This window comes from Agromyces sp. LHK192 (assembly GCF_004006235.1).
In the GTDB taxonomy this organism is placed as follows: Bacteria; Actinomycetota; Actinomycetes; order Actinomycetales; family Microbacteriaceae; genus Agromyces.
This window is the reverse complement of sequence record NZ_CP034753.1, coordinates 1,433,098-1,490,164: the sequence shown is the minus strand read 5'-3', so window position 1 is coordinate 1,490,164 and position 57,067 is coordinate 1,433,098. Positions and strand designations below refer to the sequence as shown.

General features: G+C 72.2%; 49 protein-coding genes (2 of these 49 running past the window's edge). 22 read left to right on the top strand and 27 right to left on the bottom strand.

The window, feature by feature from the left end; all coding sequences use genetic code 11:
* The 5 genes from ELQ40_RS06575 to ELQ40_RS06555 form a co-directional block, all read left to right on the top strand.
* A protein-coding gene (locus ELQ40_RS06575) for a bifunctional o-acetylhomoserine/o-acetylserine sulfhydrylase (protein WP_127792969.1) crosses the window boundary here: on the top strand, positions 1-674 show its 3' portion. The gene continues 652 nt to the left of window position 1, outside the view; the window shows 674 of its 1,326 coding nt (coding positions 653-1,326); the start codon falls outside the window, past its left edge; the stop codon is at positions 672-674.
* Between the two features lie 190 nt (positions 675-864).
* Complete coding sequence (locus tag ELQ40_RS06570) at positions 865-2,070, top strand: homoserine O-acetyltransferase (protein WP_240665976.1); 1,206 nt, start codon at positions 865-867, stop codon at positions 2,068-2,070.
* 123 nt (positions 2,071-2,193) lie between these two features.
* Positions 2,194-3,354, top strand: coding sequence for a sensor histidine kinase (locus ELQ40_RS06565; protein WP_127792967.1), 1,161 nt, complete (start codon positions 2,194-2,196; stop codon positions 3,352-3,354).
* The gene (locus tag ELQ40_RS06560; protein ID WP_127792966.1) at positions 3,351-4,634 is read left to right on the top strand and encodes a hypothetical protein; all 1,284 of its coding nucleotides are present in this window, start codon (positions 3,351-3,353) and stop codon (positions 4,632-4,634) included. Before ELQ40_RS06565 ends, ELQ40_RS06560 begins: the two co-directional genes overlap by 4 nt.
* Positions 4,627-5,277 (top strand): response regulator transcription factor, encoded by a 651-nt coding sequence (locus tag ELQ40_RS06555; protein WP_127792965.1) that lies wholly within the window; start codon positions 4,627-4,629, stop codon positions 5,275-5,277. Before ELQ40_RS06560 ends, ELQ40_RS06555 begins: the two co-directional genes overlap by 8 nt.
* 70 nt (positions 5,278-5,347) lie before the next feature.
* On the opposite strand, the gene ELQ40_RS06550 is transcribed toward ELQ40_RS06555, so the two are convergent.
* The 4 genes from ELQ40_RS06550 to ELQ40_RS06535 form a co-directional block, all read right to left on the bottom strand.
* On the bottom strand, positions 5,348-6,619 hold the full coding sequence (locus ELQ40_RS06550) for an MFS transporter (RefSeq protein ID WP_127792964.1): 1,272 nt from the start codon (positions 6,617-6,619) through the stop codon (positions 5,348-5,350).
* A gap of 66 nt (positions 6,620-6,685) precedes the next feature.
* Positions 6,686-7,027 carry a thiamine-binding protein gene (locus tag ELQ40_RS06545; RefSeq protein WP_127792963.1) on the bottom strand — a complete coding sequence of 114 codons (342 nt, stop codon included), beginning with the start codon at positions 7,025-7,027 and terminating at the stop codon, positions 6,686-6,688.
* Positions 7,027-8,331 (bottom strand): glycosyltransferase 87 family protein, encoded by a 1,305-nt coding sequence (locus ELQ40_RS06540; RefSeq protein ID WP_127792962.1) that lies wholly within the window; start codon positions 8,329-8,331, stop codon positions 7,027-7,029. Before ELQ40_RS06540 ends, ELQ40_RS06545 begins: the two co-directional genes overlap by 1 nt.
* 10 nt (positions 8,332-8,341) lie before the next feature.
* Positions 8,342-9,211: an ADP/ATP-dependent (S)-NAD(P)H-hydrate dehydratase gene (locus tag ELQ40_RS06535; RefSeq protein WP_127792961.1), complete on the bottom strand. Its 870-nt coding sequence runs from the start codon at positions 9,209-9,211 to the stop codon at positions 8,342-8,344.
* A 67-nt stretch (positions 9,212-9,278) separates the two neighbouring features.
* On the opposite strand from ELQ40_RS06535, the gene ELQ40_RS06530 reads away from it, so the two are divergent.
* Together ELQ40_RS06530 and ELQ40_RS06525 are read left to right on the top strand one after the other, a co-directional pair.
* On the top strand, positions 9,279-9,914 hold the full coding sequence (locus ELQ40_RS06530) for an HAD family phosphatase (RefSeq protein WP_127792960.1): 636 nt from the start codon (positions 9,279-9,281) through the stop codon (positions 9,912-9,914).
* Positions 9,911-11,023 (top strand): NADH:flavin oxidoreductase/NADH oxidase, encoded by a 1,113-nt coding sequence (locus tag ELQ40_RS06525; RefSeq protein ID WP_127792959.1) that lies wholly within the window; start codon positions 9,911-9,913, stop codon positions 11,021-11,023. The genes ELQ40_RS06530 and ELQ40_RS06525 overlap by 4 nt, the downstream gene beginning before the upstream one ends.
* 55 nt (positions 11,024-11,078) lie before the next feature.
* Here ELQ40_RS06525 and ELQ40_RS06520 read toward each other — a convergent pair whose 3' ends face one another.
* The 3 genes from ELQ40_RS06520 to ELQ40_RS06510 form a co-directional block, all read right to left on the bottom strand.
* On the bottom strand, positions 11,079-12,116 hold the full coding sequence (locus tag ELQ40_RS06520) for a hemolysin family protein (protein ID WP_127792958.1): 1,038 nt from the start codon (positions 12,114-12,116) through the stop codon (positions 11,079-11,081).
* Positions 12,113-13,465 (bottom strand): hemolysin family protein, encoded by a 1,353-nt coding sequence (locus tag ELQ40_RS06515; protein WP_127792957.1) that lies wholly within the window; start codon positions 13,463-13,465, stop codon positions 12,113-12,115. Before ELQ40_RS06515 ends, ELQ40_RS06520 begins: the two co-directional genes overlap by 4 nt.
* A gap of 149 nt (positions 13,466-13,614) precedes the next feature.
* The gene (locus ELQ40_RS06510; RefSeq protein WP_127792956.1) at positions 13,615-15,054 is read right to left on the bottom strand and encodes a GuaB1 family IMP dehydrogenase-related protein; all 1,440 of its coding nucleotides are present in this window, start codon (positions 15,052-15,054) and stop codon (positions 13,615-13,617) included.
* A 153-nt stretch (positions 15,055-15,207) separates the two neighbouring features.
* Here ELQ40_RS06510 and ELQ40_RS06505 point away from each other — a divergent pair, with 153 nt between their 5' ends.
* Complete coding sequence (locus ELQ40_RS06505; protein ID WP_205649444.1) at positions 15,208-18,981, top strand: multifunctional oxoglutarate decarboxylase/oxoglutarate dehydrogenase thiamine pyrophosphate-binding subunit/dihydrolipoyllysine-residue succinyltransferase subunit; 3,774 nt, start codon at positions 15,208-15,210, stop codon at positions 18,979-18,981.
* Positions 18,982-19,092: 111 nt separating this feature from the next.
* Here ELQ40_RS06505 and ELQ40_RS06500 read toward each other — a convergent pair whose 3' ends face one another.
* From ELQ40_RS06500 to ELQ40_RS06490, 3 genes are all read right to left on the bottom strand, one after another.
* The gene (locus ELQ40_RS06500) at positions 19,093-21,285 is read right to left on the bottom strand and encodes an MMPL family transporter (protein WP_127792954.1); all 2,193 of its coding nucleotides are present in this window, start codon (positions 21,283-21,285) and stop codon (positions 19,093-19,095) included.
* 64 nt (positions 21,286-21,349) lie between these two features.
* Positions 21,350-21,610, bottom strand: a complete 261-nt coding sequence (gene rsrA / locus ELQ40_RS06495) for a mycothiol system anti-sigma-R factor (RefSeq protein WP_127792953.1) — start codon at positions 21,608-21,610, stop codon at positions 21,350-21,352.
* Positions 21,607-22,245: a sigma-70 family RNA polymerase sigma factor gene (locus ELQ40_RS06490; protein ID WP_205649443.1), complete on the bottom strand. Its 639-nt coding sequence runs from the start codon at positions 22,243-22,245 to the stop codon at positions 21,607-21,609. Before ELQ40_RS06490 ends, rsrA begins: the two co-directional genes overlap by 4 nt.
* 120 nt (positions 22,246-22,365) lie before the next feature.
* Here ELQ40_RS06490 and aroA point away from each other — a divergent pair, with 120 nt between their 5' ends.
* From aroA to bcp, 3 genes are read left to right on the top strand one after another with little or no spacing between them, the layout of a single operon-like run.
* Complete coding sequence (gene aroA / locus ELQ40_RS06485; protein WP_127792951.1) at positions 22,366-23,724, top strand: 3-phosphoshikimate 1-carboxyvinyltransferase; 1,359 nt, start codon at positions 22,366-22,368, stop codon at positions 23,722-23,724.
* Positions 23,721-24,800 (top strand): ribosome small subunit-dependent GTPase A, encoded by a 1,080-nt coding sequence (rsgA, locus tag ELQ40_RS06480; RefSeq protein WP_127792950.1) that lies wholly within the window; start codon positions 23,721-23,723, stop codon positions 24,798-24,800. Before aroA ends, rsgA begins: the two co-directional genes overlap by 4 nt.
* Positions 24,801-24,838: 38 nt before the next feature.
* A complete protein-coding gene (gene bcp, locus ELQ40_RS06475; protein WP_127792949.1) occupies positions 24,839-25,312 on the top strand; it encodes a thioredoxin-dependent thiol peroxidase in 474 nt (157 codons plus the stop codon).
* Positions 25,313-25,361: 49 nt separating this feature from the next.
* Here bcp and ELQ40_RS06470 read toward each other — a convergent pair whose 3' ends face one another.
* Positions 25,362-25,802, bottom strand: a complete 441-nt coding sequence (locus tag ELQ40_RS06470) for a hypothetical protein (protein WP_240665975.1) — start codon at positions 25,800-25,802, stop codon at positions 25,362-25,364.
* Between the two features lie 208 nt (positions 25,803-26,010).
* Between ELQ40_RS06470 and ELQ40_RS06465 the strand changes: the two genes are divergently transcribed.
* Complete coding sequence (locus tag ELQ40_RS06465; protein ID WP_022888365.1) at positions 26,011-26,259, top strand: WhiB family transcriptional regulator; 249 nt, start codon at positions 26,011-26,013, stop codon at positions 26,257-26,259.
* Between the two features lie 118 nt (positions 26,260-26,377).
* Here ELQ40_RS06465 and ELQ40_RS06460 read toward each other — a convergent pair whose 3' ends face one another.
* Genes ELQ40_RS06460 through ELQ40_RS06450 form a run of 3 tightly spaced genes read right to left on the bottom strand, consistent with a single transcriptional unit; the run spans position 26,378 to position 29,767 of the window.
* Positions 26,378-27,871, bottom strand: a complete 1,494-nt coding sequence (locus ELQ40_RS06460) for a sensor histidine kinase (RefSeq protein WP_127795168.1) — start codon at positions 27,869-27,871, stop codon at positions 26,378-26,380.
* A complete protein-coding gene (locus ELQ40_RS06455) occupies positions 27,855-29,138 on the bottom strand; it encodes a regulator (protein ID WP_127792948.1) in 1,284 nt (427 codons plus the stop codon). The genes ELQ40_RS06460 and ELQ40_RS06455 overlap by 17 nt, the downstream gene beginning before the upstream one ends.
* Positions 29,135-29,767 carry a hypothetical protein gene (locus tag ELQ40_RS06450; protein WP_127792947.1) on the bottom strand — a complete coding sequence of 211 codons (633 nt, stop codon included), beginning with the start codon at positions 29,765-29,767 and terminating at the stop codon, positions 29,135-29,137. Before ELQ40_RS06450 ends, ELQ40_RS06455 begins: the two co-directional genes overlap by 4 nt.
* 114 nt (positions 29,768-29,881) lie before the next feature.
* Between ELQ40_RS06450 and ELQ40_RS06445 the strand changes: the two genes are divergently transcribed.
* A complete protein-coding gene (locus tag ELQ40_RS06445; protein WP_127792946.1) occupies positions 29,882-30,175 on the top strand; it encodes a helix-turn-helix domain-containing protein in 294 nt (97 codons plus the stop codon).
* Between the two features lie 39 nt (positions 30,176-30,214).
* On the opposite strand, the gene ELQ40_RS06440 is transcribed toward ELQ40_RS06445, so the two are convergent.
* Entirely contained in the window at positions 30,215-30,808 is a 594-nt protein-coding gene (locus tag ELQ40_RS06440; protein WP_127792945.1) for a hypothetical protein, read from the bottom strand.
* 177 nt (positions 30,809-30,985) lie between these two features.
* On the opposite strand from ELQ40_RS06440, the gene ELQ40_RS06435 reads away from it, so the two are divergent.
* Positions 30,986-31,429, top strand: coding sequence for an Rv3235 family protein (locus ELQ40_RS06435; RefSeq protein WP_240665974.1), 444 nt, complete (start codon positions 30,986-30,988; stop codon positions 31,427-31,429).
* Positions 31,430-31,513: 84 nt separating this feature from the next.
* Here the strand turns inward: ELQ40_RS06435 and secA are convergent, their stop codons facing one another.
* The 6 genes from secA to mtrA form a co-directional block, all read right to left on the bottom strand.
* Positions 31,514-34,309: a preprotein translocase subunit SecA gene (gene secA / locus ELQ40_RS06430; RefSeq protein WP_127792944.1), complete on the bottom strand. Its 2,796-nt coding sequence runs from the start codon at positions 34,307-34,309 to the stop codon at positions 31,514-31,516.
* A 228-nt stretch (positions 34,310-34,537) separates the two neighbouring features.
* Positions 34,538-35,233: a ribosome hibernation-promoting factor, HPF/YfiA family gene (hpf, locus tag ELQ40_RS06425; RefSeq protein ID WP_127792943.1), complete on the bottom strand. Its 696-nt coding sequence runs from the start codon at positions 35,231-35,233 to the stop codon at positions 34,538-34,540.
* Positions 35,234-35,324: 91 nt separating this feature from the next.
* Positions 35,325-36,080, bottom strand: coding sequence for a ComF family protein (locus tag ELQ40_RS06420; protein ID WP_127792942.1), 756 nt, complete (start codon positions 36,078-36,080; stop codon positions 35,325-35,327).
* Between the two features lie 99 nt (positions 36,081-36,179).
* On the bottom strand, positions 36,180-37,868 hold the full coding sequence (locus tag ELQ40_RS06415; RefSeq protein WP_127792941.1) for an LpqB family beta-propeller domain-containing protein: 1,689 nt from the start codon (positions 37,866-37,868) through the stop codon (positions 36,180-36,182).
* Positions 37,861-39,525 carry an MtrAB system histidine kinase MtrB gene (gene mtrB, locus ELQ40_RS06410; protein ID WP_240665973.1) on the bottom strand — a complete coding sequence of 555 codons (1,665 nt, stop codon included), beginning with the start codon at positions 39,523-39,525 and terminating at the stop codon, positions 37,861-37,863. The genes ELQ40_RS06415 and mtrB overlap by 8 nt, the downstream gene beginning before the upstream one ends.
* Positions 39,526-39,532: 7 nt before the next feature.
* Positions 39,533-40,213: an MtrAB system response regulator MtrA gene (mtrA, locus tag ELQ40_RS06405; RefSeq protein ID WP_127792940.1), complete on the bottom strand. Its 681-nt coding sequence runs from the start codon at positions 40,211-40,213 to the stop codon at positions 39,533-39,535.
* A gap of 357 nt (positions 40,214-40,570) precedes the next feature.
* Between mtrA and ELQ40_RS06400 the strand changes: the two genes are divergently transcribed.
* The 6 genes from ELQ40_RS06400 to ELQ40_RS06375 all read left to right on the top strand — a co-directional run bounded on the left by ELQ40_RS06400 (position 40,571) and on the right by ELQ40_RS06375 (position 46,983).
* Positions 40,571-41,776 (top strand): glycerophosphoryl diester phosphodiesterase membrane domain-containing protein, encoded by a 1,206-nt coding sequence (locus tag ELQ40_RS06400; RefSeq protein ID WP_164863497.1) that lies wholly within the window; start codon positions 40,571-40,573, stop codon positions 41,774-41,776.
* Between the two features lie 4 nt (positions 41,777-41,780).
* Positions 41,781-42,449 (top strand): DUF4129 domain-containing protein, encoded by a 669-nt coding sequence (locus ELQ40_RS06395; RefSeq protein WP_127792938.1) that lies wholly within the window; start codon positions 41,781-41,783, stop codon positions 42,447-42,449.
* A complete protein-coding gene (locus ELQ40_RS06390) occupies positions 42,446-43,750 on the top strand; it encodes a DUF4350 domain-containing protein (protein WP_127792937.1) in 1,305 nt (434 codons plus the stop codon). The genes ELQ40_RS06395 and ELQ40_RS06390 overlap by 4 nt, the downstream gene beginning before the upstream one ends.
* Positions 43,747-44,718 (top strand): MoxR family ATPase, encoded by a 972-nt coding sequence (locus ELQ40_RS06385; protein WP_127792936.1) that lies wholly within the window; start codon positions 43,747-43,749, stop codon positions 44,716-44,718. The genes ELQ40_RS06390 and ELQ40_RS06385 overlap by 4 nt, the downstream gene beginning before the upstream one ends.
* Position 44,719: 1 nt before the next feature.
* The gene (locus tag ELQ40_RS06380) at positions 44,720-46,057 is read left to right on the top strand and encodes a DUF58 domain-containing protein (RefSeq protein ID WP_127792935.1); all 1,338 of its coding nucleotides are present in this window, start codon (positions 44,720-44,722) and stop codon (positions 46,055-46,057) included.
* A gap of 131 nt (positions 46,058-46,188) precedes the next feature.
* Positions 46,189-46,983, top strand: coding sequence for an aquaporin (locus ELQ40_RS06375; protein ID WP_127792934.1), 795 nt, complete (start codon positions 46,189-46,191; stop codon positions 46,981-46,983).
* A gap of 26 nt (positions 46,984-47,009) precedes the next feature.
* Here ELQ40_RS06375 and ELQ40_RS06370 read toward each other — a convergent pair whose 3' ends face one another.
* Positions 47,010-48,008: a stage II sporulation protein M gene (locus ELQ40_RS06370; protein ID WP_127792933.1), complete on the bottom strand. Its 999-nt coding sequence runs from the start codon at positions 48,006-48,008 to the stop codon at positions 47,010-47,012.
* 17 nt (positions 48,009-48,025) lie between these two features.
* Between ELQ40_RS06370 and ELQ40_RS06365 the strand changes: the two genes are divergently transcribed.
* Positions 48,026-48,868, top strand: coding sequence for an RDD family protein (locus ELQ40_RS06365; RefSeq protein ID WP_127792932.1), 843 nt, complete (start codon positions 48,026-48,028; stop codon positions 48,866-48,868).
* 61 nt (positions 48,869-48,929) lie between these two features.
* Here the strand turns inward: ELQ40_RS06365 and ahcY are convergent, their stop codons facing one another.
* The 3 genes from ahcY to ELQ40_RS06350 are packed head-to-tail and all read right to left on the bottom strand — an operon-like array spanning position 48,930 to position 52,100.
* Complete coding sequence (gene ahcY, locus ELQ40_RS06360; RefSeq protein ID WP_127792931.1) at positions 48,930-50,408, bottom strand: adenosylhomocysteinase; 1,479 nt, start codon at positions 50,406-50,408, stop codon at positions 48,930-48,932.
* 49 nt (positions 50,409-50,457) lie between these two features.
* Positions 50,458-51,888: a phosphomannomutase/phosphoglucomutase gene (locus ELQ40_RS06355; RefSeq protein ID WP_127792930.1), complete on the bottom strand. Its 1,431-nt coding sequence runs from the start codon at positions 51,886-51,888 to the stop codon at positions 50,458-50,460.
* Positions 51,885-52,100, bottom strand: a complete 216-nt coding sequence (locus ELQ40_RS06350) for a DUF3499 family protein (RefSeq protein ID WP_127792929.1) — start codon at positions 52,098-52,100, stop codon at positions 51,885-51,887. Before ELQ40_RS06350 ends, ELQ40_RS06355 begins: the two co-directional genes overlap by 4 nt.
* Before the next feature lie 120 nt (positions 52,101-52,220).
* On the opposite strand from ELQ40_RS06350, the gene ELQ40_RS06345 reads away from it, so the two are divergent.
* Positions 52,221-52,589, top strand: a complete 369-nt coding sequence (locus ELQ40_RS06345) for a hypothetical protein (protein WP_240665972.1) — start codon at positions 52,221-52,223, stop codon at positions 52,587-52,589.
* Between the two features lie 61 nt (positions 52,590-52,650).
* Here ELQ40_RS06345 and ELQ40_RS06340 read toward each other — a convergent pair whose 3' ends face one another.
* A complete protein-coding gene (locus ELQ40_RS06340) occupies positions 52,651-54,105 on the bottom strand; it encodes a DUF5719 family protein (RefSeq protein ID WP_127792927.1) in 1,455 nt (484 codons plus the stop codon).
* Positions 54,098-57,067 carry the 3' portion of a glycosyltransferase gene (locus tag ELQ40_RS06335; protein WP_127792926.1) on the bottom strand. The gene runs 198 nt beyond the window's last position, so only the last 2,970 of its 3,168 coding nucleotides appear in the window; its start codon lies off the right edge, out of view — the gene reads right to left on this strand; the stop codon is at positions 54,098-54,100. The genes ELQ40_RS06340 and ELQ40_RS06335 overlap by 8 nt, the downstream gene beginning before the upstream one ends.

The window sequence follows — 57,067 nt, the reverse complement described above, 5'->3', positions numbered from 1 at the left end:
GCACGGTCGTCGGCGGCGTCATCGTCGACGGCGGCCGCTTCCCGTGGTCGGAGCGCGTCGACCGGTTCCCCGGCCTGACCGAACCCGACCCCTCGTACCACGGCGCGAGCTACACGAACGCGGTCGGCGACGGCCTGGCCTACGTCATCAAGGCGCGCGTCCAGTTGCTTCGCGACCTCGGCGCCGCGATCGCGCCCGCGAACGCGTGGCAGCTCATCCAGGGCATCGAGACGCTGTCGCTGCGCATCGAGCGTCACGTGCAGAACGCGCAGGAGATCGCGGAGTGGCTCGACGACCACCCCGATGTCGCGCACGTCAACTACTCGGGCCTCCCCTCGAGCCCGTGGTACGCGGCCGCCAACCGGTACGCGCCGAAGGGCGTCGGAGCGGTGCTCTCGTTCGAGCTCAAGGGCGGCGTCGACGCCGGCCGTGCGCTCGTCGACAACCTGTCGCTGTTCTCGCACCTCGCGAACATCGGCGACGTTCGCTCGCTCGTCATCCACCCGGCGTCCACGACCCACTCGCAGCTGACGCCCGAGCAGCAGCTCACGACGGGCGTCACGCCCGGCCTCGTGCGCCTCTCGATCGGCATCGAGCACGTCGACGACCTGAAGGCCGACCTCGAGGCCGGTTTCGCGGCCGCACGTGCGGCGACCGAGGCGGCTCGCGTCTAGGGCGCCCCTGCCGACGTCACGGAGACGAACGGATGCCGCGAGCCGCTGGCCCGCGGCATCCGTCGTGTCCGACGGCATCCGCGAGCATCCCGGTGCACCCGCGCGCGGTCCGTCGGAGCCGCGGTCCGTCGGAGCCGCGGCCCGTCGTAACAATGCGCGGATGCCACCGCCGCTCCGGGAGAATCGGAGGGTGGATTGGCAGCAGCGAGCGGAGACGGCGCCCACCCCCGTCGTGGCGGGCCCGCCGCCGACGCTCGCGCCCAACCGGGCGCCGGTGACCGGAGCGTGGCGCGAGGGCGACCCGGCCGGCGACCGCAGGTTCGTGCGAGTCGGCGACCTCCGGCTCGAAGACGGCGGCATGCTCCCCGACGTGCGCGTCGCGTACGAGACCTGGGGCGAACTCTCCCCCGCCGGCGACAACGCCGTGCTCGTGCTGCACGCGCTCACCGGCGACAGCCACGTCGTCGGCGCAGCGGGCGACGGGCACGCGACCGCCGGATGGTGGCCCGGCGTCGTCGGTCCCGGGCTCGCGATCGACACCGACCGCTGGTTCGTCGTCGCACCCAACGTGCTCGGCGGCTGCCAGGGCACGACCGGCCCCGCATCCCTCGCACCGGACCTCGCCGAATGGGGGCCGAGGTTCCCCTTCGTCACCATCCGCGACCAGGTCGCCGCCCAGATCGCGTTCGCCGACGCGCTCGGCATCGAACGGTTCGCCGCGGTGATCGGCGGCTCCATGGGCGCGATGCACGTGCTCGAATGGGCGATCACGGTGCCGGACCGCGTCGCCCGCATCGCCGTGCTCGCCGCGCCGGCCGCCACCACCGCCGACCAGATCGCGCACAACTCCATGCAGCTCGAGGCGGTTCGCGCGGACACGGCGTTCCGCGGCGGCGCCTACTACGACGCCGAGGACGGCGAGGGACCGACCCGAGGACTCGCCCTCGCGCGTCGCCTCGCGATGCTCAACTACCGCACGTCGACCGAGTTCGACGCCCGGTTCGCGCGGAGCTGGCAGTCCGACCTCGACCCGCTCGGCGGCGGCGGACGGTTCGCGGTCGAGTCCTACCTCGACTTCCACGGCAACCGGTTCACCCGGCGGTTCGACGCGAACAGCTACCTTGTGCTCACCGAGGCGATGAACTCGCACGACGTCGGCCGGGGGCGGGGCGGCGTCGCCGACGCGCTAGCCGCCATCGAGGCGACGAGCCTCGTGCTCGGCATCGACACCGACCGCTACTTCCCCCTCGAGGGACAGCGCGAGATCGCCGCGGGCATGCCCCGGAGCATCCACGGCCCGGAACCCGTGATCGTGTCGTCCGAGTTCGGGCACGACGCCTTCCTCGTGGAGGTGGACGCGGTCGGGCGCGCGCTGCGCGACCTGCTCGACGCGTGACCGCACCGGGTCCGACCACGCAGTCGCTCCGGACGCACTCCCCCGGTTCGGCGGGCGCGACGCGGTACGCTCGACCCAGGACGGGGCCGTCGGGCACCTGCCGCGCGCCGTGAGGGGGTCGGAGTGAAGCGCATCCGCAAGGAACGCGACCGCCTGCTCCGGCGGGTCGCCCGCGTCGCCGGGCTCACCGGAACCGTCGCGACACTCGCCTGCCTGTCGGTCCCCGGCACGATGGCCGGATGGCCGCACCTGATCGCACTGGCTCTCACCGCGGCCGCCGGGTCGCTGGTCTGGTTCGCCACGGACCGCGACTCGGTCGCGCTGCAACTCGGCGTCGTTCCGGCGAGCGCCATCGCCGCGGTCGTGGTCGCCGCCGCTCCGGGCAGCGACCCGATCGCCCTCGTCGCGATCGCCACGTCGACCGGGATCACCTCGGCGTCCGTGGCCATCCCGCTGGTCGTGCGACGCAACGGCCGCCTGCTCGTTACAGGCCTCGCGGTGGCCATGCTCGGAGTGGTGGTGGCGATGAGCACCGTCTTCGGCGAACCGGGCCCGGTCGCGACGCTCTCGGTGTGCGCCGGCTGGCTCGTCGCCGCATCGCTCGGGGTCTGGCTCGACCGTGCGATCACGCGAACGGGTGAGCGCATCGCGGAGGTCGGTCGGGCCCACGAGGCCGAGCGGCTCGCGAGCGAACGCGAAGCGCAGCAGCGGCAGGACGCGCGGGTGCTGCACGACACGGTCCTCGCGACGCTCAGCCTGCTGGCCCACTCCGGCGTGGGCGTCGGCCCCGCCGCCCTGCGGCATCAGGCGGGCGACGACGCGCGCCTGCTGCGCCTGCTGCGCCTCGGTGCCCCGCTCGACTCCGGCGCCGACGCGCTCTTCTCCCCCGACAACGGCGACGACGAACTCGGAACCACGTTCGAATCCGTGCGCCAGCGGTTCTCCCGCATGGGACTCGACGTCAACTGGCACGGTGCCGGCCAGCTCGCCCTGCCGCGCGACACGCTCGACGCCCTGCTCGGGGCGCTCGGCGAATGCCTCGAGAACGTCCGCAGGCACTCCGGGGTGAACGAGGCCGATGTGACCGTGACCGACGACGAGCAGACCGTGCGCGCGATGGTCTCCGACGCCGGTGCCGGGTTCGCGCCCGACTCGGTGGACCCGGCCAGGCTCGGGTTCGCGGAGTCGGTGGTCGGGCGGCTCCACGCCGTCGGAGGGCGGGCCCGGGTCTTCTCGTCGCCGGGCGCCGGCACGACGGTCATGCTGGAGGTGCCGAAGCCATGACCGGAGGGTTCGACGAATCGACGGTGACCAGCGGCCGGGAGCGCAACTTCCGGCGTCCGACGAGGTCGGCGCGGGTCGCCGGCGACGTGCACGGCGCGCACGGCGGCACGCGGCTCGCAGCCGGCGTCACCGTCGCGGCCGGTGTGCTCGTGGCCGCGCATCTGGTGCACGCGGTCGTCCTCGTGCCCTACTTCCCGCCGGGCCTCGGTCCGTGGCCGGCGTGGATCGCGTTGGCCGTCGTCGTGGCCGCCGGCGCGGCATCCGTCTTCGCCATGTCGCGACGCGTCCCGGACTGGCTGCTCGCGGCGATGGTCGCCGGCCTCGCGGTGCCGGTCACGCTCGACGTGATCGCGACCGCCGGTTCCCTGTCGGCCGGGGTGACTCCCACGGCGGCCGTCGCGGCCGCGGCGGCCCTGATGCCGATCGTCGCATTGCGCAGCACGAACCCGCCGTTGATCGCCGCGATCGCGATCGGCGTCGTGCTCGCCGCCGAGGCGCTCGTGCAGCTTCCTGCGGCCGGTCGCGGAACCGTGCAGGGCCTCGCCGTCGCCGCCGCTGCGGTGCTGCCCGTCGCGCTCGTCACCGTCGCGGTGCGCGGGTTCCGACGGCTCGTCCGACGCGAGGTCGACCTCTCCCTGGTGCAGTCGACGGTCTCGACGCCGCGTTCGGCGGTCGGCATGCGCGCGTCGGAGGAACTGGCGCAGCTCGACTTCGACGCGGAGTCCCTACTCGAGGACGTCGGCACGGGACGTATCGCCATCCCGCTGCCGCCCGACAAGGCCGAACTCGCCGGGGCGCTGGCCGCCCGACTCCGGATCCGGCTCATCGAGGGCCGAACCGACACCTGGCTCCGCCATGCGGTGATCGAATCGGCGTACCTCTCGGGGCGCGTCGAGGTCGTGGACCCGACGGGCCTGGCCGGCAAGCTGTCGGCCGGACAGCGCGAGGGCCTCCTCTTCGCGCTCTGGCTCATCGTCGGCGAGCAGTCGCGTCGCCAGCTCGCGCATGCGGTCGTGACGGTCGAGGCGCACGACGACCTCGACTTCGACGAGGACACCTTCGACGACCTGCGGGTCCGGATCGACGTGTCCGGTGTCGCCGCGCGGCAGGTCGACACGGCGGCGTGGGAAGCAGTCGGTAGTGTCGGAACGCACCACGCCACGACGGGCATGAATCGATTCCGCATCGACATCACGTGCCGCCCCGAGAGCCCGACCCGCCCGACCGCCGCCGTCCTGCCCGATCCGGGCATCAGAACCAGGGGAGCGCAGAATGCCTGACCCAACAACGTCGATCCGCCTCGCGATCGTCGACGACCACCGCATGCTCCTCGGCGCGCTGAGCGAGTGGCTGCGCACCGCCGCACCCGACATCGAGGTCGTCGCGGCGGTCCCCTCGTGGTCCGAACTCCTCGCGCACCGCGAGTTCCCGGTCGACGTCGTGCTCCTGGACCTCGACCTCAAGGACAACATCCCGGTCTCGCTCAAGCTCTCGATGCTGAAGTCGGCGGACGTGCAGACCATGCTCATCAGCACCTACTCCGAGCCGGCGGTGGTCCGCGAGGCGCTGTCGGCCGGCGCACTCGGCTACCTGCCGAAGTCGGAGCCCGTGGAGACGATCGTCGAGGCGATCCGCGCCGCGAGCGTCGGCGACACGTTCCTGACGTCCGAACTCGAGGCGACGCTCGACGAGGACGGCGGGATGCCGAAGCTCTCGGCGCAGGAGCGACGCGTGATGGCGTTGTACGGCGCGGGCCAGCCGGTGAAGGCCGTCGCGTTCCAGCTCGGCATCTCCGAGGAGACGGCGAAGAGCTACCTCAAGCGCATCCGCGAGAAGTACCGCGTCGCGGGGTACGACGTCGGCACGAAGGTCGCACTGCGCAAGCGCGCGATCGCGGACGGCATCCTGCTGCAGAGCGACTGAGCGGCATGGGGATGCAGCGCGGCCGCTGCACCGCACCGCGTCACGCGACCCGGCAGCGGATCCGGCCCGATCAGTCGATCGCCGGCGTCGCCCCCGTCGCGTACGGCAGCGCGGCGCCGCGCTTCGCCTGGGCTCGCTGCAGCCCGAAGCTGGCGAGGGCGAGCGCGATGCCGGCGACGGTCATCAGCAGGCCGACCCACACGGGGGCCACGTAGCCGAGTCCGGCGGCGATCACCATGCCGCCGAGCAGCGCACCGAGGCTGTTGCCGACATTGAGGGCCGAGTGGTTGAGCGCAGCGGCGATCGACTGGCTGTCGCGGGCGACGTCCATGAGCCGTGCCTGGATCGTGGGAGAGAGCGCCGACGACGCCCCGCCGACGAGGAAGAGCCCCGTGAACAGGCCGACCGGGTTCGAGGCGGTGCATCCGAGGAGCACGAGCGCGGCGGCGAGCACGGCGAAGAACAGGTACATCGATCGGCGGACGCTCCAGTCCGCCAGGCGGCCGCCGACGAGGTTGCCGATCGTCATGCCGAGGCCGACGACGATGAGCGCGACGGGCACGAGTCCGGGTGCGAGGCCGGTGACGTCGGTCGCGAGCGGCGCGACGTAGGTGTACACGGCGAAGAGCCCGCCGAATCCGATCGCGCCGATCGCGAGGGCGAACGACACCTGCGCGCGGGTGAATGCGCGCAGCTCCCGGCCCATCGTCGCTGCCGGATCGCCCGGCTGCCAGGGCACGGCGATCGCCACGGCGACGAACGTGACGACGAAGATCATCGCGACCGCGAGGTACGCGATCCGCCAGCCCGAGAGTTGCCCGAGCCAGGTGATGGCAGGGACGCCGACCACGTTCGCGATCGTGAGGCCCGAGAGCACGAGTGCGACCCCGCGGGCGCGCTTGCCCGGCCCCATGAGCCCGGCCGCGACCAGCGAGGCGATGCCGAAGTAGGCCCCGTGCGGCACTGCGGCCACGAACCGCGCGACGAGCACGAGTTCGAACGTCGGCAGCAGCGCCGAGGCGACGGTGCCGAGCGCGAAGGCCGTCAGCAGGGCGAGCAGGAGCCGCTTGCGCGGCCAGCGGGCCGCCGCCGCGGCGATCGTGGGGGCGCCGACCACGACGCCCGCCGCATAGGCGGTGATGATCCATCCGGCCTTCGCGTTGGCGTCCTCCGGGCTCGCCGCGTAGAGGCCGGGCAGCAGGTCGGCGGCGATGTTCGGCAGCAGGCCCATCGCGACGAACTCGGTGGCTCCGATGCCGAAGCCGCCGAGGGCGAGCGCGAGGAGCGCGAAACGGATGCGGGCCGGCGACAGTGTCGCCGGCCCGTCTGCACTGAGGGTCACCCGTCGATCATGCCACGGATCGAATCGATTCGACAGTCGACGGATGCCGCGCCGGGGCGGGATCGGTCAGGCGTCGGATGCCTCGACCCCAGTCTCGCCGGTCGCCGCACCGTCGATCGCCGCCTCGAGGCGTTCGACCTTCGCATCGATCTCGCCGGCGTACCCGGGCCGGATGTCGGCCTTAAGCACGAGCGACACCCGCGACCCGTACTCCCCGACGGCCTCGGTCGCCCGGCGGACGACGTCGAACACCTCGTCCCACTCGCCCTCGATCTCGGTGAACATCGACGTCGTCCGGTTCGGCAGGCCCGAGTCGCGCACGATCTGCACGGCCGCGGCGACGGCGTCGTGGACGGAGCCGTCCGCCCGGCCGTTGCCGCTCGGGGCGACGGAGAATGCGACGAGCATCATGCCTCCTCGGCGCGTGCCGTCGCGATCGGCGAGTCGATCGCCGGAGGTCCGGTGCGCCGCGATCCAGCCTGCCACAGCGTGCGGACGCCCCAGGCCGCGATCACCGCGAGCAGGGCCGCCTTGAGCGTGAGCACGAGTACGAACGCGGGATCCGCGGCCAGCAGCCAGCCGTACCAGTAGGGGTAGATCACCTGGGTGGTCGCGGCGACCAGCGCGGCGAGCAGGGCGGGCAGCAGGAACCGGCGCCGATCCGTCGCGAGACCCAGCACGACCGGAGCCGCGAGCCAGGTCGCGAACTGCGGCGAGCCGACCTTGTTCGCCAGCATCAGCACGACGACGAGGGTCAGCGCGAGCGGGGCGAGCACCCGCAGCACGGCAGCGCCGCGGCGGACCGCGCGCACGCCGACGAGCACCGCCCCGATCGCCGCCAGCGCCATCACCGGCGTCGTCAGCGACGACACCACCTCGACCCCCGGCCCGGAGATCTGGTACGTCAGGATGTCACGGTCGTACCCGATCGACGACTCCCCCGAACCGGCGACGATCGACCACAGCCAGAAGACGCCGATCGGCGCCTCGACCTGCAGGCCCCGCCCCGTCTGCTCGCCGATGAAGCCGAAGACGTTGAGCCCCGACCCGGCGACCAGGCTGACGCCCACGATCCCCGTGCTGAGGGCCACGGCGACCATGACCGCCTCCATCCGGCGACGGTGCGCGACGACGAGCGCCGCGAGCAGTGCCGCCGGCCACACCTTGATCCACGTCGCGATCGTCAAGAGGGCCGCAGCGACCCGCGGTCGCCCGAACGCGAACAGCATCCCGACCAGCGCGATCGGCACCGTCACCGCGTCGATCCGGCCGAGCGCGATCGGGCCGAGCAGCAGCAGGAACGCGAGCCACCACCAGGCCGCGATGCGGCGGGTCCGGGAGAGCGCCGCGCCGCCGAGCAGGATGGCGAACGCGACCGCGTCGAGCACCGAGACGAGTCCGAGCCAGGTCTCCGGGTACCACGCCGGACCGAACGCGAGCGCCACGGCCATCGGCGCGAACGCGAGGATCGGGTAGACCCAGGCACTGTCGATGCCCATGCGCAGCCAGCCGTTCGCCGCCTGCTGCGCCCACTGCAGGTAGACGGCCTCGACGTCGCCCAACGGCCACCCCTGGCCGTGCAGGTTGAGCAGGACCAGCGTCGCGTGCACGGCGAGGAACGCCACCCACAGCGCGAGTCGGCCCCCGACGATTCGGCGTGCCATCGAGGGCCGCGGCCGGGCGGATGCCGCTCCGTCAGGCCCGACCGTCATGCAGGCGAGCCTACTCGCCGTCGAGGTCGGGAAGCATCGCGCCGATGACCCGCGGAACCTCCTGCGCGAGGTCGAGCGCCGTGATCGGACCGCCCTCGACGTCGTCGCTCGCGAGCCGCGCGGCGGCACCGTGGACGTACACCGCGGTCGCGGCGAGCCGGGTGAGGGCCGAGGCATCCGTCGCGAGGGTCTCGTGGTGCGTCGCAGCGAGCGCCCCCAGGATCCCGGCGAGCACGTCGCCGGTTCCCGCGGTCGCGAGCTGGTGCGTCGCGGCGGCGATCGCGAACCGGGCGCCCTCGGGGTCGCAGACGTGGGTCGTCGAGCCCTTGAGCACCACTGCGACGCCGAACTCGTGCGCGGCGCGCTCGGCCCAGGTCGCCGGATCCGCGCGGACGTCGGCGACGTCGAGGTCCACCTCGACCTCGCGCTGCACGAGCAGCCGTGCGAGCTCACCGGCGTGCGGCGTGATCGCGGTCGGCCCCGAGTGCGTGCCGACCAGGTCGAGGGCTCCGGCGTCGAGCACGATCGGCAGACCCGACGAGAGCTCGTGCTGGAGGTCGCCCGACCGCAGGAACGTGCGATGCGACGAGTCGAGGCCCGAGCCGAGCACCCAGGCCTGCACCCGACCGGGTTGCACGACAACCTCCGGGCGCCGCTGCAGCACCGCGGCTGCGACCGCCTTGGGCCCGATGTACCGCACCATGCCGACGCCGGTGCGGTACGCGGCCTCGACGCCGAGCACGGCGGCTCCCGGATACTCGACCGACCCGGTCATGAACCCGACCACCCCACGACGGTACTTGTCGTCGTCCGCATCGGGCCGACGGATCCACTCCGTCGCCTCGGCCGCGCCCCACGCCCCCCAGCCAGGTTGCTCCATAGCTCAACGATAGGCCCCAACCCCGCGGATGACGCCGGTCGTGTCCGCCGGCGTTAGCCTGAACCGGATGTCTCCCACAGCACCCTCACCCATCAGCCTCGCCCCGTGCGTCGTCGTCTTCGACTACGGCGAGGTCATCTCCCGGTCGCCGTCCGAGGCCGACCGCGATGCGCTCGTCGATCGAGCGGCGGTCGACTCCGACCGGTTCTGGCCCGCCTACTGGCGGCACCGTCAGGATCTCGACCAGGGCACGGCCTCGATCGCCGAGTACTGGCGCCGGGTCGGCTCGGAGGTCGGCGCCCAGTGGTCGGAGGTCGACGTCCACGAGCTCTGGGCGCTCGACCACCGCAGCTGGCTGAGCGTCGACCCGGGCACCCTCGCCGTGCTGCACGCCCTGCGCGACGGCGGCACCCGCCTCGCCCTGCTCTCGAACGCCGGCGCCGACTTCGGCGGGTGGCTGCGGCACGGCTCGTTCGCCCCGCTCTTCGAGCAGGTGTTCGTCAGCGGAGAGCTCGGACTGGTGAAGCCCGACGCCCCGATCTACGAGCGGGTCATCGCCGACCTCGGCATCACGCCGGATCGGTTCGTGTTCGTCGACAACAAGGCCGAGAACGTGGAGGGGGCGATCGCGGTCGGGGGCACGGGGCACGTGTTCACCGACGCCGACGCGCTCGAGGCGTGGCTTCGGGAGCTCGCCGCATGAACGCGCCCGCCGCCGGTCCGGCGCTGTTCCGGCCCATCACCATCCGCGGGCTCGAGATCCGCAATCGCGTGTGGGTGCCGCCGCTGTGCCAGTACTCGGTGACCGCCCTCGACGGCGTGCCGACCGACTGGCACCTCGTGCACCTCGGCTCGATGGCCGCGGGCGGTGCCGGGCTGGTCATGGCCGAGGCGACCGCCGTGAATCCGGTCGGGCGCATCTCCGACCACGACACCGGGATCTGGAACGACGACCAGGTCCGCGCCTGGTCGCGCATCACCGCGTTCATCCGCTCGCAGGGCGCGGCCTCGGGCATCCAGCTCGCACATGCCGGCCGCAAGGCGTCGGTCTGGCAGGAGCACCTCAGGCTGCCGGGCTCGCAGCCCGTCGAGGAGGGCGGCTGGCGCACGGTCTCCGCGTCGGCCGTGGCCTTCGAGGGCCTGCGCGAACCGGTCGCGCTCGACGAGGCGGGCATCCTCGGGGTCGTCGAGGACTTCCGCGCTGCCGGGCGGCGTGCGGTCGAGGCCGGGTTCGACGTCGTCGAGGTCCACGCCGCCCACGGCTACCTGATCCACCAGTTCCTCTCGCCGCTGTCGAACCGGCGGGACGACGAGTGGGGCGGGTCGCTCGAGAACCGGGCGCGGCTGCTGCTCGAGGTCATCCGCGCCGTCCGCGACGAGGTCGGCGAGCGGATGCCCGTCTTCGTCCGGTTCTCGGCGACCGACTGGGTCGACGGCGGGTGGGACGAGGTGCAGACCGCCGTCGTGGCCCGGTGGGCCCAGGCGGCTGGAGCGGACTTCTTCGACATCTCGACCGGCGGGCTCGTGGCGAACGCGCCGATCCCGGTCGGCCCCGGCTACCAGGTGCCGCACGCGATCGCGGTCGGTGAGCTCGGCGAGGTCGAGGTCTCCGCGGTCGGCCGCATCACGACCCCCGAGCACGCCGAACGCATCGTGGCCTCGGGCGATGCCGACGCCGTGATGCTCGGCAAGGCGATGATGCGCGACCCGCACTTCGCGCTGCGCGCGGCGTTCGAACTCGGCGCCGACCGGTCGCTCTGGCCGCCGCAGTACCGCCGCGCCCGCCCGGACCTCAACGACGGCGAGTGGTGAACCGCGGGCGCCGGACGACTCCGGCGCCCGCGGCGCTGACCGTGGTCGAGCCGGCTCAGACCCGCCTGGTGGCGTCCTGCACTTCGCCGACGAGCTCTTCGATGATGTCCTCGAGGAAGATCACGCCCGTGGTGCCGCCGTCCTCGTCGAACGCCCTGGCGACGTGGGTGCCGAGTCGACGCATCGTGGCGAGCGCGTCCTCCAGCTCGGTGTGCGCGAAGATCGAGACGAGCCGGCGCACGCGCTTCGCGGGCAGCGGGTCGTCGAACTCGTCGTCGTCGAGGTCGATGACGTCCTTGAGGTGCACGTATCCGTCGGGTTCGCCGTCGGCGCCGACGAGCACGTAGCGCGAGAAGCCGTGCCGCGCCACCGCGCGTTCGACGTCCGCGGGCGTGGCGCCGGGCGGCAGGCTGACGAGCTCCGACATCGGCACAGCGACGTCGTCGACCCGCTTCGTCGTGAACTCGAACGCGGCCGACAGGGTGCCGCTCGAGTCCTCGAGCACGCCCTCGCGGCGCGACTGGTCGACGATGGTCTGCACCTCCTCGAGCGTGAACGTCGACGAGGCCTCGTTCTTGGGCTCGACGCCGAACAGCCGCAGGATGCCGTTCGCGGTCGCGTTCAGCGCCACGATCGCGAAGCGGAACACGCGCGCGACCCACACGAGCGGGGGCGCGAGCAGCAGCACGGCCTTGTCAGGGAGCGAGAACGACAGGTTCTTCGGGATCATCTCGCCGAACACGACGTGCAGGTAGCTCACGAGCACCAGCGCGATGATGAACGCGATCGTGCCGATGACCTCCTCCGACCAGCCGGTGAGGTGCAGCGGGATCTCCAGCAGGTGGTGGATCGCCGGCTCCGACACGTTCAGGATCAGCAGCGAGCAGATCGTGATGCCGAGCTGGCTCATCGCCAGCATCAGCGTGGCGTGCTCCATGGCCCAGAGCGCGGTCTTCGCCCGTCGGCTGCCGCGCTCGGCGAGGGGCTCGATCTGCGAGCGGCGCGCCGAGATGACGGCGAACTCGGCGCCGACGAAGAACGCGTTGACGATCAGCAGCACCACGAGCCAGACGATGCCCATCCAGTCGCTCATCGGTCGCCTCCGTTCCGGTCGGCCGCGTCGGTCCGGGCATCCTCGGCACCCTCGGGGAGCGGATCCGGGATGAACCGGAGCCGGTCGATGCGGCGTCCGTCGAGTCGCTGCACGACCAGGCGCCCGCCCTCGATCGGCACCTCGTCATCGATCTCGGCGAGCCGGCCGAGCGAGCTGGTGACGAAGCCGGCGACGGTCTCGTAGTCGCCGTCCTCCGGCACCCGGATCGCCGTGCGATCGAGCAGTTCGTCGGGACGGAGGATGCCGGGAAAGCTCACGTGGTCGCCGCGCCGGACGATGCCGGCGCGGGTGCGGTCGTGTTCGTCCGCGACCTCGCCGACGAGTTCCTCGACCAGGTCCTCGAGGGTCGCGACGCCGGCGGTCCCGCCGTACTCGTCCAGCACGACGGCCATCTGGAAGCCGCGTCCGCGGAGCTCCTCGAGCAGGGTGTCGAGCGGCACCGTCTCAGGCACCCGGACGACCGCGGACTGCAGCGCCGACGCCGGCACCTCCGCGCGCCGGTCGCGGGGCACGGCGATCGCCTGCTTGACGTGCACGACGCCGACGATGTCGTCGAGGTTCTCGTCGTACACCGGGAACCTCGAGTAGCCGGTCTGGCGCGCGAGCTCGAGCACGGCCTCGGCCGACTCCTCGCGCTGGACGGCGGCCAGGCGCGGCCGGGGCGTCATCACGTCGGTCGCGTCGTGGTCGGCGAACCGGAGGGTCCGCCCGAGCAGGGTCGCGGTGTCCTGTTCGAGCACGCCTGCGCTGGCCGACCGCCGGACGAGCGACGACAGCTCCTCGGCGGACCGGGCACCCGACAGCTCCTCCTTCGGCTCGATGCCGAGCGACCGGATGATGGCGTTCGCGCTGCCGTTGAGCACGGCGATCGCGGGCCGGAACACCCACGTGAAGGCGGTCTGGAAGGGCACGACGACGATCGCGGTCTGCCGGGGCAGCGCGAGTGCGAAGTTCTTCGGCACCAGCTCGCCGATCACCATCGAGAGCAGGGTGGCGACGACGACGGCGACCGTCGTCCCGACGACGGGGACGACCGCCTCCGGGATGCCGATCGAGGCGAGCGGACCGCGCAGCAGCGACGAGATCGCCGGTTCCATCGTGTAGCCCGTGAGGAGCGTGGTGAGCGTGATGCCCAGCTGCGCGCTCGAGAGGTGCGTCGAGGTGATCTTCAGCGCGGCGATGGTCATCCCGAGCCGGGTCTCGCCTCGCGCGCGACGCGCCTCGAGGTCGGCGCGATCGAGATTGACCAGCGCGAACTCACTGGCGACGAACAAGCCCGTGCCGATCGTGAGCAGGAGGCCGATGGCGAGCAGGATCCACTCAGACATCCGGACCTCCCCGATCGATCACGGGCGAGGGTCTATGGGCAGTCGGACTCGCAGAGGGAGGATCATCCATGGTCGCGTCAGTATATCGGAGGCGTTCCGTGCGATCGCCGCGTGTGCGCGACGACGGGCCGGCCCCGCACGGACCGCGCTCACCAGCTGACCGGCAGCGCCTTGCCCTCCTCGTATCCGGCCGCGGACTGGATGCCGACCAGCGCGCGCTCCCGGAACTCGGCGAGCGTGCGGGCCCCGGCATACGTCGCCGAGCTGCGCACCCCCGACAGGATCATGTCGAGCAGGTCCTCGATCGAGGGCCGGAGCGGGTCGAGGTAGATCGAGGAGCTCGAGATGCCCTCGGCGAACAGTTCGCGGCGGGCGAGCTCGTAGGGCGAGAGGCGGTCGAAGCGCTCGCGGACGGCCTTGGTCGACGCCATGCCCCAGCTCTCCTTGAAGAGCCGGCCGGACTCGTCGCGGCGCAGTCTCCCCGGGGCCTCGATCGTTCCGGCGAACCACGATCCGATCATGACGGCGGATGCCCCCGCCGCCAGCGCGAGCGCGACGTCGCGCGGATACCGGACCCCGCCGTCGGCCCAGACGTGCGCGCCGAGCTCCCGCGCCGCGTCGGCCGTCTCGAGCACGGCCGAGAACTGCGGCCGGCCGACGGCCGTCATCATGCGGGTGGTGCACATCGCCCCAGGACCGACGCCGACCTTGAGGATGTCCGCTCCCGCGTCGACGAGGTCGGCGACCGCAGCCGCGGTGACGATGTTGCCCGCCGCGATGCGCAGCCCCAGGTCGAGGTCCCGCACGGTGCGGATCGCGCGCACCATCCCCTCCTGGTGTCCGTGCGCCGTGTCGACGACGAGGAGGTCGACGCCGGCGTCGGCGAGCGCACGGGCCTTGGCCGCGACGTCGCCGTTGATGCCCACCGCCGCCGCGACGCGGAGCCGGCCCGCCGCGTCCACGTTCGGGCGGTAGATCGTGCCGCGCAGTGCGCTGCGACGGCTGAGGGTGCCTACGACCTTCCCGTGCCGCAGCACGGGGGCGAACTCGAGCCCGGCGTCGACCATCAGGTCGAACGCGCGGCGCGAGTCCTCGACGTCCTCCGCCTCGAGCGCCGGGATGCCCGCATGGACGAGATCCCCGAGCCGTGCGTCCGGCAACGCGCTCGCGAGCCGCTCGGCGGCGATGCAACCCGCGTACGCATTGCCTTCGTCCTCGAGCACGATCCCGTGTCCGGGCGAGGGCGGCAGCAGTTCGAGCGCGTCGGCGGCCGTCTGGTCCGGATGCAGCGCGACGGGCGAGTCGAACACGGCCGACTGGGCCTTCACCGACCGGATCGCCGCGTCGAGGTCCTGCAGGTGCATGTCCTGCGGGAGCACCGCGATTCCACCCCTCCTGGCCAGTGATGCCGCCAGTCTCGGGCCCGTCACGGAGTTCATGTTCGAGGCGACCAGCGGCACGGTGGCACCCGACCCGTCGCCGGAGTCGAGCGCGACGTCGAGCCGGCTCGCGACCCCCGAGCGGCTGGGCACGAGGAACACGTCGGAGTAGGTCAGGTCGTGCGTGGGCGTCGTCCGGTAGAACTCCATGCCCCCAACGCTACCCGCGCCGCCCGTCGGCGCGGTCGAGGCGGCCCTCGACGGGGTTTAGGCTGGTGGGGGCGATCGCGCCGTGCTCAGGCAGGGACGACCGCCCGGATGAGAGCACATCCAGACATCGATGGAGAGAGTGGGCGGAAGGCTGTGTCGAGCCAATTGACCGGGTCGGGTTCCGAAGAGAAGACGGCCGCGGAGTTCGGAGCCAATGAATGGCTCGTGGACGAGATGTACGAGAAGTTCCTCGTCGACCCCGCCTCCGTCGACCGGACCTGGTGGCCGGTGCTCGAGCGGTACCGCGCGCAGAAGGCCGGCACGCCCACCGAGTCCGACGGCACGGCCCCGCAGCCCGCCGCTGCGACCGAAGCAGCTCCGGACACCGAGACCGCTTCGGCGCCCGCAGCCGAGGCGGCGCCGGCACCCTCCGCTCCGGTGTCCGCACCGATCACGGCCCCGGTGCCCGTCCTCGGCCAGGCTCCCGCGGCGCGCACCACCTCGGTCGCGCCCCGCACGGCCCCGGTCCCCGCCGACGTCCCGGTCACCAGCCCGAACTCCGTCGTCGAGGAACCCGACGCCGACGAGGTCGTCACGCTCAAGGGCATGCCGAAGGCCCTCGCCGCGAACATGGACGCCTCGCTCACCGTCCCGACTGCGACGAGCGTGCGCACGGTTCCCGCGAAGCTCATGATCGACAACCGGATCGTGATCAACAACCACCTCCGCCGCACGCGCGGCGGCAAGATCAGCTTCACGCACCTCATCGGCTGGGCGCTCATCCAGGCCCTCAAGGAGTTCCCCAGCCAGAACGTCTTCTACTCCGAGGTCGACGGCAAGCCGAGCCTCGTCAAGCCCGCGCACATCGGCCTCGGGATCGCGATCGACATCCCGAAGCCCGACGGCACGCGCGCCCTCCTCGTGCCCGCGATCAAGCGCGCCGAGACGATGACCTTCAACGAGTACCTCGCCGCCTACGAGGACCTGGTGTCGCGTGCACGCCAGAACAAGCTCAAGGCCGACGACTTCCAGGGCGCCACCATCTCGCTCACCAACCCGGGCGGCATCGGCACCGTCCACTCGGTCCCGCGCCTCATGAAGGGGCAGGGCTGCATCATCGGCGCCGGCGCCCTCGAGTACCCGGCCGAGTTCCAGGGCTCGAGCGAGAAGACGCTCGCGAACCTCGCCATCGGCAAGACCATCACGCTCACCTCGACCTACGACCACCGCGTGATCCAGGGCGCCGGTTCGGGAGAGTTCCTGAAGAAGGTGCACGAGCTGCTCATCGGGCAGCGCGACTTCTACGAGGACATCTTCGCCGCGCTGCGCCTGCCGTACGAGCCGATCCGGTGGGCACCCGACATCTCGGTCGACATCGCCAGCGCGATCGACAAGACGGCGCGCGTGCAGGAGCTCATCAACTCGTTCCGCGTCCGCGGCCACATGATGGCCGACATCGACCCGCTCGAGTACGTCCAGCGCTCGCACCCCGACCTCGACATCTCGAGCCACGGCCTCACGTTCTGGGACCTCGACCGCGAGTTCGTCACCGGCGGGTTCGGCGAGACCCGCACCGCGCTGCTGCGCGACATCCTCGGCATCCTGCGCGACTCGTACTGCCGCACGATCGGCATCGAGTACATGCACATCCAGGACCCGGTGCAGCGCCAGTGGATCCAGCAGCAGGTCGAGCGCAAGTACGAGAAGCCGACCCACGACGAGCAGATGCGCATCCTCGGCAAGCTCAACGAGGCCGAGGCGTTCGAGACCTTCCTGCAGACGAAGTACGTCGGGCAGAAGCGGTTCAGTCTCGAGGGCGGCGAGTCCGTCATCGCGCTGCTCGACGAGATCCTCCAGGGCGCCGCCAAGGAGGGCCTCGACGAGGTCGCCATCGGCATGGCCCACCGTGGTCGACTCAACGTCCTGACCAACATCGCGGGCAAGACCTACGGACAGGTGTTCCGCGAGTTCGAGGGCACCGCGTCGGGCCACGGCTCGGGCGACGTGAAGTACCACCTCGGCACCCGCGGCACCTTCACCGCCGACGACGGCGCGCAGGTGCCGGTCTCGCTCGCCGCCAACCCGTCGCACCTCGAGGCCGTCGACGGCGTACTCGAGGGCATCGTCCGCGCCAAGCAGGACCGCAAGCCCATCGGCACGTTCTCGACCCTGCCGATCATCATCCACGGCGACGCGGCGATGGCCGGACAGGGCGTGGTCGTCGAGACCATGCAGATGTCGCAGCTGCGCGGGTACCGCACCGGCGGCACCATCCACGTGAACATCAACAACCAGGTCGGATTCACGACGGTTCCCGGCGACGCCCGCTCGTCGATCTACTCGACCGACGTGGCGAAGACGATCCAGGCCCCGATCTTCCACGTCAACGGCGACGACCCCGAGGCCGTCGTCCGCGTCGCGGAGCTCGCGTTCCGCTACCGCCAGGAGTTCAACCGCGACGTGGTGATCGACCTCGTCTGCTACCGCCGCCGCGGGCACAACGAGGGCGATGACCCGTCGATGACGCAGCCGCTCATGTACAACCTGATCGAGGCGAAGCGGTCGGTGCGCAAGCTCTACACCGAGGCGCTCGTCGGCCGCGGCGACATCACCGAGGCCGAGTACGAGGAGGCGCACCGCGACTTCCAGGACCGCATGGAGCGCGCCTTCGCCGAGACGCACGCCGCGCAGACCGGCTCCATCCCCGTGGTCGGCGCAACCGCGGCCGGCGGCGAGACCGACGGCGGCGAGCAGCCGGCGACCGGCGAGCTCGAGACGACCGGCGTCTCGCTCGAGGTCGTGCACGCGATCGGCGACGCCTTCGACAACAAGCCGGCCGGGTTCACGGTGCACCCGAAGATCCAGCAGCTGCTGAACAAGCGCGTCGACATGAGCCGCAACGGCAAGATCGACTGGGGCTTCGGCGAGTTGCTGGCCCTCGGTTCGCTCCTCATCGAGGGCACTCCGGTGCGCTTCGCCGGGCAGGATGCCCGCCGCGGCACCTTCGTCCAGCGCCACGCGGTGCTGCACGACCGCGTGAACGGCCAGGAGTGGCTGCCGCTGCAGAACCTGTCGGAGAACCAGGCCCGGTTCTGGATCTACGACTCGCTCCTCAGCGAGTATGCCGCGATGGGCTTCGAGTACGGCTACTCGGTCGAGCGGGCCGACGCGCTCGTCGCGTGGGAGGCGCAGTTCGGCGACTTCACGAACGGCGCGCAGACCATCATCGACGAGTTCATCGCCTCGGCCGAGATGAAGTGGGGCCAGCGCTCGAGCGTGGTGCTCCTGCTCCCCCACGGGTACGAAGGCCAGGGGCCCGACCACTCGAGCGCGCGCATCGAGCGGTTCCTCCAGCTGTCGGCCGAGAGCAACATGACCGTGGCCCGGCCGTCGACACCGGCGTCGTACTTCCACCTGCTCCGCCGCCAGGCTTATGCGCGCCCGCGCCGTCCGCTGGTGGTGTTCACGCCGAAGGCGATGCTGCGCCTGCGCGGCGCGACCAGCGAGGTCGAGGACTTCACGAACGGCCGGTTCGAGCCGATCCTCGACGACTCGCGGATCACCGACAAGGCCGCGGTGAAGCGCGTGGTCTTCCTCTCGGGCAAGCTCTACTACGACCTCCTCGCCGAGCTCGAGAAGCACCCGAACCCCGAGATCGCCCTGGTCCGGCTCGAGCAGCTGTACCCGCTGCCCGAGGTCGAGCTGAAGGCGATCGCGGACTCCTACCCGAACGCCGAGTTCACCTGGGCGCAGGACGAGCCCGAGAACCAGGGCGCGTGGCCGTTCTTCATCTTCGAGACCAACAAGCTCGGTCCGCGCGAGGTCAAGGTGTTCTCGCGTCCGGCCTCGGCGTCGCCTGCGACGGGTTCGTCGAAGCGCCACGCCGCCGAGCAGCAGGACCTGGTCCAGCGCGCACTGACGCTCTGACCCTCGCCTCCTGACGACAGAGAGCGGATGCCCCGGTCGGGGCATCCGCTCTCGTCGTTTCGCGTTGCGGCGAGTCGGTCGCGTGGCCGGCTCGCCGATACGACGGCACGCTCAGCGCGCGCCGCGCGCGAGCTTGGACGGCTGCCAGATCACCCGGCCGAGGTCGTACGACAGCGCCGGCACCAGCAGCGTGCGCACGAGGAACGTGTCGAGCAGCACGCCGAACGCGACGATGAACGAGATCTGCACGAGGAAGAGGATGGGCAGCACGCCGAGCGCGGCGAAGGTCGCGGCGAGCACCAGCCCGGCCGACGTGATCACGCCGCCGGTCAGCCGAAGGCCTCGGACGATGCCCGCCCGCGTGCCGTGGGCGACGGACTCCTCGCGCACGCGCGTCATGAGGAAGATGTTGTAGTCCACCCCGAGCGCGACGAGGAACACGAAGGCGAACAACGGCACCGACGGATCGGCCCCGGGGAAGCCGAAGATCCCGTTGAAGACCCATGCGGAGACGCCGAGCGCTGCTGCGAAGCTCAGCACGACGCTCGCGATGAGCAGCAGCGGAGCGACGATGCTGCGCAGCAGCAGCATGAGGATCACCAGGATCGCGGCGAGCACCAGCGGGATGATGAGCGCGCGGTCGGCGAGGGATGCGTCGATCGTGTCGAGTGCGACGGCGGTGGATCCGCCGACGAGCACGTCCTCGCCGACCTCGTCGAGCGCGACTCTGAGCTGCTCGACGGTCGCCTCGGCCTCGAGGGAATCGGCCGGGTCGTCGAGCGTCGCCTGCAGCAGCACCTCACCGTCGACCACGGTCGGTTCGGGTGCCGGCGTGCCGGGCGGGCCGAACGCCTGGATGCCGTCCTCGGTGACCGCGGCCTGGCCGGCCGGCGAGTCCTCGGCGAGCACCGTGACCGTGTCGACGCCGTCGGTCGCGAGCGCGATGTCGGCCATCGCCTGCAGGTCCGCCTCCGGGCCGACGATCACTGCGGGCGTACCGGATCCGGCCGGGAAGTGCTCGCCCAGCAGTTCCTGGCCGTCGCGCGCCTGCGACGTGCCCAGCACGAACTCGCTGGTCGGCACGCCGTCCGCCTTGAGCTGCGGCAGGCCGAGGCACATCGCCGCGAGCACGAGGGTCGCGGCGATCCAGACGGTGCGCGGCCGTCGCGCGACGAGTCGGCCGACGGCGGCCCACAGCCCGCGACCCTGCGTCGGGTCGTCGCCGATCGCCGCGGCGCCGGTGCGCGTCTCGCCGACGCGGATGCGCCGCGGCCAGAACGCGACGCGTCCGGCCCACAGCAGCAGGGCCGGCAGCAGGGTGAGCGCGGCGAGGAGCGAGCAGGCGATGCCGATCGCGGCGACGGGTCCGAGGATCTTGTTGCTGGTCAGCTCGCTCGCGAGGAGGATCAGCAGGCCCACGATCACCGTGCCGCCAGAGGCGACGATGGGTTCCCATGCGCCCTTGAGCGCGGCCCAGGTGGCATCCCATCGTCGTTCGTGGACGGTGAGCGCCTCCTGGTAGCGCGCGAGGTACAGCAGGGCGTAGTCGGTGGCCGCGCCGATGACGAGGATGAACAGGATGCCCTGGGTCTGGCCGGAGATCGGCAGGATGTCGGCCGCCGCGAGCGAGACGACGATGAGCACCGACGCGCACAGGGCGGTGAGGCTCGTGAGGAGCACGAGGATCGGCAGCAGCGGCGAGCGGTAGACGACGATCAGGATCAGGAAGACGGCGAGGAGCGCGACGGCGAGAAGGAGTCCGTCGATGCCGCTGAACGCGCCGGCGAGGTCCGCGGTGAAGCCCGCGGGTCCCGTGACTGCGGATTCGGCGCCCTCGATCGGGTGCTCCTCGAGCACGTCGCGGATCTCGGCGACGACCTCGTTCGACGGGGTCGCGTCGTCGCCGGTGGCGATGGACGCCACGAACTGGGCCGCCTCGCCGTCCTCGCTCGGGATCACCGGCGAGCTCTCGTCGGCAACCACGCCGTCGACGGCGAGCACGGATTCGCGCAGGTCGTCGATCGCGGTGGTCTGCGCGTCGTCGAGCGTCGAATCCGACGCGACCACCACGATCGCGGGAATGAGGTCGGCGTCGCGGAACTCGGCCTGGAGCTCGTTGACCTCGGTGGCCTCGGCCGACGCCGGCAGGAACTGCGCCTGGTCGTTCACGACGACGTCGGACAGCCGTCCGAACGACGCTCCGCCGAGTCCGAAGACGGCGAGCCAGACGAGGATCAGGACGGCGGGGATGGCGGCGCGGAGCCAGCGGGGCGCAGCGCCCGCTGCGGTCGATCGATCGGTCACGTCCGAATGCTAACCGAGTTAGCGATCGTGTCGCCAATCCACGCCGACCGGCGGGCCGACGAGTTCAGAGCCCTTCGGCGATCACCCGGTGCGACTGCACCTCGCGGATGCGCGTGAGCACGATCGCGCGCAGTTCCTCGGGGGCGTTCTCGCGGCAGGCCCGCTGCACCACCTCGGTGATGGTGATGCCGACCCGCAGTTCGCTCGAGCAGTCGGCGCAGTTGTCGACGTGCATGCGGATGTCCGCCGCGTCCTCGCTGCACAGTTCGTTGTGCAGGTACTCCTCGAGTTCGGCGCGCGCCTTCTCGCAGCCGCAGTCCTTCATTTCGCGCTCCTCGCGGTTCGGGTCGCCCGCTCCGCGACGGCGAAGCCCTGTTCGCGTGCGTAGTCGGCGAGGGATTCGCGAAGCAGCCGCCGGCCACGGTGCAGGCGGCTCATCACGGTCCCGATGGGGGTGTTCATCATGTCGGCGATCTCCTGGTAGGAGAAGCCCTCGACGTCCGCGAGGTACACGGCCAGTCGGAAGTCCTCGGGCAGCGCCTGCAGCGCATCCTTCACCGCGCTGTCGGGGAGGTGGTCGATCGCCTCCGCCTCGGCCGAACGACTCGACATCGCGGTCGTCGACTGGGCCCCGCCCAGCTGCCAGTCCTCGAGCTCGTCGATCGCGCTCTGGTACGGCTCGCGCTGCTTCTTGCGGTAGGTGTTGATGAAGGCGTTCGTGAGGATGCGGTACAGCCACGCCTTGAGGTTCGTGCCCTGCGTGAACTGCCCGAACGCGGCGAACGCCTTCACGAACGTCTCCTGCACGAGGTCCTGCGCATCCGCGGGGTTCTTGGTCATGCGGAGCGCGGCGGCGTACAGCTGGTCGAGGTACGGCAGGGCCTGCTCCTCGAACAGTTCGTCGAGGGGGCGCTGCGCCTCGGCCTCGTCCCCGGATGCATCGATCTGATCGGCAGTCATCACCGGCCATACTAGGCGGTCGTCGACCGCACCCTCCCCGACCGTCGCCGGACGTTCCAAGACCGCGTGCGTCATGCGCATCGTCTCCTTCCACTCGCCGAGCGCTACTGTTGATAACCGATGCAGATTTCGAGGTATTCCGCGCCAGAGTTCGATCCGTACGGCGACCAGCGCCAAACGGACACCGACGACGGATGGCTCGCGCCCGTCGCGACGGCGCCACTCGAGGCATCCCTCTCGCTGCCGGGATCGAAATCGCTCACGAACCGCGAGCTCGTGCTCGCCGCGCTGGCCGACGGCCCGTCGGTGCTGCGCGCCCCGCTCTGGTCGCGCGACAGCGAGCTCATGATCGAGGCGCTCCGGGCGCTCGGCACCGGCATCGAACCGGTCTCCGGCGACGGCGAGTACGGCCCCGACCTCCGGATCACGCCTGCCGCCGAGCTCACCGGGTCGACCACGATCGACTGCGGCCTCGCCGGCACGGTCATGCGCTTCCTGCCTCCCGTCGCCGCGCTCGCCCTCGGACCCACGACGTTCGACGGCGACGAGTACGCACGCAAGCGGCCGATGTCCGGCGTCGTCGAGGGGCTGCACGGACTCGCCGTCGACCTCGACGACGACGGCCGCAGGACCCTGCCGTTCACCGTGCACGGCACGGGCCGCGTCGCGGGTGGCGCACTCGAGATCGACGCCTCGGCGTCGAGCCAGTTCGTGTCGGCGCTGCTGCTGTCGGCCGCGCGCTTCGACGCCGGACTCGACCTCCGCCATGTCGGCGATCGCGTGCCCAGCGCCCCGCACATCGAGATGACGATCGCGACGCTCGCCGCGCGCGGGGTCGAGGTGCGCACCCCGGAGGCCGGACGCTGGATCGTCGAGGCCGGCCCGATCCGGGCGATCGACGTCGACATCGAACCGGACCTCTCGAACGCAGCACCCTTCCTCATCGCCGCCCTCGTCGCGGGCGGCACGGTCGCCGTCACCGGCTGGCCCGCCGTGACCACGCAGGTCGGCGCGCAACTGATCGACCTCCTGCCGAGGTTCGGCGCCGAGGTCGAGCTCGACGGCGACCGGCTCACGGTGCGCGGCGGCGGCGTCGACGGAGGCATCCGGGGCGTCGACCTCGATCTCTCCGAGGCCGGCGAACTGGCGCCCAACCTCGTCGCGCTGGCCGCCCTCGCGAACACCCCGAGCCGAATCACGGGGATCGGCCACATCCGCCACCACGAGACGGACCGCCTCGCGGCGCTCGCGACCGAGATCAACGGCCTCGGCGGACACGTCACCGAGCTCGAAGACGGCCTGCTCGTCGAACCCGCACCGCTGCGCGGCGGCGCCTGGCGCGCCTATGCCGACCACCGCATGGCGACGTCCGGCGCGATCCTCGGCCTCGCCGTGCCGGGCGTCGTCGTCGACGACATCGGCACCACGTCGAAGACCCTCCCCCAGTTCCCGCAGCTCTGGGAGCGGCTGCTGGCATGAGCTGGTGGGACACGGACGACGACGAGGACGAGCCCGAGTACGACGAGGCCGACGTCCGGATCCGTCCGAACCGCCGCGGCAGCCGACCGCGGACCAAGGTGCGCCCCGAGCACGCCGACGCCGTGACCGGCACCGTGCTCGGCGTCGACCGGGGCCGCTACGCCGTGCTGCTCGACGAGGGCGGTGACGAGGAGCGCGAAGTCGTCGCCGCCCGGGCCAGCGAGCTGCGACGCAAGTCCGTCGTCACCGGCGACCGGGTCGATCTCGTCGGCGACACGAGCGGTGAGCCCGGCACCCTGTCGCGGATCGTCCGGGTCGGCGACCGGACGACGCTCCTTCGGCGCAGCGCCGACGACACCGACGAGGTCGAGCGCGTCATCGTGGCGAACGCCGATCGCATGCTGATCGTCATCGCGGCAGCGAACCCCGAACCGCGCACGCGACTCGTCGACCGCTACCTCGTCGCCGCCTACGACGCCGGCATCGAGCCGCTGCTGTGCGTCACCAAGACCGACCTCGCCGACCCGGCGCCGTTCCTCGAGAACTTCGCCGGGCTCGAGATCCCGGTGTTCCTCAGCGGATCCAGCCGGATGCCGCTGGATGCCGTCACCGACGCACTGGTCGGCCATCGCACGGTCTTCGTCGGCCACTCCGGCGTCGGCAAGTCGACGCTCGTCAATGCCCTCGTGCCGGGCGCCGACCGCGCCACCGGCCACGTCAACGCGGTCACGGGCCGCGGCAGGCACACCTCGTCGTCGACGGTGTCGTTGCGCCTCGAGGCGGGCGACCGACGCGGCTGGGTGATCGACACCCCCGGCGTCCGGTCGTTCGGGCTCGGCCACATCGACCCGGCGAACATCCTGCGTGCCTTCACCGACCTCGCCGCCGTCGCCGAGCGCTGCCCCCGCGGCTGCACCCACCTGCCCGACGCACCCGACTGCGCGATCGAGGAGGCCGTCGAGGCCGGTGAGCTCGGTGCGATCGGCCGGGCCAGGCTCGATTCACTCCAACGACTGCTGGCGACATTCGCCCCGGGCGTCGCCGGAGCCGCCGGTCGGACCGACGAGGGCGGCTGAGGCGCGTTGCTGATCCTCCGCCTGCCTACGATGGAGGTATGACCGACGCACGACTCGCCCCCGGCGACCTCGCCCCCGACTTCACGCTGACCGACCAGGACGGAACCCCCGTCTCGCTCTCCGGCCTGCGCGGCTCGAAGGTCGTGCTCTACTTCTACCCCGCGGCGATGACCCCCGGGTGCACCACCGAGGCGTGCGACTTCCGCGACAACCTGAACTCCTTCGCGGGTGCCGGCGTACGCGTCCTCGGCGTCTCGAAGGACGACGTCGACACCCTCAAGCGATTCGCCGAGCGCGACCGGTTGAACTTCACCCTGCTCTCCGACGCCGACCTCACGGTGCAGCAGGCGTACGGGACGTGGGGCGAGAAGTCGCTCTACGGCAAGATCGTCGTCGGCGCGATCCGCTCGACGTTCATCATCGGCGAGGACGGCCGGATCGAGAAGGCGCTCTACAACGTCAAGGCCACGGGACACGTCGCTCGCCTGCGGCGCGAACTCGGCCTCGACTGAGTCGGGTCGTCGAGTCCGATTCCACCGGCCGGGTCGTGACTGCCGCCGTTCAGTCCGCGGCGCGATCCGGCGCGTACGCGGTTCGGACCGACGGCCACAGCAGCAGCACGATGACCGCCGCCGAGGGCAGCAGCAGGGCCCAGCCCAGGTCGGGCCGCGCGAAGAGGCCCTGAAAGGCCCCGACCGCCACCGAGATCTGCAGGAACTGCCACACGATCGCCGCCGATCGCGACCAGTGGGCCCGACGCAGTGACGCGACCGCCACCGACGTCGTCCAGACGGCGCCGACCGCGGCGAGCACCGTGAGCGCGATCGCCGTCGCGTACGACGACGGTTCGAGCGCGAGCAGGTCGATCACCAGCCAGACGACCACGGCGATCATCACGGCCGCCTCCAGGAAGAGGAGGGCGGTCACTGCGGCGAGCGCCGCACGAGGCGTCGCGGATGCCGGCGAGTGCGCCGATCCCGGTTCGTCAGCCAACTGATTCACAGCGATATCCCATGCACGACTATTGATTCACCTTCCGCCCTATGACAACATTTATGAGGCCGAATTGATGCTCACAGGGACGTGAGCCGATCAGGTTCTGATCCTACTTCCCGAGATTCGGCTTTCCCCCCGCAACCGGCCGTGCAGACGGCGGCGTTCGCATGCGTGCGCCGGGGTTGCGACCCGAAAACAGCAAGGAGCATCTCACATGGATTGGCGCGACAAGGCCGCCTGCCTCACCGCTGACCCGGAACTCTTCTTCCCGGTCGGCAACACCGGTCCCGCCGTGGACCAGATCGAGAAGGCCAAGACGGTCTGCGCGCGCTGCACCGTGACCGAGATCTGCCTGCAGTACGCCCTCGAGACCGGTCAGGACTCGGGCGTCTGGGGTGGCCTCAGCGAGGACGAGCGCCGCGCGCTCAAGCGCCGCGCCGCCCGCGCCCGCCGCGCCGGCTGACGGAGAACCACCACGTTCCAGCGACGGATGCCCCGCCTCGGGGCATCCGTCGCTGCATGTCGGGGCACAGGACTCGCCCGCCCGTCATGACCGCCGCCGTGCGGCATCCGATCGGACGTCAGGCGTCGGCGATCCAGCGCAGCGGGATCTCGACGGTGACCTCGGTGCCGCGGCCGACGAGCGTGTGCCAGTCGATGGTGCCACTGAGCTCGCCCTGGATGAGCGTCCGCACGATCTGGGTGCCGAGCCCCTCGCCGACCTTCCCCTCCGGCAGCCCCGAACCGGTGTCGCGGACCCGGACGGTCAGCGTCTCATCGGTGCGCGAGGCGTTGACCTCGACGTCGCCTTCCTGGCCCGCGAGCCCGTGCTCGACGGCGTTGGTGACGAGCTCGGTCAGCGCGAGGGCGAGCGGCGTCGCGTAGGCGCTCGGCAGCACGCCGAACGTGCCCGTCTTCTTGGGGTGCGCGGTCGTGTTGTGCGCGGCGGCGACCTCGGCGACGAGCAGCAGCACGCGATCGAAGACCTCGTCGAAGTCGACGTTCTGCGCCACGCCCGTCGAGAGCGTGTCGTGCACGACCGCGATCGCCCCGACGCGGCGCATCGCCTGCGTCAGCGCGTCGCGCGCCTCGTCCGAGTGCGTGCGACGCGCCTGGATCCGGAGCAGGGACGCGACCGTCTGCAGGTTGTTCTTCACCCGGTGGTGGATCTCGCGGATCGTCGCGTCCTTGGTGATGAGCTCCTGCTCCTGGTGCCGGAGCTCGGTCACGTCGCGGATGAGCACGATCGCACCGATGCGTTCGCCGTGGTGACGGATCGGGATGGCGCGCAGCGAGACCGTGACCCCCCGCGCGTCGACCTCGGTGCGCCAGGGCGCCCGGCCGGTCACCACCAACGGCAGCGACTCGTCGACCACGAGCCTGCCGGCCAGCAGCGTCGTGGACACCTCGGCCAGCGACTGGCCCTCGAGCTCGTCGTCGAAGCCCATCCGGTTGAACGCCGACAACGCGTTCGGGCTCGCGAACGTGGTCGTCCCGTCGACGTCGAGCCGGATGAGCCCGTCGTTCGCTCGCGGCGCTCCACGCCTCGGGCCGGTCGGCGAACCGAGGTCGGGGAAGTCGCCCGACGCGATCATCTGGAACAGTTCGCTCGCGCAGTCGTTGAAGGTCAACTCCTGACGGCTGGGCGTGCGGGTCGCGCTGAGGTTCGTGTGCCGGGTGATGACCGCGACGGGCTCAGGGACGAGGCCGGTGCCCGTGGCGTTGGCTCGCCGCATCACCGGGACGGCGCGCATGCGCGTCGGCATCTCCTCGTACCAGTCGGGCGACGTCGAGTCGACGATGCGGGCCGTCGCGAAGGCCTCGTCGACGAGGTCGCGCCACTGCGGCCGGATCGACTGCCCGATGAAGTCCCGGTAGAACAGCGTCGCTGCGCTCGAGGGCCGGGCGTGCGCGACCGCGACGAAGTCGTCGTCGGCCGACGGCACCCACAGCACGATGTCGGCGAACGCGAGGTCGGCGAGCAATTGCAGGTCGCCGACCAGCATGTGGAGCCATTCGACATCGGCTTGGCCGCTGCGGCCCTGGGCCAGGACGAGTTCACTGAGCGTCGACACGACCTCCAGCGTAGTGCCGGGCATGCACCTGCTCGTCGCCGCGACGCCATGGCCCGAAGCCCCTCGCCCGCCGATCGGGCACGGGTGCGAGTCGTTCGAGCGCGTAGTCGCGGATCGACGTTCGCAGCGGCGAGCGGGAGGCCGCCTCGCGGAGGGTGCGCGCCGTCAGGATGGCCGAGTCCGCCGCTCGTCCGTCGTGGGGCAGCATCGTGACCTCCGAGATGCCCGCGAACCGTCGCATGGTCTGCCGGATCTGCCCGTGCGCGTCGATGCCGAGCGCACTGCTGCGCACCCGGTTCACGATGACGTCCACGCCGTCCGGCGGAACGTGCTCGAGCAGCTCGGCATGGCCGCGGAGGAGACGCGAGAGCCCGACCGGGTCGGCGATCCCGACCGCCACGACGCGATCGGCCGCGGCGAGCGCCGCGAAGGTCGCCGCGTTCCGGCGCGGGGCGAACTCATCGCTGGTGAGTTCTTCGTCGCGCTCGAGGCTGAACCCGGTGTCGACGACGACGTACTCCGCCCACGCACGCAGGGCCGCGAGCGTGGCCTCCACCCGCTGCTCCGTGAGCTCGGGCCATCGGCTCGGCCCGACGAGACCGGTCAACACGTCGAACGACGCGCGCGGCGCGGTGTGGCGTTGCACGAGCCGCTCGAACTCCGTGCGGTCGAACGCGCCCGCGCCCGCGAGACGGCAAGCCGCGGCGAATCCCGGCGCCTCGTCGAGCAGTCCGAGCGCTGCGGCGACGGTGCCGCCGTACGGATCGCCGTCGACGAGCACGACCCGATGACCGGCCGCGGCGAGTTCCGCGGCGAGGTTGATCGAGACGAGCGTGCGCCCCGGTGCTCCGGCCGGCCCCCAGACCGCGACGACCGCGGGTCGGCCGTCGTCGGCCGGCGCCGGCCGTTCGGCGATCCGCGACGGCACCTGGACGCCACCCGACACCAGACGCTCGATCTCGTGCCACGGCGTCCGGTCGTCGAGGATCTCGTGGAGTCCCAGGCCCGCGGCCGCCGCCCGATCGCGATCGTCGGCGGCCAGCGCGATCAACCGCACGCCGCGCTCGTCGCAGGCGGACAGCAGCTCGGCGCTGAGCGTACCCCGTCCCGCGCCGACGAGCACGACCTCCGGCGAGACACGATCGAGGCAATCGACCACGTCGCGCCATCCGATCAGGCGCGCGGTGATCACGTGGCCCGCCTCGACGAGGTCGGCGAGTAGTCGATCCTCGACCGCCGCGTCGAGCGCGAGGGCGAGCCGCGTCATCGGTCGGCGCGGCCCGGCTGGGCGCCGACGACGTCGACGGCATCGCCTGCGGCGAGCGCCTGGAGGACTGCGGCGACCTTCGCGCGCGGTACGAGGAGCTCGATCGAGAGGTCGCCGCCGGCCACCGCGCCCTCCGGCTCGAGGACGGCGGAGATCTCCGCGTCGGGCACGAGGACGCTCGGCGGCTCGAAGGTCTGCTGGTCGACCCGCTTGGCCGTCCACACGTCCACCCGGTCGCCCGGGCCGGCATCTCCCGGGACGGCCCCTCGGACGGGCACGACGAGGGTCGCGAGGTCGGATGCCTCCCGTTCGGCGACGGCCGACCGCGGTAGGAGCTCTCCGGCCTCGATCGTCCGCGTCGTGAACGCGCCCGACTCGGGCAGGTCACCCGGGACGACGTACCGCTCCGCGGCCGCGCCGAGGCGGACGGAGACCTCGACGAGGTCGGATGCCTCGAGCCGGGTACCGGTCGGCACGGACTCGGCCACGGCGTACACCCGCGTCGTGGTGTCGAGGCCGTCGACGAGCGCCCACACGCCCACCGACGAACCGGCCACGAGTAGCAGCCCGAGCGCGAGCCTCGGGTCGATCCGGAGTGCGCCGCGGTCGCGCCGGCCTGCACGTTGCATGGTGCTCCTTCCGTCGGGTCGTCCGACGGGTCCATGGTGGTGCGAACCCGGGAGGCTCCCGTGAAGTTATCCACATCGACCGGCCCGTCGCGGCGGACGACGCATAATCGAGGGATGACGGGTCGAGCTGCGCGCGAGGTGGGACGCTTCCTGTCCGTCGCCGATGCCGCGGACCTGCTGGCGGTCGACGTGCCCGTCGTCGACGGCCTGATCCGTTCGGGCGAGCTGCCGGCCATCCGCGTCGGGCAGTCCGGCCCGTGGCGGATCGAGCGCACGCAGCTCGAGTTGTGGATCCAGGACCGCTACGAGGATGCCCGTCGTGGATCGATCTGGGACGAGGGCGAGTTCTCGGCGCTGCTCGACCTCTCCCCCGCCGGCAGCGTGACGCGGCTGCGGCCCGTCGACTGATCGGCGACCGAACGTCGCCGCGCGGGTGCGACGCCCGCCTCAATCGTGGGTGACCAACCGGATCGCGTGCATCGGGAGGATCCGGTAGCCCTGCACGTTGCCCGCACGCCGCGGCAGGCCCTCCTCGTGCAGGGCGAGGTCGACGTGATCCCTGGCGACCCGGTCGAGGGTCCCGTGGAAGCGCCCGTCGTCGGTCGACACCGTGACAGCCGCCCGACGCCGTGCGAGGTCGCGAAGCACGAACGGCAAGGGAATCCGGTCGGAGATCGCGGGCGACGGCTCCGTGCCGCGGCCGAGGCTGGACTCCACCTGCTCCCGCTCGGGCAGGATCGCCGCGATCGACCCGACCGGGAGCACGCATCCGCCGGGCTGACGCGAGTCGACCAGCTCCGCGGTCATCCAGTCCGCCCCGAACGAGATCGGGCGCACCTGGAGGATCTCTCCCCCTCGCAGCTGCACCCGGATCGCTCGGGCAGGACGACCCGACCCGAGCGACATCGCCACGAGGCGGTCGCGGAGCGTCAGCCGGCTGAGGCGGAGCCGCTCCTCCTCGAGCGCGAGGGACCGCTCCTCGGCCTCGTGCTCGCGGTCGAGCTGCGAGCCGAGATCGTCGAAGAGCCGGTCCCACCGCATGGAGCGACCGTAGCTTCGGCGAGCCTCGGGCGCGCTCGGGTTCTCCACAGGGGAGGAGTACCCCTTGACAGCGAAACGGACCGGCAAATACCGTTCCCTCAGGATCCCCGGCACCCCCCGTTCACGGGACGATCCTCGCGGGCCCGAACCCCGTGTCCCCCTACAGGAGATCGACCGATGACCGCTGTGTCCACCGCGCTCGCCGCGCGCGTCGCTTCCGCCCCCCGTTCCCGCTTCGACGCCGACGAGTACTTCGCACGGCAGCGCTCCGCGCGCAGCGAACTGCCCGATCCGGAGGCCGTGCTCAGCAGCCTCACGCACTGCGCGCTCGAGGCGCTCGCGGGCGCTCGCGACCTGGAGCAGCTCGCCCGCTGGGTGACCGACGACGTCTACCGTGGCCTGCAGAAGCGCGCGGTGCTCGCGTCGCGCGCACGTCGCGCACGTGGTGCGAGCGCACAGCGCCCCGTGTTCACGATCGGCCGGATCCACCGCAGCGAACCCGCAGACGGCGTCGTCGAGGCCGTCATCATGGTCCACCAGCGTCACCGTTCGCGAGCGGTCGCGATCCGCCTGGAGGGGCTCGACGGTCGCTGGCGCGCGAGCGCGATCACCGTGCTCTGACCACCGGAGCGTCCACCGGCACGAGAGACGGCCCGGGCATCCGCCCGGGCCGTCTCTCGTTGCAGCGTGCGCCTGCGCGCGCGATCAGCGCCCGCCGCGCTCCTGCGCCCGCCGCTGCGCCCGATTCTGCGGCTCCTCGCCGGCCGGGGCATCCGTCGACTGGCCGAACGCACCGCGCTGCGCCGGTGCAGTCTGCTGCGGCTGCTGCGATTGCGCGACCGCGCGGCGCGCGCGCTGCGTCGCGGCCTGCTGCACCTGACCGCGCTGATTGCGGACCTCGACGCCGCCCGAGTCGCTCGGCGCCGAGTAGCTGAGCTTGTCCTCCGAGGCGCCCTGCTGGCCGAGCCCCTTCGCGGCGATCGTCGGCGCGGCGCCGCCGGTCGGAGCCACCTCGACCTCGAGGTTGAACAGGAACCCGACGGTCTCCTCGCGGATGGACCCCATCATCTGCTGGAACATCGCGTACCCCTCGCGCTGGTACTCGACCAACGGGTCGCGCTGCGCCATCGCGCGCAGGCCGATGCCGTCCTTCAGGTAGTCCATCTCGTAGAGGTGATCGCGCCAGCGACGGTCGATCACCGAGAGCACGACCCGGCGCTCGAGCTCGCGCATCGCGGGACTGCCGAGCTGCTCCTCGCGGCGCTGGTACGCCAGCTTCGCGTCGGAGACGATCTCGCGACGGATGAAGTCGCGGTTCACGCGGCCCTTCTCGCCGGCCTCGGCGACGACCTCGTCGATCGTGATCCCGATCGGGTAGAGCGTCTTGAGCTCGGTCCACAGCGCGTCGAAGTCCCACTCGTCGGGGCTGCCCTCGGCGGTGTGCTCGTCGAGCACCTCGTCGATGACGTCGTCGAGGAACTTCTGCGTGCGCTCGTGCAGGTCGTCGCCCTCGAGGATGTGCCGACGGTCGGTGTAGATCGCCTCGCGCTGGCGGTTGAGGACGTCGTCGTACTTCAGCACGTTCTTGCGGATCTCGGCGTTGCGCGCCTCGACCTGCGACTGCGCCGAACGGATGGCGCGGGTGACGACCTTCGACTCGATGGCCACGTCGTCCGGCACGCCGCGCGACATCAGGCTCTCGGCCGCGCCGGCGTTGAACAGGCGCATGAGGTCGTCGGTGAGCGAGAGGTAGAAGCGGCTCTCACCGGGGTCGCCCTGACGGCCGGAACGACCACGGAGCTGGTTGTCGATGCGGCGCGACTCGTGGCGCTCGGTGCCGAGCACGTAGAGCCCGCCCGCCGCGGAGACCTTCTCGGCCTCGCCGCCGACCTCGGCCTTGACCGCGTCGAACACCTCGTCCCAGGCGGCCTCGTACTCGTCGGGGGTGTCGACCGGCGAGAGTCCGCGCTCGTGCATCTTCTGGGTCGCGATGAACTCGGCGTTGCCGCCGAGCATGATGTCCGTTCCGCGGCCCGCCATGTTGGTCGCCACGGTGACCGCACCGTACCGGCCGGCCTGGGCGACGATCGCCGCCTCGCGCGCGTGGTTCTTGGCGTTCAGCACCTCGTGCCGCACGCCCTTCTTCGCGAGCAGCCGCGACAGGTACTCGCTCTTCTCGACGCTCGTGGTGCCGACGAGGACGGGCTGGCCCGCCGCGTGACGCTCCACGATGTCCTCGACGACCTGCGCGAACTTCGCCTCCTCGTTCTTGTAGACGAGGTCGGGCTGGTCGATGCGGACCATCGGCCGGTTCGTCGGGATCGGCACCACGCCCAGCTTGTAGGTCGCCATGAACTCGGCGGCCTCGGTCTCGGCGGTGCCGGTCATGCCGGAGAGCTTGTCGTAGAGGCGGAAGTAGTTCTGCAGCGTGACGGTCGCGAGGGTCTGGTTCTCGGCCTTGACCTGCACGCCCTCCTTCGCCTCGATCGCCTGGTGGATGCCCTCGTTGTAGCGGCGACCGACGAGGATGCGGCCGGTGTGCTCGTCGACGATCAGCACCTCGCCGTTCATGACGACGTAGTCCTTGTCGCGCTTGAACAGGGCGTTCGCCTTGATGGAGTTGTTGAGGAAGGAGATCAGCGGCGTGTTCGCCGACTCGTAGAGGTTGTCGATGCCGAGGTAGTCCTCGACCTTCGCGATGCCGGGCTCGAGCACGCCGACGGTGCGCTTCTTCTCGTCGACCTCGTAGTCCTCGCCCGCGACGAGGCGCTGCGCGAGGCGGGCGAACTCGGTGAACCAGCGGTTGGCCTCGCCGGACGCGGGGCCCGAGATGATCAGCGGGGTGCGCGCCTCGTCGATGAGGATCGAGTCGACCTCGTCGACGATCGCGAACGCGTGGCCGCGCTGCACCATGTCGGTGGCCTGCCAGGCCATGTTGTCGCGGAGGTAGTCGAAGCCGAACTCGTTGTTCGTGCCGTAGGTGATATCGGCCGCGTACTGCTCGCGCCGCTGCGCCGGAGTCTGCCCGGCGAGGATGCATCCGGTCGTCATGCCCAGCGCGCGGAACACGCGGCCCATGAGCTCGGACTGGTAGCTCGCGAGGAAGTCGTTGACGGTGATGACGTGCACGCCGCGGCTGGTGAGCGCGTTGAGATAGGCCGCCGTCGTCGCCACGAGCGTCTTGCCCTCGCCGGTGCGCATCTCCGCGATGTTGCCCAGGTGCAGCGCCGCGCCGCCCATGAGCTGCACGTCGAAGTGGCGCAGGCCGATCGTACGGCTCGACGCCTCCCTGACGGCCGCGAACGCCTCGGGCAGCAGGTCGTCGAGGGATTCCCCGCTCGCGTAGCGCTCTCGCAGCTCGACGGTCTCGTGCTTCAGTTCCTCGTCGCTGAGGTCCTTGAAGTCGTCCTCGAGGGCGTTGATGGCCTTGGCGTAGTTCTCGAGCCGCTTCAGGGTTCGGCCCTCGCCGACGCGAAGGACCTTTTCCAGAATCGAAGCCACGAATGCTCTCCTGTCATCGTCGGGCGCCCGGGCCTCGGATCAGCCGGGCGCACCGCAAGCCGCCTGGGTGCAGACGGACATAGTAGCCATGCTAGCGGGAGGCAGGCTGGCAGAAGCCCCGGCGGGGACATCGGTGGATGCCTCCCGCCGGGGCTCCCGGCATCGGTTCGCGCGGCTCGGCGCGCTGGCCCGACCGCCGCCCGTCAGGCGCCGGTCAGGCGCCGGAACTCAGGCCGTCAGGCGTTCCCTGGCGCCGGAGGGCTCCCCCACGGACTCGCCGTTCTCGTCGAGCCCGATCAATCCGTAGTCCCAGCCCTTGCGCCGGTAGACCACGCTGGGGCGGCCGGTCTCCTGGTCGACGAAGAGGTAGAAGTCGTGTCCGACCAGTTCCATGAAGTAGAGCGCGTCGTCGACGGTCATCGGTGTCGAGGCGAAGACCTTCCGCCGGATCACGACGGGGCAGTAGACGTCCTCCTCCTCGTGCGCCTCCTCCTGGACCACCGGGATGCTGCCCGTGCGCACGGCCTCGAGCACCTCGACGCCTGCGGCCTGCACACCGACGCCGCTGAAGCCGTCGTCCGCGGCCTCGCGGAGCGAGGTGGGGCGTCGCGCGCTGCCGCGGTGGACCTTGCGGCGGTCCTTCGCGCGGCGGATGCGCTCGAGCAGGCGCCCGAGCGCGACGTCGAACGCGGCGTACTTGTCGGAGCCGTCTGCTTCGGCCCTGACGACGGGACCACGACCGACGAGCGTGAGCTCGACGCGGTCAGGTCCGGGGTTGCCGTTCTTCTCGTTGTGCCTCGACAGCTTCACGTCGAAGGAGATCGCGCGATCGTTGAGATGGCTCACTTTCTCTGCCTTCTCAGCGACGTAGGCGCGGAAGCGATCGGTCACCCCGATGTTGCGTCCGACGATGTTCAGTTCCATGACGACCTCCATCCACCGGCGTGTCACCCGGATCTGAAGGGTGGTTCGACCACGCCTGTCCTGTCACGGTACGCCGGATGCCCCCGGCTTGTCACGAAGTGTTTCCGGGGTATTCGCTGAGTGTGTCCGGTGCACCGGAACGACGGGGGGTCTGCGCGGCGACCGCGGCGCCGACGACCTCGGCGCCGGCCCGGCGGAGCGCCCGCACGGCCTCCGCGACCGTCGACCCGGTGGTGAGCACGTCGTCGACCACGAGGAACCGGCGACCGTCGAGCGGATGCCTCGCCGCGAGGCCCCCGGCCGCGTTCGCCCTGCGCTCGGTCGCGCCGAGCGCAGCCTGGTCGAGCCGGACCCCGACCTGCCGGAGCACGGGTGCCGAGCGCAACCCCGCCGCGGCGAGCATCCGCGGCACGGGACGATAGCCCCTCGCCCGCAGGGCTTCGGCGGTCGACGGAATCGTGCAGAGCTCGACCGTCCCGTGCATCGCACCGCGCCCGCTCCGGACGCCGGGAGCGCACCCGGGGGTCGGCGCGGCCTCGGCGAGCGCGGCCCCCATCGCGGCCGCCAGCGCACGGCCCAGCGGCTCGATCGCATCGGTGCGACCGCCGTCCTTCGCCGCGCCGATCACCCGCGCGACCACGCCGCCGTACTCGAGCGCGGCCCACACCCGGACTCCGGATCGCTCGACGGGGTGCGGACGGGGCGTGAGCAGCAGTCGGCATCCGTCGCAGAGCGCGAGGTCGGGTGCGGAGCATCCGACGCACGTCACCGGCAGCAGGAGCGCCGCGGCGGCGCCGACGGCGCGACGCACGGCGTGCGATCTGGACCCGGGATGCGGTGGCGTCACGCGCCGATCATCGCAGCGGGACCATCGCCGTCGGCGGCCGATCGGGTGGCCGGGTACATCGTCGACGCCCGGGCGCCGTGCAGGGGCCGTCCCGCACGGTCAGCGCAGGGGCAGCTGCGTCGCGACCAGCACGATGCCGGTCGCCTGCGCCTGCCAGCCCTGACCCGACCGGACGTCGAAGTCGCCCGTCTCGGTGCGCACTCGGAGGTCGCCGACCGTATTGCCGCCGGAGAGTTCCACGCCGCCGTCGGGCCCGGCCCGCACCGCCTCCGGGACGCCGCCGAGCACCTGGACGATCACGCGCGTGCCGCTCCCGCTGGCGGTGAGCGACGCGACCGATCGGTCGTCGAGCCAGACGACGTCGCGCGGGCTGCCGTCGATGTGCTCCAGGTCGAGCACGGTCTTGCCGAGCTCGACCGGCATGCCGTCGGCGTCGCGGACGATCGATGCCGCGACGAACCGCGTCGTGGCGCCGTCGCCGAGCAGCGCGAGGACGCGCGTGCCGTCGCGCGACACCTCCAGCGCGGCGATCTCCGTCCCGGTCCACGGCACAGGGACCTGCACGCTCGAACCGTCGGGGCGGGAGGCGGTGAGCTGATCGGGCGAGCCGCGCGGGACCGTCCAGACGACCCCGAATCCGTCGATGGCCGGCACGATCAGGTCGGCGCGCGGGTCGAGCGAGATCGGCTCCTCGTCCGTCGTCACGAGCGACACCCCGTCGGCCGCGCGCACGGCCGCCGACTGTCCGTCGGCGCCGACCGCGGCGCCGGTCGGAGCGAGCGCGGGCAGCTGCTCGGAGATCCCCTCGATCGGCGTGATGGACGCGCCGCCGGCGCTGAGGTGCCCGAACGACTCTCCGTCGTAGACGACGGGGCGCGCCGGGACGACCGGGTCCACCACCGGAAGCGGCCGGGTGCCCTCGCCGCGCTGCACGACGCCGTTGAGCGAGAGTTCGACGTCGCCGACGCCGCGAACGCCGTCGAGGCTCTGATCGAGCTGGAACCGCATCAGCTGCACGGTTCGCTGGTCCTCCGTCGAGACGCCGGTCAGCTCGACGCTCGCGACCCCGCTCGTGATGGGCACCGCGTCGGCGGCGAGTGCCGCGTCCTCGGGGAACGCGGTCGCCACGCCGGGGTCGAGCCACTCGGCCGGCCCGGCGAGCAGGGCGCGGACGATCTTCGTCTGCACGGCCTCGCGTCCGGCGAACCACCGGATGTCGGGCACCGCATACTGCTCGGTCGGATCGATGAAGGTCAGGGCATGCGAGTTGAAGGCACGCGTGAAGTTCGAGGTGTCGATGAGGATGCCCGGCGGCGCCGACGAGATCCGCCACTCCTCGTCGACCTGCTCGAACGCGTAGTCCAGCGCGATGGGCGCCGGCGAGCCGGTGATCTGGTACTGCCCGTTGGCGCTCAACTCCGCGGTCGGCACCACCTCGAGACGCATCGCGGCCTCCCCCGTCGTCTCGAACTCCCGGCTCGCGAACTGGTCGATCGTCGCACCGTCATCCGCCCGCCACTCCTCGCCGAACGCGGGCGTCAGGAACTCGCGGGCGACCGCGTAGTTGTCGCGGGCATCGGTCGCGGCGTCGAGGAATCCCCGCAGGATCTGGTCCTGCGTCTCGCCGCCCTCCGGACCCTCCGCGATGAGCTCGGGGTCGGGCGAGTCGGCGCGGGCCTGCGGCTCGCCGCGATGCACGGCACCGGAGTCGGGGATGCTCGCGCATCCGGTGAAGGCGACCAGCGCGGCGAGCGCAACGAGCACGCCGCCCCGTCTCGGATCACGCATCGTGCACCTCCAGGCTCTGCGTGTCGAACGACCCCGTCGGCTCTCCCGGCCCCACGGCATCGGGATCGGCGGGTTCGAGCGGCAGCGGCGAATCGTCGACGGTCCCGCCTCGCTCCCTCGGCAGCGTCAGTCGGAAGACCGTGCCGACCCCGGGCTTCGACCACACGTCCAGTCGTCCCCCGTGCGCGACGGCGTCCTCCAGCGAGATGGCGAGCCCGAGGCCGGTGCCGCCGATGGTGCGCTGGCGGCTCGGATCGGCGCGCCAGAACCGGTCGAACACCCGGTCCGTCTCCTCCTCGGTCATGCCGAGGCCGTAGTCGCGCACGCTGAGCGCCACGGCCTGCGCATCGCTGTCGACGGCGACGAGGATCGGGCGCCCTTCACCGTGCTCGATCGCGTTGCCGACGAGGTTGCGGACGATGCGCATGACCCGCCGCGGATCGACGGCCGCGTCGAGATGCCCGCCGGGCGCGACGAGCCGGAGCTCGCTGCCCCGCCCTCGAGCAAGCTCGTGCATCGACTCGATGGCATCGCCCGCGAGGTGGACGAGGTTGGTCGGCTCGGTCGCGAGTTCGACGGAACCGGCATCGTAGCGACTGATCTCGAGCAGGTCGGCCAACAGGTTCTCGAACCGGACGGTCTGCGTGTGCAGCAACTCCACGGTGCGCGAGGTGGGCCCGGCGAACTCCTCCCGCTGCCCGTAGAGGACGTCGCCGGCGAGCCGGATCGTCGTGAGCGGCGTCCGCAATTCGTGCGAGACATCCGACACGAACCGTTGCTGCATGACCGAGAGCTCGGCGAGTTCGCGGATGCGGGCCTGGAGCGTGTCGGCCATCCCGTTGAAGCTCGCCGCGAGCGTCGCGAGCTCGTCCTCGCCCTTCTCCGGGATCCGGACGCCGAGGTCTCCCGCAGCGAGTCGGCGGCTCGTGGTCGCGACCGTCTGCACGGGCTCGATGACCCAGCGGACGACCAGCAGCGTGATCACGCCGAGCAGGATCAGCAGGGCCAGCGCGCCGATGATGCCCGTCGTCTGCATCGAGTCGAGCGTGGCCTGCGCGTCGGCGAAGGAGTACCCGATGTAGAGCTCGTACGTTCCCGCCCCGGGTACGTCGAGGTCCGTGCCGACCACGACGCCGGGCTCGCCCTCGATCGTCACGGACTGCCAATACTGCTCACCGGGGTGCTGCTGCACGCTCTCCCGGAGTTCGGGGGTGACGAGACCCGCGAGCAGCGGCGAGAGCTGATCCTGCGGCGCGTTCGAACTGCTGGCCTGGTCCGGCGCGCGGAACAGGGCGATCGCCGAGCTGCCCGACACCGTCTCCGCGGTCTGGAAGACCTGGTCCATGACGAGCTCCATGGCCGCGCGGTCGGCGGCATCCGACGAATTCAGCACGTTCTGGGCGGCGGCCGCGGCGGCGTCGGAGGCCGTGAGCGCGCGGTCGAGTTCCGACTGGAACAGGTTCGACGCGATGCTGAAGGTGATGTAGACGCCGATGATGAGGATCGCCAGCCCCGACAGCACGATCGTCAGCAGCACGGTCCGGATCTGCAGCGAGCGGCGCCACGTCGCCGCGACGCGGGCTGCGATCGACCGGATCCGCGGCCCGATCCCCCCGCCGGCCGCGCCGACGGGGGCTGCGGATGCCTCGCCGGTCACGATCGCCCTAGGTCGTCGCGCCGGCGCGGTACCCGACGCCGCGGACCGTCTGCACGATGCGCGGGTTGTCGGGGTCGTGCTCGACCTTGGCGCGCAGGCGCTGCACGTGGACGTTCACGAGGCGCGTGTCCGCCTTGTAGTGGTACCCCCACACCTGCTCGAGGAGCATCTCGCGGGTGAACACCTGCTGCGGCTTCGACGCGAGCGCCAGCAGCAGGTCGAACTCGAGCGGGGTCAGGTTGATGCGCTCGTCGCCCCGGCGCACCTCGTGCCCGGCCGCGTCGATCGTGAGATCGCCGACGGGGATCGTCTCGACGGCCGACTCGGGCGCGGGCCGCAATCTCGTGCGGATCCGGGCGACGAGCTCCTTCGGGTTGAAGGGCTTGACCATGTAGTCGTCGGCGCCGGATTCGAGCCCGCGGACGACGTCGGCCGTGTCGGACTTCGCCGTGAGCATGATGATCGGCGTGCCGGATTCGGCGCGGATCCGCCCGCAGACCTCGATGCCGTCCACGCCGGGGAGCATGAGGTCGAGGAGCACCAGGTCGGGCTTCGCGTCGCGGAACGCCTGGACGGCGGATGCCCCGTCGGCGCAGAAGACCGGGTCGTAGCCCTCGGTGCGCAGGACGATGCCGATCATCTCGGCGAGTGCCGTGTCGTCGTCGACGACGAGTACGCGTGCGGTCATCGGTGTCGTTCCCGGTCGTGGCCGCGGCGAGCGCGGCGAGAGCTGATCGGGTCCAGCGTAGTCGGTCGTGCTCCGAACACGACCGACGGGCCCACGGAGCCTCGCGGAAGGTGCACCCGGCGGACGATGTGGAAGCATGGACGGGAACGTCGACGAGGAGAATGGACGGCACGTGTCCGATCGAACGTGGCAGGCACCCGACGGCGGCGCCGCACTGCCGCCGGTCCCCCGGAGCCCGCCCCGCCGCAGCGCGTTCCGCCGCAGGCGGCCCCGCCCTGGCAGGTTCAGCCCCAGCCGGCCCCGACCGCGGTGTTCCCGGCACCGGTCGCCCACCCGCCAGCCGCCCCGAGGCCGCCCGTGCCGCACCACGGCTGGACGCCGCCGCCCAAGCCCGGGCTGATCCCGCTCCGGCCGCTCTCCTTCGGCACGCTGCTCTGGGCGCCGTTCCGCACGCTGCGGCGCAACCCGGCACCGACGTTCGGCAGCGGGCTGATCGTCCAGCTCGTCGTGCTCGTGCTCACCGCCGCGGTCGTCGTCCCGTTCGTGCTGTTCGCGTCCAGCCGGACGACGCAGGCGTCGATCGAGGACCAGGACGCGATCCTCGCGGGCTCGATCGCGGGCATGCTGCTCGCGATGCTCGTCCCCGTCGCCGTCTCGGTGGTGCTGGGCGCGTTCCTGCAGGGCGTGATGGTGATCGAGGTGGCGACCGGCACGCTGGGCGAGAAGCTGCGGTTCGGCGAGCTCTGGCGCCGTGCTGCGAAGCGGTTCGGCCCCCTGGCGGGCTGGACGGCGCTGCTCACGGGCGCATACGTCGTGCTGTTCGCCGCCGCTGCAGCGATCGTGATCGCCGCCGCCGCCCTGGGCGGGCCGGTCGGCGCGGTGAGCGCCGTCGCGATCCTCCTGGTGGTCGCGCTCGGCGTCGCCGTGCTCTGGGCGTGGCTCGGCACGAAGCTCGCGCTCGTGCCGAGCGTCATCGTGCTCGAGCGGCTCGGGATCCGGGCGGCCGTGCGACGCTCCTGGCAGTTGACCGACGGGGGCTTCTGGCGGATCTTCGGCACGATCCTGCTGGTCTCGGTCATCCTCAACTTCGCCGGGCAGGCGATCACCCAGCCGCTCGCGCTCGTCGGCGGCATCCTCGCGGGACTCCTCGATCCGACGGGCACCTCGGGTGCCATGACGACCACGCTGATCGTGGTGTATGCGATCACGGGGCTCCTGACCATCGTGGTCGGTGCGATCACGATGGTCGTGCAGGCGGGTCTCGTCGCCGTCATCGCCATCGATCAGCGGATGCGGAAGGAGGGCCTCGACCTGGACCTCCAGCGCTACGTCGAGCTCCGCGACGCCGGGCACGAGGTTCCCGACCCGTATGCGGAGCCCGCTCCGGAGCGCCCGCGGTATCCGGCCGCACCGTACCCGCAGCCGTACCCCGCGCAGTCGTATCCGCCGCAGCCGTACGCTGCGCAGCCGCACCAGGCCCAGCCGTACCCGGCCCAGCCGTACCAGGCCGAGCCGTACCCGCCCGCGGGCCCGCCCACGACGCCGTCGGCGCCGACCCGGTAGCCGCGTGCGCCCCGGCGACATCCCCGTCGAGCCAGACCGCGACGACGCGCGGCGCTGGGTGCTCGACGAGCTCTCCAGGCCCGAGTACCGCGAGGCCGAGCCGACGTGGTTCGACCGGATGGCCCAGGCCGTCGGTGACTGGATCGCGGGTCTGATCGGCGGCAGCGCCGGGCTGCCTCCCGCTGCGCTCGGTGCGATCGTCGTCGCGCTCGTCGTCGCCCTCCTCGTCGTCGGACTCCTCGTCTTCGGCGTGCCGCGGCTCCGCCGTCGCGACCGCGGCGGCCCTGCGCCGCTCTTCGACGACGGCGACACGCGCGACCTCGCGACCCTCCGGCGGGCCGCCGACGCCGCCGAGGCCGCGGGGCTGCTGGACCTGGCGATCGAGGAGCGGTTCCGCGCAGTCGTCCGCGCCCTCGCGGACCGCGAGGTGGTGCATCCGGCACCGGGCATGACCGCCCATGCGTTCGCCCGAGCCGGCGGCGTCGGATTCCCGGCATTCGCCGAGCGGCTCGAGGACGCCGCCGTCGCCTTCGACGGCGTGCGATACCTGGGCCGGCCGGGCACGGCCGGCGAGGCGACCTCACTCGCCGACCTGGATCGCGCGCTCGAGACGGCGACGCCGATGCACGCGACGATGCCGGGGCCCGCGACGACCGCCGGGGCCGTCAGATGACGGCGCCGGCCGGCGCGAACCCCTCGGCCGCTCCCGTCGCATCGGCTCCGGCTGCGGCGCGTACGCCCACGCTGCGCGAGCGGCTGCGGCGGCAGCGCACCTGGCTGGTGCTCGGCGTCGTGCTCCTGCTCGGCGGCGCACTGACCATCGCGATCCGCGGGTTCGGTTCCGCGGGCGCGATCCCCCTCGGCGCATCGGATGCCTCCCCCGCCGGCTCGAAGGCGCTCGTGCAGGTGCTGCGCGGGCAGGGAGTCGAAGTCGTCGAGGCCCGCACGATCGACCAGGCGGTGTCGGAGGCCGGATCCGACGCGACGGTGTTCCTCCACGACGCCGACGGACTCCTCGGCTCGGACGACCTGGAGCGGCTCGCCGGCTCCGCGGAACGACTCGTCGTCGCAGCGCCCGATTTCACGACGCTCGAGACCCTGGCCCCGGGCGTCCGGCATGCCGGAGTACCCGGGGGCCGGCTCGACGCCGCGTCGTGCGACTTCGGACCGGCCGAGCGCGCCGAGGCGCTGTCGGACGGGCAGCGGCTGCTGGCTGTCGACGATGACGCGGTCGACGACGGTCGGGAGGGCTGCTTCCCCGACGGCGACGACGGATTCGCCCTCGTGACCGGCCCCGGCCCCGAGGGCGGAGAACTCGTGCTCGTCGGCGCCACCACGGTGTTCGAGAACGCCGCCATCGACGAGGCCGGCAATGCGGCGCTCGCCCTGGGCGCGACGGGCGCCTCGCCGCGACTGGTCTGGTACCTGCCCGGCCCGACCGATGCCGCCGGCGGCGGCGCACCCACCCTCGGCGAGCTCATCCCCGGATGGGTCAGCCCGGTGCTCGTGCTCGCCGTCATCCTGACCGTGGTCGCCGGCGTCGTCGCCGGTCGGCGATTCGGCAGGCTCGTCGTGGAGGATCTGCCGGTGCACGTGCCCGCCGGCGAGACCGCGGCGGGGCGGGCACGCCTGTACGCGGCATCCGCCTCGCGCGGTCACGCCCTCGACCAGTTGCGCATCGCCGCCATCCGCCGGCTCGCGAAGACGCTGCGACTGCCCGCCGCGGCGAGCGTCGACGACGTCGCGTTCGCCGCGGCATCCGCGGTGCACGCCGACCCGGCGCGGATCCGCTCGCTCCTCGCCGACGAGCACCCCGCCGGGGACGCGCGCTTCACCGAGCTCGCGCGCGAGCTCGACGCGCTCGAGCACGACGTGCGGGCCGCGATCCGGCCGGACCACGACCCGGCGGCCGGACGGCGCGACGCGCCAGGGCCCGCCGTTCCCCGCCCCGACCAGACAGGAAGGCGTCCATGACCGACCAGCATCCGAACGACGACGAGCTGAGGGGCGCGCTCGACCGCGTCCGCACCGAGGTCGGCAAGGCCGTCGTCGGCCAGGACGGCGCGGTGACCGGCCTCATCATCGCCCTCCTCGCGAACGGCCATGTCCTGCTCGAAGGCGTCCCGGGCGTCGCGAAGACGCTGCTCGTGCGCACGCTCAGCCGCACCCTCCGGCTGGAGACCCGACGCGTGCAGTTCACTCCCGACCTGATGCCCGGCGATGTCACCGGGTCGCTGGCGTACGACCCGCGCACCGGCGAGTTCGAGTTCCGCGAGGGCCCGGTGTTCACGAACATCCTGCTCGCCGACGAGATCAACCGGACGCCGCCGAAGACGCAGTCCGCACTGCTCGAGGCGATGGAGGAACGACAGGTGTCGGCCGACGGCGTCACCCGGCCGCTCCCCGTGCCGTTCCTCGTCGCGGCGACGCAGAACCCGATCGAGTACGAAGGCACCTACTCGCTCCCGGAGGCGCAGCTCGACCGGTTCCTGCTGAAGCTCGTCCTCGACGTCCCGGAGCGCGCGGCGGAGGTCGCCCTGCTCCGTCGGCACGCCGACGGATTCGATCCGCACGACCTGGCCGCGGCCGGAGTCGAGCCCGCGCTCGGCGCGGACGAACTCGCGCTCGCGCGCGCCGCAGCCGCCCGCGTGGGCGTCTCCGACGACGTGCTCGCGTACCTCGTCGACCTCGCCCGCGCGACCCGGGTGAGCCCGTCGCTGCGGCTCGGCGTGAGTCCCCGAGGCGTCGCCGGCCTCCTCGCGGCGGCGAAGGCGTGGGGCTGGCTCACCGGATACGCCTCGCTGACCCCCGACCACGTGCAGGCCATGCTGCTGCCCGTCTGGCGGCACCGGGTGCAACTGCGGCCCGAGGCGGAGCTCGAGGGCGTCTCGGTCGACCAGGTGCTGCGCAGCATCGTCCAGCAGGTGCAGGTGCCGCTCTGACATGGCGTGGTCGGGCAGATTCGCGTGGCTCGTCGCGGCGGGCGTGATCCCCGTCGTCGCGGCCGGGATGGCGAGCGCGTGGGCGGCGTGGGCGACGCTGCTCGCCTGGGTGCTCGTCGCACTCGGTCTCGGCGCGCTCGATGTCTCGCTCGCGGCCTCCCCCCGGCTGGTCGCCCTCGCGCGCGACCTGCCCGACCGGGTGCGACTCGGTGAGACGGTCGACGCCTCGCTGATCGTCCACAACCTGGGGTCGCGCACGTTGCGCGCGGTCGTCCGCGACGCCTGGCAGCCGTCCGCCGGCCTGGCGGGCACGGGACGCACGGTCCTGACGATCCCCGCCGGGGAACGACGCCGGATGACCCTCCGCCTGACGCCGTGGCGACGCGGCGACCGCCGCGTCGACGACGTGACGATCCGGTCGTTCGGGCCGCTCGGGCTGTGGGCGCGGCAGGCGACCCTCGCGGCGCCCGGTCGGCTGTGCGTCCTGCCGCCGTTCGCGTCGCGCGTGCACCTTCCGTCGCGCCTGACCAGGCTGCGGGAGCTCGACGGCCGCACCCCGATCCTCCTCCGCGGGCAGGGCACCGAGTTCGACACGATCCGCGAGTACGTGCGCGGCGACGACGTGCGCTCGATCGACTGGCGCGCGACCGCCCGGCGACCCGATCCCGAGGCGCCCGGATCGTCGAAGCTCATGGTGCGCACATGGCGGCCCGAGCGCGACCGGCGGATCGTGATCGTCGTCGACACGTCGCGCACCGCGGCCGCGCGCATCGCCGACGAACCCAGGCTCGACACGGCGTTCGAGGCGTCGCTGCTGCTCTCGGCCCTCGCGGCGCACGCGGGCGACCGCGTCGACTTCCTCGCCTGGGACCGGCGGGTGCGCGGCCGGGTCCACGGCGCGAGCGCGGGCGACCTGCTCGCGCGCATGGTCGACACGATGTCGACCATCGACGCCGAGCTCATCGAGGCCGACTGGGCATCGGTCCCCGCCCAGGTCCGGCGCCTGACGAGCCGGCGGTCGCTCGTGGTGCTGCTCACGGGCGTGGACTCGCCGGGCACCGCCCGCGGGCTGCTGACGATGCTGCCGCAGTTGACCCGGCAGCACCTCGTGCTCGTGGCATCCGTCGCCGACCCCGAGGTCCTCGACCGCGCCCGCGATCGCGAGGACCTCGACGCCGTGTACCGCGCGGCGGCGGCCGAACGCGCGCTGCTCGACACGACGCGCGTCGCCGAGGCGATCCGCCGTCTCGGCGGCGACGTCGTGACCGCCTCGCCCGCGGACCTGCCCCCAGCGCTCGCCGACCGCTACCTGGAGCTGAAGGCCGCCGGCCGGCTCTGACGTGGCCGCGCGGCACTGCGACGCGCGGCACGGCGACCCTCGACGACACGGAACGTCTTCGAGTCCGATGGCCGGACCCGCGCCCGATACGGTGGTCGACGCTGCGCATTCTCGAACGGAGCGTTCGACCCTTGTCCGTACCCACCACGACCACGAGCACCACCGCCACCCCCGCATCCGGTGCTGACGCGACTCCCTCCACCGCCCAGCGGCTCGCCGCTGAGGCGATCGGCACCTTCATCCTCGTCTTCGGCGTGATCGGCACCGCCCTGTTCGCCGCGGCCTTCGGCGGCGGCGAGGGCGGCCTGGGCGTCGGCTTCCTCGGCGTCTCGATCGCGCTCGGCCTGAGCGTCGTCGCCGCCGCCTCCGCGTTCGGAGGCATTTCCGGAGGTCACTTCAACCCGGCCGTCACCATCGGCCTCGCGGCCGCCGGACGCACCGGATGGCGCGATGTCACCGGATACCTGCTCGCCCAGCTCGTCGGGGCGATGCTGGCGACGACCGCGCTCGTGGGCGTGCTGGCCGGCGGTCCGGGGTACGACCCGGCGGCACTCCAGGGCGTTTCGACCGGCTGGGGCCCGCTGTCGCCCGGCGGCTTCGACCTCGGGGCGGCCATGCTCACGGAGACGATCGCCACGGCGGTGCTCGTCGCCGTCATCCTCGGCGTCACCGGACCGAGGGGGCCCCAGCGGCTCGCTCCGCTGGCGATCGGCTCGAGCCTCACGGCCCTCGCGCTCGTCGCCATCCCCGTCTCGAACGCCTCCTTCAACCCCGCCCGGTCGATCGCGACCGCGATCTACGGCGGACCCGAGGCGATCGGCCAGGTCTGGCTCTCGATCGCCGCGCCGATCCTGGGCGCCGTGCTCGCCGGTCTCGCCCACCGGTTCGTCTTCGACCGGCCCCTGACCGACCCGGCGCGGACCTGAACGAACGGATCGACGGGCGGGCGGATTCAGCCGGCCGTGATGCGGCGGGCGCCCGCCCGCTCCTCGTCGAGGTCGCCCGTCGCGCCGCCGAGTGCGGCTCGACGGCCGACCACGAGCATGACGACGAGGAGACCGGCGAGCGCGAGCACGCCGATGCCGATCTTGACGACCCACGGCCAGGGAGCGGGCGTCACGAACCCCTCGATGAGGCCGGCGACCAGCAGGAAGAACACGAGGCCGATCGCGACGCCGAAGAGGGCCCGCGCCTCCTGCCCGATCGCCTCCATGCGGGTGCGCGCGCCCGGCGCGACCCAGGCCCAGAAGATCCGCAGGCCCGCACCGGCCGCGACGAAGATGCACGTGAGTTCGAGCAGGCCGTGCGGGGCGATGTACAGGAAGAAGTCGTCGGCCTCGCCGTACACGAACATCACCGCCGCGTTGGAGCCGAGGTTGATCGCGTTCTGGACGATCACGTACGGCACCCACACGCCCGTGATCCCGAACGCGATGCACTGCGCGGCGATCCAGGCGTTGTTGGTCCACACCGACCCGGCGAACGAGCCCGCCGGATGCTCGGAGTAATACGCGACGAATCCCTCCTCGGCGATCTGGCGCAGCTCCGCCTCGGTGCCGAGGTTCGCGAGCGCGCGAGGATCCGCCGCGAGCCACCAGGCGACCAGCGCTGCGATCGCGAAGGTCGCGAGGGCACACGCCAGCGTGAGCCACCGCACGCGATACAGCGCCGCGGGCAGCGATCGCGCGGCGAATCCGGTGAACTGCGACAGCGGGTTCTCCGGCGCCCCGGTGAACCGCAGGCGGGCGCGTGCGAGCGAGATCGACAGCCGATCGCCGAGCGCGGTCGAGCCCGCGGTCGTCTGGATCATCGAGAGGTCGGATGCCCCGGACTGGTAGCGCTCGATCAACTCGTCGGCCTCGCTCCCCGACAATCGACCGGAGGATCGCGCGAGCGCGTCGAGGCGGTGCCATTCGGCGTGGCGGGCGGTGGCGAGGGCGTCGAGGTCCATCTGCTTGAATACTAGCCATGTCGCAGCCCGCGCCTCTCGAACGATCAGCGGTCGGCGGCGCCGACGATCCGCTCGTCACCGGCGAGGCGGTCGCCCTCGACGTCCGGCCCGCGAGCGCGGTGATCCGAGCGGGCGGCACGGCCATCGACGTGCTGGTGAGCGTCGTCCTCCTCCTCGCGGTGGTGCTGGCGCTCGCCGGGCTGGACGCCGATGAGGCCGCATGGCGGGCGGTCGGCATCTCGAGCCTCGTGTTCGTGCTCGTCGTGGTGCCGACGGCCGTGGAGACCGCCACCCGCGGGAGGTCGCTCGGCAAGCTCGCCCTCGGGCTGCGGGTCGTGCGCGACGACGGCGGCGCGATCGGCGTGCGGCACGCGTTCGTGCGCGCGATGACGGGCGTCCTCGAGATCTACATGACCTTCGGCGGCCTCGCCGCACTGGTGGGGTTCCTCGATCCCTCGTCGAAGCGGCTGGGCGACATCCTCGCCGGCACGCATGGGCAGGTGGAGCGCGCGCCGCAGGTCGTCGCGCAGTCGTTCGGCGTGCCCGCGCCCCTGCTGGGGTGGGCCCGCGTCGCGGACGTCGGGCGTCTGCCCGACCCGCTCGAACGCCGGGTCGCCGCGTTCTTCCGCAACGCGCCCCACCTCGTGCCGTCGAGCCGCGCCCGGATCGCCGCGGAGCTCGCCGCGGAGGTCGCCCCGTACGTCGAGCCGGTTCCGGCGGTCGCCGACGAGTTGTTCCTCGCCGGGGTGGTCGCGCTCCGGCGCGAGCGCGACCTGGCAGCGCTCAACCGGGAGGCCGAGCGCCTGGCCCGACTCGAACCGGTGCTCGACGATCGGCCGGTGGGGTTCCCGCGCCGTTGAGCGGCGCGGAACCCGGGCGCGCGCCCGACCCGAGGCCTTCGCGACGCGGGCCCTCGTTCGCTCAGTACCGGTAGTGGTCGACCTTGTACGGCCCTTCGACCGGTACGCCGATGTACGCCGCCTGCGAGGGCGTCAGCTCGGTCAGCTCGACGCCGAGCGCGTCGAGGTGCAGGCGCGCGACCTTCTCGTCGAGGTGCTTCGGCAGCACGTACACGCCGACCGGGTACTCCTCGGGCCGGGTCCAGAGCTCGATCTGCGCGAGCACCTGGTTGGTGAACGAGTTCGACATGACGAACGACGGGTGGCCGGTCGCGTTGCCGAGGTTCATGAGGCGACCCTCGCTGAGCACCAGCACGCTGCGGCCGGTCGGCAGTCGCCATTCGTGCACCTGCGGCTTGATCTCGACGCGTTCGGCGCCCTCGAGCGACTCGAGCGCGGCCATGTCGATCTCGTTGTCGAAGTGGCCGACGTTGGCGACGATCGCGAGGTGCTTGAGCCCGAGCAGGTGGTCGAGGCGGACGACGTCCTTGTTGCCGGTGCCCGTGACGAGGATGTCGACCTCGCCGAGCACGGACTCGAGGCGCGAGACCTGGTATCCGTCCATGGCTGCCTGCAGCGCGCAGATCGGGTCGACCTCGGACACGATGACGCGCGCGCCCTGACCGCGGAGCGCCTCGGCCGCGCCCTTGCCGACGTCGCCGTAGCCGCACACGAACGCGACCTTGCCGCCCATCAGCACGTCGGTCGCGCGGTTGAGGCCGTCCGGCAGCGAGTGGCGGATGCCGTACTTGTTGTCGAACTTCGACTTCGTCACGGAGTCGTTGACGTTGATCGCAGGGAAGGCGAGCCCGCCCTCGGCGTGCAGTTCGTACAGGCGGTGCACGCCCGTCGTGGTCTCCTCGGTCACGCCGCGGATCTCCGCCGCGATGCGGGTCCACCGGTCGGGGCTCACCGCCAACGAGCGGCGCAGCGTGTCGAGCACCACCCGGTACTCGTGGCTGTCGCCGTCGGATGCCGGCGGCACCGCGCCGGCCGCCTCGAACCGCGCACCCTCGTGCACGAGCAGGGTCGCGTCACCGCCGTCGTCGAGGATCATGTTCGGCCCGTTCCAGTCGGCCCCGGCCTCGGCGGCTTCCGCCGACCAGTCGAAGATGCGGTCGGTGCACCACCAGTACTCCTCGAGCGACTCGCCCTTCCAGGCGAACACCGGAACCCCGGCTGGCTCGTCGACCGTGCCATCCGGCCCCACCACGATCGCGGCAGCGGCTTCATCCTGCGTGGAGAAGATGTTGCAGCTCGCCCAGCGCACCTGCGCGCCGAGCGCGACGAGCGTCTCGATGAGCACCGCGGTCTGCACGGTCATGTGCAGGCTGCCCGCGATTCGCGCGCCGGCGAGGGGCTGCGCTCCGGCGAACTCCTCGCGCAGCGCCATCAGGCCGGGCATCTCGTTCTCGGCGAGGCGGAGCTGGTGACGGCCCGCCTCCGCGAGCGCGAGATCGGCGACCTTGAACGGCAGGACGGTGGTGTCGGAGAGCGTCATGCGCTCCATTGTCGCAGGCGGATGCCGACGCCGCCGCACCCGTTCGGAGTCAGCCGCGGATGAGGGCGAGCACTTCGTCGCGGATCGCGCGCATGGTCTGCTCGTCCTCGCCCTCGACGTTCAGTCGGAGCAGCGGCTCCGTGTTGCTCGGTCGCACGTTGAACCACCAGAAGGGCTCGTCCTCGGCCGTGAGCCCGGTGACCGTGAGCCCGTCGAGCTCGTCGAAGTCGCCCCGTCCGGTGAAGGCCTCGACCACGCGCGTGTAGGCGGACGGGACGTCGTCGACGGTCGAGTTGATCTCACCGGACATCGCGTACGGCGTGAACCGCGCGGCGAGCTCCGCGAGCGGGGCATCCTGCGCACCGAACTCGGCGAGCACGTGCATCGCCGCGAGCATGCCGTTGTCGGCGCCCCAGAAATCGCGGAAGTAGTAGTGCGCGGAGTGCTCGCCGCCGAACACCGCAGCCGTCTCGGCCATGCGGTCCTTGATGAGGGAGTGGCCGACGCGGGTGCGGACCGGGTTCGCGCCCGCCGCGACGATCGTCTCGGGAACGGCGAGCGAGGTGATCAGGTTGTGGATGACGTTCACGTCCTCCTCGCCGGCAGCCCGGACCCGGGCGACCTCGCGGAGCGCCACGACCGCCGCCACCGCCGAGGGGCTCACCGCGTCGCCGGACCCGTCGACCACGAAGCAGCGGTCGGCGTCGCCGTCGAAGGCGAGGCCGAGGTCGGCGCCGTGCTCGACGACGGCGCGCTGGAGGTCGACGAGGTTGGCCGGCTCGAGCGGGTTCGCCTCGTGGTTCGGGAACGTGCCGTCGAGCTCGAAGTAGAGCGGCACGATCTCGAGCGGCAGCGCCGGCAGGCCCGCGGCTTCGCCGAGCACCGCGGGGACGGTGAGGCCGCCCATGCCGTTGCCCGCATCGACCACGACCTTGAGCGGGCGGATGCCGGAGAGGTCGACGAGCGACCGCAGGTACGCGGCGTACTCGACGAGCACATCGGCGGTCGCGATACTGCCGGGCTGGGCGACCGCGTCGATGCCGCGCTCGAGGTACACGGCCGCGCGGTCGCGGATCGCGGCGAGGCCGGTGTCGAGCGAGATCCCCTTCGCACCCGCGCGGGAGAACTTGATGCCGTTGTAGGCCGCAGGGTTGTGACTGGCGGTGAACATCGCCGCCGGCGCATCGAGCGAACCCGACGCGTAGTAGCTCTCGTCCGTGGAGCAGAGCCCGATCGCGACGACGTCGGCCCCCCGCGCCGTGGCTCCACGCGCGAACGCCGTCGCGAAGCCCGGCGAGGAGCCGCGCATGTCGTGGCCGACCACCACCCGGGCGCCGGCCGCCCCCACCTCGTCGACGAACGCGGCGCCCAGGGCGGCGACGACCTCGTCGGTCAGCCCTTCCCCGACGATGCCGCGGACGTCGTAGGCCTTGACGACCGCGGCGAGTGGGCTGGGCGGTGCAGGCTGCGCGGAATTCACGCCCTCGAACCTAGTTCACCGAGCGGCAGGTGGCGAACGACCTGCCATCCGCGCGGTGCAGAGGTGCGCTCGGCGTGGCGGGCGCAGAGGTCGTAGCCGTGAGGTTCGCGACGAGGTGCCAAGGGGCCGAGCACGGCGAGCGAGTCGGCGTAGTCGTACGTGAGGGTCGCGACCGCCTCGGCGGTGCATGCGGTGCGCGAACAACGTCTCATGGCAGGACTCAGACTAGCGATGCGGTGGACATTACGATGGATCGCATGCCCCGTTCCCGCCGTGTCGCGTCCGCTCCGAGGTCGCCTCGCCGGCTCGCCCGCGATCGTCACGGACGCGGCATGCGTTCCGCGGTCACGGGGCCGCACCTGCCGATGCTGCGTTCACGACTCGACGAGTTCGACCTGATCGTCGCGACGACGGCGTCCTACCTGCGCAGCCTGTGGCCCGAGCTCGAGGGCGTCGTCATCGAGGTCGCGCAGGGCCCTGCGGAAGCGATCCACGACGACCACGTCGACCGGTGGAAGGTCTACCACGACGAGCGGCGCATCCTGTTCTTCCGGTTGCCCATCGTGCGGTTCCTCCGGCTCCAGGAGGGCGAGGACCGCGACGAGAAGCTCCTCGTCGAATCGTGCGTCTACCGAGCGGTCGCCGACCTGCTCGGCAAGGATCCCTGGGAGCTGGCGCCGGGGCGATACCGCCACTTCTGAGGTTCGGGCCCGTCCGCCGCCGAGGCCGACGTCGCAGGATGCCCGCGACCGCCCGCAGGCATCAGTGCGGGTAGACCCGGATCGGCGCATCCGCGGGCGCCGCCGGCTCGACCACCGTCGCCGCGATGAGGCGGTCGTCCTCGTAGCTGACCGAGGCGTACAGGCCATCGGCGTCGCGCAGCGTGAACCCGCTGCCGGGGTCGACGTCGACGCCCACCGCGGCTCGAGACGGGATCTCGACCTCGCGTTCCCCCGACGACTCCGCGACGACGACCGACAGCGTCTCGTCGGTCGGGTTCACCAGGTGCAGCCGCGGCGCCGGTGCGTCGGCGATCGCCACCGCCGCGTCGCCCACGAGCGGCGACGCCGCAGCGAACCAGGCGACGTCCCCGGGCTCGCCCACCGACTGCGTGTCACCCGTCGCGGGGATCGGAGCGATGTTCGAGCGCGCGGCGGCGACGAGCGGTTGGTCCGAGGCGATGCGCACCGTGTAGGTGCCGGCCGGGACGTCGCCGAGCGGCACGTCGGTCACCTGGCCCGGCAGCAGTTCCACCTCGATGAGCTCGCCCTCGTCGCCGCCTGCCGGCACGAGTTCGAGTTCGACGTCGGCCTCCTCCGCACCGGGGGCGAACAGTCGCACCACGGGGAAGCCGTCCCCGGTCAGGTGGTCCTCGTCGACGGCGATCCCGCCTGCCTCCGCCACGACCACGCCCGGGATCACCTGCTCGGACGAAGCAGCCGCGGTCGCACCGACCAGGTCCGCGCCCGCGGGCACGAGACCGTCGATCGACGCCTGCTGGAGCGTCGCCGCGATCCGCCCTCCAGTGGCCGTCACCTGTACGACCGGCGAGTCGAGGTTCGGGGCCAACCCCGCGAGCGAGATCACCCGCTGCTCCTGCGGCGGCACCTGGATGCCTCGTGCCGTCGGAGCATCGACGGGGCCGTCGGTGCCGAATATCCGCAGATCGACGCTCGCGGCGACGTCGGTGGGATTCGCGAGCAGCACGAGCGTCACCCTCCCGAGCGCCGTCGATCCGCCCACGAGCCAGGACTCGGCCAGCGCGTCGCGGCACGCGGCCACCGCGAGCCCGGCCATCGTCTCCGTCGAAGCCTCCTGCGATTGGACGCCCGCCAGCAGCCCCGCGTCGACCTCGGTCGGCTCGGCGACGAGCGCCGTGGGCGTGCCGTCCGAATCCGCCTCGGGGTTGTCGGGCGCCGTGAGGTCGATCTCCTGGACCGTCGCGCTCGCCGGCTGGACCTGGGTCACGAGGTCGGGGCTGTCGAAGGAACTGGCGGTCGTCGCCGCGGCCGCGTCGTCGGCGAGTTCGAGGAGCGGTCCCGGGCAGACCCGCACCTGCCCGCTCGGCTCGGGCCGAACCTCCACCGACTGGGGCTCGGCGCGATATCCGGGCCAGTTCGACTGCAGCCCCACCATGACCAGCACACCGCCCGCGGCGAGCGCGGCGACGCCCGCGAGCGTCCGCAGTCCGGCCTTCACGAGCATTCCCCTAGCCACGTTCCTCGTCCTCCGGGTCCACGCCACCTGCATCCGTCGTCGCGTCATCCGCCGGCTCCGCGCCCCCCGCCGGCTCCCCGTCGTCGACCTGCTCCGTTTCGGCCGAGGCATCCGCGTTCACGACGACGCCCGCGATCTCCGATCCCGGATCATCCGGCACATCCGGTTCGACGGTCCCCGCCCCCGCCGGGATGATCGGGGCATCCGGAACCTCCGGGGCCTCCGCAGCGTCCGCGGTCTCCTGCGCCTCCGCGGTCTCCGACCCCGGCTCCGCGTCGTCCGGGCTCGCGACGCCCGCCGCGGCGGCCGTGCCGGTCAGCGCCGCAGCGGGCACCCGCTTCGGGCGTCGCGATCGCGGCGCCCGGGGGGCACGTCGATCGGTCTCCCGCCCGATGCCGGTCGGGATGGAGAGGAGCAGCGCGAGGCCGAGCACGACGAGTTGGAGGACCGTCCAGCGCAGTCCGGTCTCGCCCCCTGGATCATCCGGGATCGCCGCGGCGGGCGCCGGAGACGGTGCGTCGGCGAAGCGCCACAGCACGCCGAACGCGGTCTCGCCGACCGGGACCAGCGCGGCGTTGCCGTCGAGGGCGGCGCGCGCCCGTTCGACGGTCGCCTCGGCGGCGCGGTCCTCGCCGGCCTCGCCGAGCAGCACGAACGTCGTGCCGAACTGCTCGATCGCCGCCGCAGCATCGAATCCGCTTCGCGACGCGAGGTTGCCGGCGAGCTCCGCCAGCTCCTCCTCGTCGGCGGTGAGCTCCGGCCGGGTGGCGTCGAGCGTCGACTGGTCGTCGAGGGTCGTGCCGGCGCCGTGCTCGAGCGAGGCGTGGATGCTTCCGTCGGCGAGCGGTTCGAGCCGCATGGTCGTCACCCGCGGGTCGTCGGATGCCTCGGCGACGACGAACGCCGGCAGCTCGCGCGTGCCTGCCGGGCCGACGTCGACGCGCCCCGAGACCAGGTCGATCGCGAGCGGCAGGACGAGGCCGAGGGCCGCGGCGCCTGCCAGCACCGCAAGGCCGGCGGAACCGCGACGGACGGCGTCGAACGCGATGACCGCACCGAAGACGAGGCCGGCGAACGCGAGGCTCTGGCCGGCCCCCGTCCAGACCTCGACCGCCTCCGGCCCGACCGTCGCGACCGACAGGCGGGATGCGGCGACGGCGGTCGCGAACCCTGCCGCGGCCGCCGCGAGGGCCACGAGTGCGCCGCGGATCCGCGTGCGACCACCGGCGACCGATGCCGCGGCCGCGAGCACCAGTGGTGCGAGCAGGGTGAGCGCCGGCCAGAGCGGATCCCAGCCGGTGCCGAGCGAAGCGACCACCTCGTCCCAGCCGCCGTCGGAGCCGCCGGGGAATCCGATCGCGAGCCAGCCCGGCTCAGGCACCGCGGACGGCGACGGCACGCCCGGGTCCGCGACCAGGCCGAGCCACGCGCCCCGCTGGACCTGCTCCCACACGAGCGGCGCGGCCAGCGCGATCGCCGGCACCGGGAGCAGGAGGTAGCGCACCATGGCACGGCCGCTGACCGCCATCGCGACGATCCAGCCGAGCAGGAGCGCCGGTGCGAGGCTGGGCGCCGCGGCGACGGTCGCGGCGAACAGGAGGCTCGCCGACGCGGCGGCCGCCCAGCTCGTCGCCGCGCCCAGCGCGGCGAACGCGAGCCAGCCGAGCAGCACGTGCGCGAGCACCGCACCGGGTCGTCCATCGCCGAGGGCGACGAGGAACGGCGGGGCCAGCATCCAGACGAGCCCCGCGAAGGCGCGCACGGCGGCGCGGTCGGTCAGCCGGCTGGCGGCGAACCAGGCGCCGAGCGCCGCGAGCGGCATCGCAAGCAACCACAGCAGCACCATCGCGTACGACGGCGACCAGAAGGTGATCGAGCCGAGCACCGCGAGGAGCCCTGCGAACGGATCGGCGGCACCGACGAATCCGGCACCCATGTCCCTCCAGCCGTAGGCGGCGTTGGTCCAGAGCTCCCCGAGTCCACCCGACAGCGGGGCGAGGGCGCCGCCGCCGATCCCCGTGGCACCGAGCAGGCGACCGAAGACGACGAGCGACCCGGCGAACGCCGCGAGCAGCACCCACCCTCCGCCCGTGCCGATGAACTGCACCTCGTCGGTGCGCCCGCGGGCGCGCGCACGTCGGGCCTCTGCGGCGGCACGGCGACGGCGACGCATCTCATCGGCGGAGACCCGAAGCGGTGCGATGGCCGCCCAGCCCACCTGCTTTCCGCGCCGGAGCCGTCCGCGCGCGCGGGCGACGCGCCCGAAGGCGAACATCGCCCCGAGCGCTGCCGCGAACTCGCCGCCGATCGCGCCGGGCGCCTTCAGGAGGAGCAGGCCGATGGAGCGACCGAGCGCGAGCGGCAGCAGGCTCAGCCAGTGCACCGGCACCACGACCGCGGGTGCGTAGACGAGGCGACGGTGCAGGTGGGCCGAGCGCGCGATCCGCCGCGCTCGCCGCGCGGCGCGGGCCCGGCCGATGCGCTGTCCGGAGACGCCCTCCTCGGCGACGCGGACGCGAGCCGTCGGCACCGCGCTGACCCGGTGCCCGGCGAGCCGCGACCGGATCGAGAAGTCCAGCGCGTCGTCGGCGACCGGGAGGCCGGGATCGAATCCGCCGAGGTGCCGCCAGACGGTGTGCCGGACGAGCACGCCGGCGGGGTCGACGCCGAGGACGTCGCTCAGGTCGTCGTGCTGCCCCTGGTCCAGTTCATCGGCGACGAGGTCGACGGTACGACCGAACCGGGTCACGGAACGCCCGAGGTGCGCGATCCGGTCGGGTGCGTCCCAGCGCAGCAGCTTGGGCCCGGCGACCGCGACCGAGCGCTCGGTCTCGAGCGTGGCGATGAGTTCGGCGAGCGCGCGCGGCTCGGGGGCCGAGTCCTCCGCGAGCAGCCAGAGCGCGTCCGCGTCGCCGGCCGGCGCCTCCAGCACCCGGTCGGCGGCGCGGACGGCCTCGCCGAA

What these genes read in the sequence shown, in the direction of transcription:
- ELQ40_RS06555 (WP_127792965.1), top strand. Translation starts at nt 4,627, where the DNA reads ATGCCTGACCCAACAACGTCGATCCGCCTCGCGATCGTCGACGACCAC.
- ELQ40_RS06525 (WP_127792959.1), top strand. Translation starts at nt 9,911, where the DNA reads ATGAACGCGCCCGCCGCCGGTCCGGCGCTGTTCCGGCCCATCACCATC.
- hpf (WP_127792943.1), bottom strand. Translation starts at nt 35,233, where the DNA reads ATGGAACTGAACATCGTCGGACGCAACATCGGGGTGACCGATCGCTTC.
- rsrA (WP_127792953.1), bottom strand. Translation starts at nt 21,610, where the DNA reads ATGAAGGACTGCGGCTGCGAGAAGGCGCGCGCCGAACTCGAGGAGTAC.
- ELQ40_RS06370 (WP_127792933.1), bottom strand. Translation starts at nt 48,008, where the DNA reads ATGGACCTCGACGCCCTCGCCACCGCCCGCCACGCCGAATGGCACCGC.
- ELQ40_RS06560 (WP_127792966.1), top strand. Translation starts at nt 3,351, where the DNA reads ATGACCGGAGGGTTCGACGAATCGACGGTGACCAGCGGCCGGGAGCGC.
- ELQ40_RS06530 (WP_127792960.1), top strand. Translation starts at nt 9,279, where the DNA reads ATGTCTCCCACAGCACCCTCACCCATCAGCCTCGCCCCGTGCGTCGTC.
- ELQ40_RS06535 (WP_127792961.1), bottom strand. Translation starts at nt 9,211, where the DNA reads ATGGAGCAACCTGGCTGGGGGGCGTGGGGCGCGGCCGAGGCGACGGAG.
- bcp (WP_127792949.1), top strand. Translation starts at nt 24,839, where the DNA reads ATGACCGACGCACGACTCGCCCCCGGCGACCTCGCCCCCGACTTCACG.
- ELQ40_RS06415 (WP_127792941.1), bottom strand. Translation starts at nt 37,868, where the DNA reads ATGCGTGATCCGAGACGGGGCGGCGTGCTCGTTGCGCTCGCCGCGCTG.
- ELQ40_RS06490 (WP_205649443.1), bottom strand. Translation starts at nt 22,245, where the DNA reads ATGACTGCCGATCAGATCGATGCATCCGGGGACGAGGCCGAGGCGCAG.
- ELQ40_RS06465 (WP_022888365.1), top strand. Translation starts at nt 26,011, where the DNA reads ATGGATTGGCGCGACAAGGCCGCCTGCCTCACCGCTGACCCGGAACTC.
- ahcY (WP_127792931.1), bottom strand. Translation starts at nt 50,408, where the DNA reads ATGACGCTCTCCGACACCACCGTCCTGCCGTTCAAGGTCGCCGATCTC.
- ELQ40_RS06385 (WP_127792936.1), top strand. Translation starts at nt 43,747, where the DNA reads ATGACCGACCAGCATCCGAACGACGACGAGCTGAGGGGCGCGCTCGAC.
- ELQ40_RS06390 (WP_127792937.1), top strand. Translation starts at nt 42,446, where the DNA reads ATGACGGCGCCGGCCGGCGCGAACCCCTCGGCCGCTCCCGTCGCATCG.
- ELQ40_RS06540 (WP_127792962.1), bottom strand. Translation starts at nt 8,331, where the DNA reads ATGACGGTCGGGCCTGACGGAGCGGCATCCGCCCGGCCGCGGCCCTCG.
- ELQ40_RS06515 (WP_127792957.1), bottom strand. Translation starts at nt 13,465, where the DNA reads ATGTCTGAGTGGATCCTGCTCGCCATCGGCCTCCTGCTCACGATCGGC.
- ELQ40_RS06455 (WP_127792948.1), bottom strand. Translation starts at nt 29,138, where the DNA reads ATGACGCGGCTCGCCCTCGCGCTCGACGCGGCGGTCGAGGATCGACTA.
- ELQ40_RS06510 (WP_127792956.1), bottom strand. Translation starts at nt 15,054, where the DNA reads ATGGAGTTCTACCGGACGACGCCCACGCACGACCTGACCTACTCCGAC.
- ELQ40_RS06435 (WP_240665974.1), top strand. Translation starts at nt 30,986, where the DNA reads ATGACCGCTGTGTCCACCGCGCTCGCCGCGCGCGTCGCTTCCGCCCCC.
- ELQ40_RS06440 (WP_127792945.1), bottom strand. Translation starts at nt 30,808, where the DNA reads ATGCGGTGGGACCGGCTCTTCGACGATCTCGGCTCGCAGCTCGACCGC.
- ELQ40_RS06520 (WP_127792958.1), bottom strand. Translation starts at nt 12,116, where the DNA reads ATGAGCGACTGGATGGGCATCGTCTGGCTCGTGGTGCTGCTGATCGTC.
- ELQ40_RS06380 (WP_127792935.1), top strand. Translation starts at nt 44,720, where the DNA reads ATGGCGTGGTCGGGCAGATTCGCGTGGCTCGTCGCGGCGGGCGTGATC.
- ELQ40_RS06450 (WP_127792947.1), bottom strand. Translation starts at nt 29,767, where the DNA reads ATGCAACGTGCAGGCCGGCGCGACCGCGGCGCACTCCGGATCGACCCG.
- ELQ40_RS06545 (WP_127792963.1), bottom strand. Translation starts at nt 7,027, where the DNA reads ATGCTCGTCGCATTCTCCGTCGCCCCGAGCGGCAACGGCCGGGCGGAC.
- mtrA (WP_127792940.1), bottom strand. Translation starts at nt 40,213, where the DNA reads ATGACCGCACGCGTACTCGTCGTCGACGACGACACGGCACTCGCCGAG.
- ELQ40_RS06350 (WP_127792929.1), bottom strand. Translation starts at nt 52,100, where the DNA reads ATGAGACGTTGTTCGCGCACCGCATGCACCGCCGAGGCGGTCGCGACC.
- ELQ40_RS06345 (WP_240665972.1), top strand. Translation starts at nt 52,221, where the DNA reads ATGCGTTCCGCGGTCACGGGGCCGCACCTGCCGATGCTGCGTTCACGA.
- aroA (WP_127792951.1), top strand. Translation starts at nt 22,366, where the DNA reads ATGCAGATTTCGAGGTATTCCGCGCCAGAGTTCGATCCGTACGGCGAC.
- ELQ40_RS06445 (WP_127792946.1), top strand. Translation starts at nt 29,882, where the DNA reads ATGACGGGTCGAGCTGCGCGCGAGGTGGGACGCTTCCTGTCCGTCGCC.
- rsgA (WP_127792950.1), top strand. Translation starts at nt 23,721, where the DNA reads ATGAGCTGGTGGGACACGGACGACGACGAGGACGAGCCCGAGTACGAC.
- ELQ40_RS06365 (WP_127792932.1), top strand. Translation starts at nt 48,026, where the DNA reads ATGTCGCAGCCCGCGCCTCTCGAACGATCAGCGGTCGGCGGCGCCGAC.